The following is a 54,065-nucleotide window of genomic DNA, read 5'->3' on the forward strand; positions in this document are numbered from 1 at the left end:
TAGCGGCCATTGTCAAAGCCGCGAGCGGCCGGGCCGGGGCCAACCGCCCCGGGACCGACCGGTCCGGAACCCGCGGCGCCCGGCGGCCCCACATAAGCATCGCCGCCAGAAGGTCCGTAATCGCCGCCGTAGCGGGGTCCTCGATCATACGCCGGCGGAGGTCCAAGTCTCACCGCGCGCAAAATACGGCCCTCGTAGGGGTCGATGATAAAGCGCATCTCGCCCTCGCGGCGACTGACGCCCGTCGCGACGATCTGATCGCCTCGGCGACCGAGCGGTCCGACCAATTGAAAGCCGGTGCGCCCGAGGATCGAAGCGACGGCGGGACGGGAGGCGTAGGCCGGCGGACCCTCGTCGGGAATTCGAGAGCGGAAGACGTTGGCGAACGGCCGAAAGAAAAACTGCGCGACGGCGTCCTGCGGAACGGCGGCGCTCGCCGCCAGCGCCAACGCGAACGGCAAAACCGCTTTCCCATTGAATGACCGCATTGTTTCTTCCCTATCCAAGCCCTCTCGGCCGCGCGGATGGTCTGATAACATTGCGGCGAGCATTGGACCGCCGAGCGCCCAAAGCCCAAGCGATTGCTTGTCACTTCGGCGCAAATCTGGCAGTAACTTAGCCCGCAGATATGTCAGCGTTGCTGACCTTAAGGCGGCGGTCGCTTTTGGAAAGCTCCGTTTCATTTCACGGTCGCCGCTCGACACGCGCCGCGGCCAACGTAAATGAGTGGGGCTCGCAAGGGTGGCGCGTCACTTGCCTCGCGTCTGTTGCGAGACGAGGACACAATGCGAGAGTCGGGCCGCGTGACGATTTAGGTCACGCCCACGACAGTTTTATGGTTCGATGAGCGGGCGGGAGGGCGCAGGAAAAGGCGCGCGGTCCTGTCGAGGAGACGCCGAAATGACGAAAGCCGCCGAGCACTTCGCTGAAGCGGGACCGCAGCCGCTCGGCCGCGACCCCGCTCTTCCGCAGGCGCAAGGGCTTTACGATCCCGCCAAGGAGCATGATTCCTGCGGGGTGGGCTTCGTCGCCAACATGCGCAACGAGAAGTCGCACGCCATCGTCAAGATGGGCTTGCAGATTTTGCTCAATCTCGATCACCGCGGCGCCGTCGGCGCTGATCCCAAGCTCGGCGACGGCTGCGGCATCCTGCTTCAGATCCCCCATGAGTTCTTTAAAGCGGAGTGCGCGAAGCTCGGCATAGAGCTTCCCGGCCCGGGCGATTACGCCATCGGTCAGTTTTTCTTGCCGCGCGATCCCGAGACGCGCGCGCGCGCGCGCGCCATCATCGACCAGTCGATCGAAGAAGAGGGGCTCGTCGTTCTTGGTTGGCGCGATCTTCCCGTCGACTCGAGCGATCTCGGCGAGGCGGTGAAGGCCGTCGAGCCGCATCACGCGCAAATCTTCATCGGACGGGGGCCGAATGTCGCTGACGCCGACATCTTTGAGCGGCGCATCTATCTTGCGCGCAAAGCGGCCTCGAACGAAATTTACCGGCTCGGCAATGGCGGACGGGAGTTTTACGCCGTTTCGGTTTCGTCGCGCACCATCGTCTACAAGGGCATGGTGCTCGTCTCGCAGCTCGGCGAATATTTCCTCGATCTCAAGGACGAGCGTTTTATCTCGGCGCTGGCGCTCGTGCATCAGCGCTTCGCGACGAACACCTTCCCCTCCTGGCGGCTTGCGCATCCCTATCGCTTCGTCGCGCATAACGGCGAAATCAATACGCTGCGCGGCAATCTGAACTGGATGGCGGCGCGCCAGGCGTCGGTCTCCTCGCCGCTGTTTGGCGACGGGATCAGCAAGCTGTGGCCCATCTCCTATGAGGGTCAGTCCGACACCGCCTGCTTCGACAACGCGCTCGAATTCCTTGTGCGCGGCGGCTATTCGCTCGCGCATGCGGTGATGATGCTGATTCCGGAAGCCTGGGCCGGCAACCCGCTGATGGACGCCGACCGCAGGGCTTTCTACGAGCATCACGCGGCGCTGATGGAGCCGTGGGACGGCCCCGCCGCCATGGCCTTCACCGACGGGCTCCAGATCGGCGCGACGCTCGACCGGAACGGGCTGCGGCCTGCGCGCTATCTCGTCACCGACGACGGACTCGTCGTCATGGCTTCAGAAATGGGCGTGTTGCCGATTCCTGAAGAAAAGATCGTCACCAAGTGGCGTCTCCAGCCCGGCAAGATGCTGCTTGTCGATCTGGAGCAGGGACGCATCATTTCCGACGACGAGATCAAGAAGGAGCTGTCGAACTCTCATCCATACCAGGAGTGGCTGGCGCGCACGCAAATTCAGCTCGAGGATCTGAAGCCCGTCGATACGCGTCCCGCGCGATGGGACGTGTCGATGCTCGATCGTCAACAGGCCTTCGGCTACACGCAGGAAGATCTCGATCTATTGCTTTTTCCAATGGCCGTCACAGGTCAGGAGGCGATAGGCTCGATGGGCACGGACACGCCCGTGTCGCCGCTCTCCGACAAGGAGAAGCTGCTCTACACCTATTTCAAGCAGAACTTCGCGCAGGTGACCAATCCGCCGATTGATCCGATCCGCGAAGAGTTGGTCATGAGCCTCGTGTCCTTCATCGGTCCGCGGCCCAACATTCTCGACCACGAAGGCTCGGCGAACAAGAAGCGCCTCGAAGTGCGCCAGCCGATCTTGACGAGCGAGGATCTCGAAAAGATCCGCTGGATCGGCACGGTCGAGGATAGTTTCGACACCAAGACGATCGACGTCACTTACGACGCCGCAAAGGGCGCCGAAGGCATGCACGCCGCGATCAAGCGGCTATGTCAACGCGCCGAGGAGGCGGTCAGCGGCCGCTACAACATCATCATCCTCTCGGACCGCATGGTCGGGCCGGACCGTATCCCGATTCCGGCGCTGCTCGCGACCGCGGCGGTGCATCATCATCTGATCCGCAGAGGGCTGCGCACGTCCGTCGGCCTCGTCGTCGAGACCGGCGAGGCGCGGGAGGTGCATCATTTCTGCTGCCTCGCGGGCTACGGCGCCGAGGCGATCAACCCCTATCTAGCGTTTGAGACGCTCATCGCCTCCGCTGAGGAGTTTCCCTCCGACGTCGATGGTCCGACGGCCGTCAAGCGCTTCATCAAGGCGATCGACAAGGGTATTCTCAAGGTGATGTCCAAGATGGGCATCTCAACGTATCAGTCGTATTGCGGCGCGCAGATCTTCGACGCCGTCGGTCTTGCGCAAAGCTTCGTCGATGAATTCTTCACCGGCACGACGACGCGCATCGAAGGCGTCGGGCTCGAAGAGATCGCGCGCGAGACCGTGCGTCGCCATCGCCTCGCCTTCAGCGACGCGCCCGTCTACAAGGAGGCGCTCGACATCGGCGGCGATTACGCCTACCGCATCAGAGGCGAAGCGCACAGCTGGACGCCGCAAACCGTGTCGCTGCTGCAGCATGCAGTGCGCGGCAATGCGCAAGACAAATATCGCGCATTCGCCAAGCTCCTGAATGAGCAGGACGAGAGGCTTCTCAATCTGCGCGGGCTGTTCCGCGTCAAAGGCGCCGAGGAGGACGGCCGTAAGCCGATTCCGCTCGACGAGGTCGAGCCGGCAAACGAGATCGTCAAGCGCTTCTCGACAGGCGCGATGTCGTTTGGCTCCATCTCGCGCGAAGCGCATACGACGCTCGCCATCGCCATGAATCGCATCGGCGGCAGATCCAATACCGGCGAGGGCGGCGAAGAAGCGGATCGATTCAAGCCGCTGCCGAACGGCGATTCAATGCGCAGCGCCATTAAGCAGGTGGCGTCCGGCCGCTTCGGCGTGACGACGGAATATCTCGTCAACGCGGACATGATTCAGATCAAGATGGCGCAGGGGGCAAAGCCCGGCGAAGGCGGCCAGCTGCCCGGCGACAAGGTCGACGCGGTCATCGCCAAGGTGCGCCATTCGACGCCCGGCGTCGGCCTGATCTCGCCGCCGCCGCATCACGACATCTATTCGATCGAGGATTTGGCGCAGCTCATCTTCGACTTAAAGAACGCCAATCCGCGCGCCGCCGTGTCGGTGAAGCTCGTTTCGGAAGTCGGCGTCGGCACGGTCGCCGCCGGCGTCTCCAAGGGCCGCGCCGATCATGTGACGATCTCCGGCTTCGAGGGCGGCACCGGCGCTTCGCCGCTGACGTCGATCAAGCACGCGGGCTCGCCCTGGGAAATCGGGCTCGCCGAAACGCATCAAACGCTCGTGCTGAACAATCTGCGTTCGCGCATCGCCGTGCAGGTCGACGGCGGGTTGCGCACCGGGCGCGACGTGGTGATCGGGGCGTTGCTCGGGGCCGACGAGTTCGGCTTCGCGACGGCGCCGCTCATCGCGGCGGGCTGCATCATGATGCGCAAGTGCCATCTCAACACTTGTCCCGTCGGCGTCGCGACTCAGGATCCCGTTCTGCGCAAGCGCTTCGTCGGCTTGCCGGAACATGTCATCAACTTCTTCTTCTTCGTCGCCGAAGAAGCCCGCGAACTCATGGCCTCCATGGGTTATCGCCGCTTCGACGAAATGATCGGGCAGATGCAAATGCTCGACAAGGAGAAGGCTATTGCGCATTGGAAGGCGCGCGGTCTCGATTTCTCCAAGCTGTTCTTCAAGCCGCAGGGAGAAGGCGGAGCGATCCGTCATAGCAAGACGCAGGATCACGGACTGGATAAGGTCCTCGACAACAAGCTCATCGCCGAAGCGCGCGCGGCGCTCGATCGCGGCGCGAAGGTTTCCATCGAAACGCCGATCCGCAACGTCGATCGCGCCACGGGCGCGATGCTCTCCGGCGAGGTCGCGCGCATCTATGGCCATGCGGGACTGCCCGAGGACACGATCGACATTCGTGCGACGGGCACCGCGGGCCAGAGCTTTGGGGCGTTTGTCGCGCGCGGCGTGACGCTGCGTCTGGAAGGCGAAGCCAACGACTATGTGGGCAAGGGCCTCTCGGGCGGCAAGCTGATCATCTATCCCTCGCGCGACGCCGGGCAGATCGACCCCTCGAATTCGATTATTGTCGGCAACACCGTTCTCTATGGCGCCATCGCCGGCGAGTGCTATTTCCGCGGCGTCGCCGGCGAACGCTTCGCCGTGAGAAATTCGGGCGCGCTCGCCGTCGTCGAGGGCGTTGGCGATCACGGCTGCGAATATATGACGGGCGGCGTCGTGGTGGTTCTTGGGCAGACCGGCCGCAACTTCGCGGCCGGCATGTCGGGCGGCATCGCCTATGTCCTTGACGAGGACGACGCGTTCTCGACGCGTTGCAATCTCGCGATGGTCGACCTTGAGCCGGTGCGCGACGAGGAGGCCGTCATGACCGAGACCTATCACCAGTCCGGCGATCTGGAAGGCCATGGCCGCGTCGACGTGATGAGCGATATGACGCGCTTCGACGCCGAGCGGCTGCGTCAGCTGATCGCCAATCACCTGCGCTACACCGGCTCGACGCGGGCGCGCGACATTCTGGCGGATTGGCCAAACTACGTGGGCAAGTTCCGTAAGGTGATGCCGGTCGAGTATCGGCGCGCGCTCAATGAAATCAACGCGCGCAGAAAGCAGCCGCAACAGCTGAAAGCCGCCGGCGAGTGACCTGGGCGACCGACGAGCGGAATGCTCGTGCGTAACCTTTGCCTTTGCCTTTGGCGGTAGTGATTGTTAAAGAGAGGGAGTCGGGCTAACTTGCTTTAAACTCGGCGGTTTTTCCTTGACGGCGGCCAGGAAGCCTAATGCAAGAGGACTCTAGAGTTTACAGCTTGCCGCGCTGGCCTGCGATGCGCTGGCTCGTGAACCCTGGACATGGCGCGACCCACGATATCCAGACGGCGTTGATTGGCGGGTTGTTCGGAACCCTGCCAGTCTTCTTTGGCGGCGTCATCAATACGATTGTCGTGGCGGGAGCGATTGCCGCGCGCGAGCAGACGCTCCCTTTCGTTGCTTGGTTCGTCTTTGAAATCGTGCTCGGCGCCGTGCGTCTGATCGTCCTGAGCGTCTCGCGTCGCGCCGCGCTCGAGCATCGCCAGACGCCGACCGATCTTTATCTCCTGCTGCAGCTTTTCTGGAGCAGCGGCGTCGGCTACGGCGCCTTTATAAGCCTGGCGAGCGGCGACTGGGTTGCCGCGACGCTCGCGTGTCTCTCCGGGTCCGCCATGGTCGGCGGCATCGGATTTCGCAATTTTGGCGCGCCGCGTCTCGCCGGCGCGATGATCCTGACGAGCCTCGGCCCGTTTCTGCCCGGCGCTGCGCTCTCTGGCGAACCGTTGCTTTATCTTGTTTTCCTTCAGATTCCCTTCTATCTCGCCGCCATGATCGCCGCCGCCTATAGCCTAAATAGGATGCTTATTGCGACGATGCAGGCCGAACGCGTGAACGACCATCGCGCCAAGCATGATGCGCTCACCGGCCTGTCGAACCGTGTCGGGCTCGCCGCCGCCGTCGACGCGAATCTGAAAGACGCGCCGATTCAGGGCGGCGAATTGGCTGTCCTTTTTCTTGACCTCGACAACTTCAAAGCCGTCAACGACACGTACGGACACGCCGCCGGAGACAGGCTGCTCAAATCGGTCGCGGAGCGCCTCCGGCAGTCCTTGCGCGCGACCGACGTGGCGGCGCGGATTGGCGGCGACGAATTCGTGGTGCTCGCCAAGGGTTTGACGAGCGAGCAGGCTGCGGAGCTGAGTCACCGGCTGACGAACTCCATATCGGCGCCTTACGACCTCGGCGACGGTGTTCACGCGACGATCGGCGTAAGCGTCGGCATAGCTCTGGTGAAGGAACATGGCGCGGACGCGGAGGCGCTTCTCGCGGTGGCCGATGAAGCGCTTTATGAGGCGAAGGCTCAGCGGCAGGTGAAATTGCTGCACACCCTCGTTAAGGAGGATCAGTCTCGCCGCATCGCGCCGGCGGCGCAAGGCATGCGCCCCAGCACTCAATAGTGGATGCTGGAGTGGATGCTGGCGACCGTCAGCGCATGACGCGGAAGCTTCGCGGCTTGACGGCGACCCCTCGAAAGCGTTTAGAAAACATCCAAGATTGCGACAGCTCAGGGCGCTCGGGAAAGCGAATTGGCTTTTCCACGCGAGACTGCCGCGCCGATGAGAATTGCCGTTGCCGCCGCGACGCGCGGCGCGAGAGGTGCGCGACAAGATGGGTAAGGTGACGGGGTTTCTCGAGATCGACCGGCATGACCGCAAATATAAGCCGGCGGCCGACCGCATTCGCCATTATCGCGAATTCGTCATTCCGTTGTCGGACGAGACCACGCGCAGCCAAGCCTCGCGCTGCATGGATTGCGGCATTCCATTTTGTCACAATGGCTGCCCGGTCAACAATCAGATTCCCGACTGGAATGACCTCGTCTACCACGGCGAATGGCGGCGGGCGCTCGTCAATCTCCATTCCACCAACAACTTCCCGGAGTTCACCGGCCGCGTCTGTCCGGCGCCCTGCGAAGCCTCGTGCACGCTGAATCTCCAGGACCAGCCGATCACTATCAAGACCATCGAATGCGCGATCATCGACCGCGGATTCGAGCAGGGCTGGGTCGTTCCCGAGCCGCCCAAGCGCAAAACGGGCAAGAAGATCGCCATTGTCGGCTCCGGACCGGCGGGACTTGCGGCGGCGCAGCAGCTCGCGCGCGCCGGCCATGACGTGCATGTCTATGAAAAGCAAGCCAAGGCTGGCGGCTTGCTGCGCTACGGCATTCCCGACTTCAAGATGGAGAAGCACCTCATCGACCGTCGGGTCCAGCAGATGGAGGCGGAAGGGGCGGTGTTTCACTGCGGCGTTCATGTCGGCGTCGATCTGTCCGCCGCCGATCTGGTCTCAGGCCATGACGCCGTTGTCCTCGCCGGCGGCGCCGAACAGCCGCGCGATTTGTCGATCCCCGGCCGCGAATTGCGCGGGGTTCACTTCGCCATGGATTTTCTGCCGCAGCAAAACCGCCGGGTCTCGGGCGAGCCGCTCTCGACCAACGAGCCGATCCTGGCCACCGGCAAACATGTCGTGGTCATCGGCGGCGGCGACACCGGCTCGGACTGCATCGGCACCTCGGTGCGGCAGGGCGCGCTTTCGGTCACCCAGCTCGAAATCATGCCGCTTCCCCCCGAGAAGGAGAACAAGCTGCTGACGTGGCCCGATTGGCCGCTGAAGCTGCGCACCTCTTCCTCCCACGACGAGGGTTCGTCGCGCGAATTTTCGGTGCTGACGCGCGAATTCGAGGGCGCCGAAGGCGCGGTGAAGGCGCTGCGCTGCGTGCGCGTCGACGGAAAAATGCAGGAGGAGCCCGGAAGCGACTTCAAGCTTAGGGCCGATCTGGTGCTGCTTGCGATGGGCTTTGTGTCGCCGGTGCGGGAAGGCTTGCTCGAAACGCTCGGGGTCGATCTCGATTCGCGCGGCAATGTCGCGGCGGACACGCGCGCCTATCGGGCGTCTCGCGAGAAGATCTTCGCCTGCGGAGACATGCGGCGCGGACAATCGCTCGTCGTCTGGGCCATTCGCGAGGGACGCCAATGCGCCCACTCGGTGGACGAATTCCTGATGGGCGAAACCAATCTGCCAAGGTGAGAGTAAATGGTCAGTGAAAAGCTAAATCTCTGGTATTGTGACACCTTCGTCAGCACGCCCTGGCAATTTTACTTTCTTATCGTGCCGCTCATAGGGGCCTTCTTTTATGGCCGCGAGAAATACAAGCTCGCCTGGTCGCTGATCGGCTTTTGGGTCGCCACTCAAGTGATCTTTTCGGCGCTCACCAACCTCGTGTTCAGTTGCGCGCTCGAATAGGCGCAAAATAAAAAGGCCCCGGCAATCGGGGCCTTTCGTTTGACAGAGAGCCGGCTTACAGCACGACGACCGGGGCGCCCACCTTCACGCGGCTGAACAGATCGGTCACGTCGTTGTTCAGCATGCGGATGCAGCCCGACGAGACCGCCTGTCCGATCGTCCAGGGCTCGTTCGAGCCGTGGATGCGGAACATCGTGTCGCGGTTGCCCGAGAAAAGATACATCGCGCGGGCGCCCAGCGGGTTGTCCTCGCCGCCAACCATATGGCGCGGCAGATCGGGACGGCGCTTCAACATCGCCGCCGGCGGCGTCCAATCCGGCCAGGCTTCCTTGCGGCCGATATGCGTCCGGCCTTTCCAGGTGAAGCCCTCGCGGCCGACGCCGACGCCATAGCGCACGGCCTGTCCGTTCGGCAGCGACAGATAGAGATAGCGATTGTTCGTGTCGACGGTGATGGTGCCAGGACGCTCATTGGTCGGATCCTGCACGATCTCGCGCGTCGTGGTCGGATATTCGCGCGCGAGCCGCGCGTCTTCTTGATCGCCGTAATAGGCCTGCGGGTCCTGCGCGGCGTAATTAGCCTGCTGATCCTGGCCGCCGTAATAGGCTTGCTGCTCACGAGCGTCATCGTAGGACGCGGTCATTTCCTGCGCGCCCGCCGACGGATCAAACAGCGCCATGAAGGAGTTTTCCTGAGCGTTGACGGCGGACGACGAAAGTCCCGCGAACGCGGCGACGGCGGCGACCTTCAGAAAGCGGCAGGCGTTGAATTGACGGCGGGACATGACGGCGGCTCCACAATTTCTCTGTCGTACAGAGAGAATGCAGAACCACCGAAAAGCGTTCCGTGCGCAAACGCACAATCGTTAACGCGGCTGAGAAGGCGCGTTTGCCGCCGGGCGCCAGCTGTAGTCGTCGGCGCGATTGCTGCGTGGATTCTGGTCGCCGCCCTGGACAAAAACATGTCGCGCGAGCGCCTGCGCGGGCGTGCCTGCGTCCGCCGCCGCTTTGGCGGCCGGGGTTCGCCTCGCGAGTTCTGTCGCCGCTCCGGCGCCCGTCAATTGCTGCGTCGGCCCGACGGCAGGTCGTTCGGGCAAGCTCGGCGCCGCCGACGGCCCGCCCACGGGCGAGCGGAATACGATCGGCTGACCGTCCGCTGGCGCCGCAGCCACTGGCTGCTGTGGCGGAGTCGCGCCCGCCGCCTCAGGTTGCGGCGTCCCTGGCGCGTCAGAGACTGGAGCCTGTTGGCGAGAGGCGTCGTAATATTTCTTGATCTCGCCTTCGACGAAATGGGCGACGCTGCGCGCGCCGGCCTCGGTGAAGTGCACGCCGTCCGCGGAGCGCAGCTTGACAATCTGGCCGTTGATGTCCGGCCCGAAAGCGCTGTACTGCCCATGTTCGTCGGTCATCGCGTCCCAGAGATCGACATAGGGAATATTGGCGTGGGCCGCGCGCGCTTTGAAGATTTCATTGAGCTGCGCCATGTCGGCGGACAGGCGCTCGTTCTTCATGACCGGCAGACCGACCCAAATGACCGGAATATTCTTTTCCTTGAAAGCCGCAATCACCGCGTCGACCCGCGCTGCGTAGATTTCGCGCCAGCGCGGCGACAGCGGCTCGATTGACTCTTGGCCCTGCTGGATCGCTTGACGGTCATTGCTGCCGAGCATGACGACGGCGACATTGACCTTCTGTGGATCGGCGGCGATCTCTTTCGCCGCCTTGGGCCAATCGAAGAAGTCTTCGCGTACGAGACCGCTGCTTTCCCGGCCTTTTCGAAGGATGGCGACGTCTGGGCGATCCGAAAATCCGTCTTTCAGGCCGTTTGCGAGAAGCAGTCCCAGAGTGTCGCCGATCGTCGCGACAACGAACGTCGACTGGGTGACGGTCGTGTTCTGGTCCGTGGCGCCGTCACGCTTCGCCGCGCGGCGGGCATTGTCCGTCTGGCCGTGCCAGTATGTCGGCGCGCGATTCTCGCGGTGCGGCATGATCCGTCGCACCCTCGGCTCGCCGCGAGGCCCCCAACCATGCTGCGGATGGCCGCCAAATATGCCGCCAAAGAATTCCGTAAAGGGGTCCTGCGCGAAGGACGCGCTGGGCGCCGCGCTCGTCAGCAATGCGCCAAGGAAGAGCGCCATAACGCGGCGCAGGGTCCGTACGTTCCTAGACATGGAGGCCATTATAGCGCGTCCCGGACGCCTTGGCATCCTGGTTGCGATTCTTCGCTTAATTGTGTGGCGCATAGCCTTGACGCATGGAGCGGTTTTGGCGTCAATCGTCGGCAACTGGGCGGGATTTAGGAGAAGCGAGATGCGGCGCCGCAACCGGGGGTCTGGCGGAGTTTGGACGCGAGCCGCCGTGACCGCGCTTTTCGCGCTTTCCGCGGCTGCGGCGGCCGCCCAGCCCGCGCGCGAGGAAAACCCGCCGGCGGAATTTCGAATTCTGCCTTACTCAGGACTGATGCCCGCCTGCATCGATCCGACGATTCTCAACGAAGTCGTCAAGGGTTTTGCTGCAAGAGAAGCCTGGTTCTGGAATTCGCCGCTGGTCATTGTGGCCTTTGACGGCGTCGAGGACATCGGCGCCCGCAACAATGGCCTGAGCTATATTCCTCGTCGCTATTGTCGCGCCTTGGCGCTTTTTAACGACGGCGTGAGACGCGAGGTCGTCTATAATATCGGAGAATCCTTGGGCTTCATCGGCGCAGGACCTGGCGTGACATGGTGCGTCGTCGGGCTCGACCGTAATCACGCCTTCAGTCCTAATTGTCGAGCCGCAGGGCCTTAGCGTCCTATTTGCAGAGTCGTTTGAAATGAGAAGAGTTTTTGTTCTTTGCGCCGTATGGGCGTTACTGGTCGGCGCGGTGGCGCCCGGCGGATTTTTCGGCGCTATCGCGAAAGAAGGCGACTGCACGGCGGAGGATTGCGCCAATCGCGCAGCCTCGCGGGCCGGCGCGGCGCGCGATTTCGACTTTTACGTGCTGGCGCTCAGCTGGTCGCCCGGCTTCTGCGAAAGCGTCGAGGGCGCGCGCGACCAGTGCGAGCCGGGGAAGGGACTCGGCTTCGTCGTTCACGGGCTCTGGCCGCAATATGAAAGCGGCGTCCCGAGCGAATGTCCGGGCGCGCGCTCTCCATCACGCGTCGCGCTCGAAAAAGCGGCAGGCTTGTTTCCCGACGAGCGGCTGGCGCGCTACGAGTGGCGCAAGCATGGAGTCTGCAGCGGCAAAAGCCCGAGCGACTATTTCGCCGATGTGGCGCGCGCCCATGCGGCCGTGGCCATCCCGTCGCTTTTCGTCAAACCCGCGCGCGACCAGACCTTTACGCCGATCGACGTCGAGCGCGCCTTCTACGAAGCCAATCCACGGCTGGGGCCCGGCATGATGGCGGTGTCGTGCCGACGGGGCGTTATGGACGGCGTGCGCATCTGCCTGTCCAAGGACCTGCGCGAGTTTCGCGCCTGTCCCGCCGTTGCGCAGCGCGGATGCCACGTTCGCGAAATCAGCGCGCCCGCGCCGTTGTAGCGCATGAACTATCGCCACGGGTTTCACGCCGGCAATTTCGCCGACGTCTTCAAACATGCGCTGCTTGTGCGCCTCTTGGTCTATCTGGGGCGCAAGGACACGCCGTTTCGCGTCATCGATACGCACGCAGGAGAGGGCGCCTATGATCTTTCAGCGGAGGCGGCGGAGCGCACGCGCGAGTGGCGCGGCGGCGTTGGACGTCTCGCTGATCTCTCCGGCGCGAGTGCGGAAGTTTGCGCGCTGCTTGCGCCCTACATCGATTGTCTAGGGCCGCGCGATGACGAGGGAAAGCCCGCGCTCTATCCAGGTTCGCCGTCGATCGCGCAGAAATTGATGCGCGCGCAGGACCGCGCGATTTTCTGCGAACTGCGGCCCGACGCCTTCGCGGCGCTGCGTCGCCGGTTCTCGCGCGACGAGCGCATTAAGGCGATTCATATCGACGGCTATGTGGGGCTTGGCGCTTATGTTCCACCGAAGGAGCGGCGCGGGCTCGCGCTGATTGATCCGCCTTTCGAGCGCGAAGACGAATTCGAAGCCGCATTCGATGCTTTGCTTAAGTCCTATGCGAAATGGAGTTCCGGCATTTACGCCTTGTGGCATCCCTCCAAGAGCGATCGCGACATTCGGAAATTGCACAAGATGCTGAGGGAAAGCGGCATACGGCGCATCCTGCAGCTTTCGTTGAGCATTGGCGGAGACGGTGAGGGATTGCGCAGCTGCGGAATGGTGGTCGTCAATCCGCCCTTCGTGTTCGAAGAAGAAGCGCGAATTATTCTTTCCTTCCTCGCCGCGCGGATGGCGCAGGGCGAAGGCGCGGGCTTTGAGGTTGCGTGGCTCGCCGGGGAGTGACGCGACGCGCGCTTATCAAGTCCATGCAGCGAAGCCCCAAAGGTTGACGGTCCCCATAACGCGTTGTCGGTTTCGTACAGGGATGATAGGAGCGGCCATGCTCCTTCTGCGTTATTCTCCCGCTTCGCCCTACGCCCGAAAGATCCGAATCGCCGCCGACCTGCTCGGCTTGTCGGAACGGATCGAAATCGCCGCCGCCGATGCGGCCGATCCGTCCGACAGTCTGCGTCGTCAGAACCCGCTCGGCAAAATCCCGACGTTGGTTTTGGAGGACGGATCGTCGCTGTATGACAGTCGCGTCATTGCCGAATATCTGGATCATCTCGTCGGCGGCGGGCGGATCATTCCGACCGAGGCGACGGCCCGCTTCGCGGCGTTGCGGCTGCAGGCGCTCGGCGACGGGATCAATGACGCCGCTCTATTGATCCGCTACGAGACGTTCAATCGCCCGGAAGACTTACGCTACGAGGAGGCGATCGCGCTTCAGCAAGGCAAAATCGATCGGGCGCTCGGCGCGCTCGACGCCGCCCCGCCGGCCGGCGCGATCGACATCGGCCATATCGCGGTTGCCTGCGCGCTGGGCTATCTTGATTTGCGTTTCGCGGGCGCATGGCGAGAAAACCACCAGCGTCTCGTCTCGTGGCTTAAGGAATTTGCGCGCGCCGTCCCCGCCTTCGACGCGACGAAGGTCTGAATTCGGCCTAGCGCTTATGGCGCCTGTCCGGGATCTGCTCTGCCAGCGAAGCTGTCGGCTAAGCCTATTTGCTGGCGATTTCGCTTGGCGGCTTCCAGTCGCCGCCGGCCGAGGGACCAGTCGGCGCGCCTGGGATGCGCAGGCGTTGGCCTGGTTGGATCTTGTCGGGATCGGTCAGCATTGGCCGATTGGCTTCGAAGATCTCCATATATTTGGCGCCCTTGCCGGCGCCGTAATGCGCTTCGGCGATCTTCCACAGCGTGTCGCCTGGCTTCACGACGTAGAAGGTCTCTGTCCCGGACGACCCTGCCGCTGCGGGCTTCTCTTCGGCCTTAGGGGTAGCCTCGGCCGTTTTCTTGAGCGCGTCTGGGGCAGGCCCCGGTTTGCCTTTTCCGGTCAGAAAATCCAAAAGTCCCATGCTGGAGTCTCCTTCATAGATCCGGCCATTAAGCCGGATGCGCATGATCTATTGTAGCGCTCGGCGCGCAGCTCGCGAGTGTAGGCGCGTCCGAAAAGCAGCGTCAGGGCGCGACTTTCGGGCATTCGTCGGCGGCGAGCAGCGAGTTGTGGCGGCGAAGGCGCTCGCCGTCTCGCGAAACCGTGCAAAATCTCCTATACCGCTGCGATGACCGCGACCTCTGCCACCACCGTGCGGACGGCACTCTACCCCGGCACGTTCGACCCGTTGACCTTTGGCCATCTCGACGTGATGGGGCAGGGCGGGGCGCTGTTCGAGAAGATTGTCGTCGCGATCGGCGTGCACCACGGCAAGGAGCCGTGGCTCTCCTTCGACGAGCGCGCGGCGGTCATTCGCGACGCCTGCGCCGGACTGGGCGCGTCTTGCGCTTTCGAGGTCGCGGGCTTTGACGGACTTGTCGTCGAGGCGGCGCGCCAGCACGGCGCCTGCGCCATTCTCCGCGGTTTGCGCGACAGCGCCGATTTCGACTATGAAATGCAGATGGCGGGGATGAACGGGACGCTCGCGCCCGACATTCGCACGATTTTCCTGCCCGCTTCGCCAGGGCTACGCCACGTCAGCGGAACCTTCGTGCGCCAGATCGCGGCGCTTGGCGGCGACGTATCGGCCTTTGCGCCGGCCGCCGCCGTCGCCGCACTCAAACGCGCCATAAAAAGGCGCGGCAATACATAGGGAGGCTTCATGAAACTCACCCGCCGTTTGCTTCTTGCCGCCGCGGCCGTCGCCGCGCTTAGCGCCGCGCCCGTTGGAGCGGCAGATGATCATCTCCTCTATCTCGACACGAAGGATGGCCGCGTCACCATCAAGCTGCGGCCTGATCTTGCGCCCAAACATGTCGAGCGCATTGAGAAGCTCGCGAAGGAGCATTTCTACGACGGCATTGCGTTCCATCGCGTCATCGACGGTTTCATGGCGCAGGCCGGCGATCCCACGGGCACAGGCATGAGCGGCTCTCGCTATCTCGATCTTAAGGCGGAGTTCTCGAATACGCCGTTCAAGCGCGGCGTCCTCGGAATGGCGCGTCAGCCGGGCGACAATGACTCGGCCAATTCGCAGTTCTTCATCGTCTATGCAGACGCGCCGCAGCTCAACGGCAAATACACCGTATTCGGCGAAGTGGTCTCGGGCATGGATGTCGTCGACAAGATCAAGAAGGGTTCGAAGTCCAATAATGGCATGGTCGATAATCCGGATAAGATCATCAAGATGCGCGTCGCTGGCGACGAGAGCTGAGTTCAAGAGCCGCTAGGCCTGCAAAAATCAAAGGAAATGATCATGACCGAAGCCGCCGACACCATCACGCTTGAGACGACGAAGGGACCGGTCGTCATCAAATTTCGTTCAGACCTCGCGCCCAATCATGTCGCGCATATCAAGAAGCTCGTCTCGGAAGGATTCTACGACGGCATCGTCTTTCATCGCGTGATTGACGGCTTCATGGCTCAGACCGGATGCCCGCGCGGCACGGGCACGGGCGGATCAAAATATCCAGACCTCAAGGCCGAGTTCAACAGCGCGCCGCATGTGCGCGGCACCTGCTCGATGGCGCGCGCGCAAAGCCCCGACAGCGCCAATTCGCAGTTCTTCATCTGCTTCGATGACGCGCGATTCCTCGACAACAAATATACGGTGTGGGGCGAGGTGATCTCCGGCATGGAGAATGTCGACAAGATCAAGCGCGGCGAACCGGTGAAAGATCCCGACAAGATCGTCAAGGCGACGTTGGGTTGATCGACTAAGGCGACAGATCGAGCTTCTTGGTCAAGCATGCGCCCGGCCTTGGGCGCATGTGCAGTAAAGGCCTGAGTTCGACGCAAGATTCGGAACTATCTCTCCAGACGCTGGTTGCAAAGTATCGCTCGCCGAGACGGGCGAGCGGAACAGTGGAGAGTATCCGATGAAATCGCTCAAGTTGTTGATCGCTACAGTAGCGGCGATCGCGCTTTCCGCCAGCGTGACAGCGAATGCAGGGCGTGATCGCACGGGCGCGAGCTCGAGCAAGAATCAAACTCAGACTCGCAGCAGCAGTCAGTGGCAGGAGACACAAGGCCAACCAGCCAAGGACGCGGAGGATACGACATCTGGCGGCGGCTGGCGGGAGATGGGCCGCGATGACGACCCCTCGCCGACTTGGCGCGGCAGCGCAGCGCGGGAACGGATGCGCGATCAAGACAGCCAGTCAGGCATGGACCGGACGGGCGCGGATCGGACGGATCGGCAGATGATCAAAGGGCGATCCGCAGCTGACATGCGCGAACTGGAGCAGCTCGGCTCCGCCCGCGTAATTTTTTACAGGCTCGGCCCCACCGATATGCGCATGTCTCAGCTGATTGGCAGCGATGTCCGCAATCTGCAGAATGATAACGTCGGCGAGATCGAGGACGTTATCTTCGACAAGAATAGGAATGTGCGCGCGGTCATCGTCAGCGTCGGCGGTTTCCTTGGCATCGGCGAGCGCCATATCGCGATTGACCCGACATCAATGGTCGTTTCCCGGAACGAAGATGGCGACGTCGAAGCGGTAGTGAACACGACTCGCGACGATCTGCGGAACGCTCCGGAGTTCCGGTTCGACGAGCGTCGCCGGCGCGTCGGCTCATACGAATAAGCTTTCGCGGCGGCGCCGGTTGATCGCAATCGGCGCCGTCGACCCTTCTGGCGCACTTGACCTGACGGAGCTTATGGTTTTTGCAAGCTCCGCATGCGCGTCGACCTTTTCGACTTCAACCTCCCGCAAGACAGGATCGCACTTCGGCCCGCCGATCCCCGCGACGGCGCCCGCATGCTCGTCATCCCGTTGTCCGGCGAGCCTTTCGAGGACAGGATTGTTCGCGATCTGCCGAATTACCTTCGTCCGGGAGACGCGCTCGTCGTCAATGACTCGCGCGTCATTCACGCGCGGCTTTCCGGTCGGCGCATTCGCGGTCCGTTGAGCGCCAATGTCGAAGCGACGCTGATCGAACGTCTGGATGCTTCCCGCTGGCGCGCGCTGATGCGCCCGGCAAAGAAGCTCGCGATCGGCGATCGCATAAGCTTTATGGGCCATGGGGGCGAGATCGACGCTCGCGTCGAAGCAAAGGGAGAGGACGGCGAAATCACGCTCGCTTTCGAGCTTAGTGGACCCGCTCTGGATATCGCGATAGAGCAGGCAGGCGTCATGCCCCTGCCGCCCTATATTGCCGGCAAGCGCTCGGCCGACGCGCGTGACGAAAGTGACTATCAGACGATCTTTGCGCGCGAAGCGGGAGCGGTGGCGGCGCCGACCGCCGGCCTGCACTTCACGCCGCAGCTGCTGGCGGCGATCGAAGCGCGTGGCGTTCGTCTTTACCGCGTGACGCTGCATGTGGGGGCAGGCACCTTTCTTCCGGTGAAGGCGGAGGACACGGACCTGCACAAGATGCACGAGGAATTCGCCCGGCTTGACGCTGAAACGGCGCAGGCGCTGAACGAGGTGCGAGCGGGAGGCGGGCGCATCGTCGCCGTCGGCACGACGGCGTTGCGCGTGCTCGAAAGCGCCGCGGACGACGCCGGACGATTTGCGCCTTATGCCGCGCGCACGCGGATCTTCATTACGCCCGGCTATCGTTTCCGCGCCGTGGACATGCTGCTCACAAATTTCCATCTCCCGTGCTCGACGCTATTCATGCTGGTCGCCGCATTCGCCGGCCTCGAGCGGATGAAGGCCGCCTATGCGCATGCCATCGAAAGCGGCTATCGATTTTATTCCTACGGCGACGCTTGTCTGCTGCGGCGCGTCGAACAATGAGCGAGCCTCGCGACATGCGCATCCTTGCGCTCTGGCGCGACGATCCGCGAGAGGCGCCGATGACGATTGACGCGCGGATCGACGGCGCGCGAATCGTTTCGGCATGGGATCTTTTCGGCGCCTTTGCGCTCGATGGCGATAGCGTGCGTCCATTCATCCTGCGGCGCGACGGTCAAATCGACTTCGGGCTGGGTGAGCGCTGGCGAACCAACTTGCGCGAGGCGACGATAAAAGTCGGGTCGGATTTCGGCGTATGGTTCAATGAGAGCGATAGCGGCTGCTATCGAATCGTCAAAATCGCGGCGCTTGGCGCAAAGGACAGGACGTGACGCAGGCCTTTTCCTTTTCCGTTCTCGCTACCGACGGCCTCGCACGTCAAGGCGAAATCCATACGCCGCGCGGAACAATCCGTACGCCCGCCTTCATGCCGGTGGGCACTGCGGCGACGGTGAAGGCGATGTTCGTCGAAGACGTGCGCGCCGCCGGCGCCGACATACTGCTGGGCAATGTCTATCATCTGATGCTGCGACCGGGCGCAGAGAGGATCGCGCGGCTTGGCGGACTGCATGAATTCATGCGCTGGCCCTATCCGATCTTGACGGACTCCGGCGGCTTTCAAGTGATGTCGCTTGCAAAGCTGCGCAAGCTCGATGAAAGCGGCGTGACGTTTCAGTCGCATATTGACGGTTCGCGACATCACCTGTCGCCCGAGCGCTCGATGGAAATTCAGGATCTGCTGGGCTCGGACATCCAGATGCAGCTCGATGAATGCGTGCGCCTGCCATGTTCGGAAAGCGAGGCCGAGCGCGCCATGCGCCTTTCGCTACGCTGGGCGGAGCGTTCGCGTAAGGCGTTTCGCGAGCGGCCGGGCAGGGCGGTGTTCGGCATCGTGCAAGGCGGCGAATCGAAGCGGCTTCGAATCGAAAGCGCCCAGGCGCTCGCCGGCATGGAATTCCACGGGATCGCCGTCGGCGGCCTGGCCGTCGGCGAGCCTCAGGACGTGATGCTCGACATGCTCGAGACGACCGCCCCGCATTTGCCCGAATCAAAACCTCGTTATCTGATGGGCGTGGGCGCGCCTGACGACATCATTCAGGCCGTCGCGCGGGGAATCGACATGTTTGACTGCGTGATGCCGACTCGCGCCGGCCGCCACGGCCTCGCCTATACGCGCCACGGACGGGTGACGTTGCGCAATGCGCGCCACGCCGACGATCCGCGGCCGCTCGACGAGGAGTCGTCCTGCCCTGCGGCGCGCGACTATTCGCGCGCCTATCTGCATCACCTCGTCAAAGCAGGGGAAATCCTCGGGATGATGCTGCTGACGCAGGCCAATGTCGCCTATTATCAGGAGCTGATGGCGGGCCTGCGCGCAGCCATCGGCGCCGGGCGCCTCGCCGACTTCATCGCCGAAACGCGCGCCAATTGGATCGAGGGCGAAAGCGCTTTGTGACCTCAGCCGAGTTTACGGACCAGATAATATGGTTTACGAAAACAATATTCGGCGGGGGCGGAGCATGGGCCGCTACCATGAAGAGCTCACCAGAAGATTTTTGATCGGCGTTCGGCAGGAAACGTCTGTAAACGCGCGTCGGCCGACGCGTCTGCGACGCGAGAGCGTTCGCGCGCGCCCGTCAAAATCCAAACTGGCGTCGATGGAGAATGGGATGTCGCATCCTGGCGAAATTCTTGCTCGTCACCTAAATGAGCTCGGCCTGACGGCGTCGGATCTGGCGCGTGATATCGACGTGCCGGTCAATCGAGTCACGGCGATCATTAATGGCCAGCGGGGCGTCACCGCCGATACCGCGCTGCGGCTTGGACACTGGTTCGGCGTCCAGCCCGAAGATTGGCTGGAGCTACAGACGCAATATGAGCTTTCTCTCGCGCGCCGCGCGGCCGGAGCGAGAATAAAGTCATTGCCGAGCCTCGCCGATCGTCAGCGCGACTGAGGCATGAGCGCAGTTCAAAAGCTCGCGGAAACGGAATTCTTCCACGATCTGCGTTGGTCCGCAGAATTCGGCGCGGCGACCCGCGCTGTTGTCGCAGACGGCGTTCCTTATTACGTCAACGCCTTCTGGACCGCCGGGCAAAGGCGCGCGCATCCGCTGCACGAGATCAGCTATCGCGCCTGTTTCAAGCCGCAGCTTCCGGCCTTTTTCATCGATCGGCTGACGCAGCCGGGAGATATCGTCTGCGATCCGTTCATGGGCCGCGGCACGACGATCCTGCAAGCGGCGCTAATGGGACGGAGGCCCATCGGCTCCGACGCCAATCCGTTGTCGCTGCTGTTGACGCGCCCGCGGCTGCGGCCTCCTGCGCTTTGCGAGATCGAGGCGCGGCTCGCGGCCGCGCCCTGGGGACGCGGCGAGGCTGAGCGCGACGACCTTCTCGCTTTCTATCATTCCGAGACGTTGCGGCAGATATGTGCGCTGCGTGCGTATCTGCTCGCGCGCGAGCATGACCGACGTCTCGACGCCGTCGACGACTGGATTAGAATGGTGGCGCTCAATCGATTGACCGGGCATTCTCCCGGGTTTTTTTCCGTCTATACGATGCCGCCGAACCAAGCCGTTTCGGTGAAGGCGCAATTGAAAATCAATGCGCGTCGGGAACAAACGCCGCCGCGGCGCGACATCGCCGAACTCATATTCAAGAAATCGCGCGCGCTTCTGGCGGAGGGGGCGCCGACGGCCTGCGATGCGCAGCTCGTCGTGGCGGATGCCGGGCATTTGCAGCACATCGCCGATGCGACGGTCGATCTCGTCGTCACGTCGCCGCCTTTTCTCGATGTCGTCGACTATCGCGGCGACAATTGGCTGCGCAACTGGTTCGCGGGAATTGAGGCCGAGCGCATCCGACTCTCGCAGCTTCGCGCGCCGGAAGACTGGCGCGCGATGACTCGCGACGTTTTCGAAGAGTTGGCGCGAGTCGTGAAGCCGGGCGGTCACGTCGCTTACGAGGTTGGCGAGGTTAGGGGCGGGGCGCTCCCGCTCGAACAGCTGGTCTGGCGCGCGCTCGACGATCTTCCGTTCGAGCGATTGGGCGTGCTCGTCAACGAGCAAAGTTTCACGAAAACCAGCAACTGCTGGGGCGTCGCCAACAATGTGAAGGGCGTCAACAGCAACCGAATCGTGATCGCGCGTCGCTTGTGATGCCGCATCAGCCTGCGCGCAGCAGGCGCACGGCGTCGTCGCGTTCGAAGAGGTAGAGCAGGGCGCGCAAGGCCTGGCCTCTGTCGCTCGCAAGCTCGGGATCGCGACGCAGAATCAATTCGGCGTCGTCGCGCGCCATGGCGAGGAGTCGCGCGTGGGCGGAAAGGTCGGCGAGCCGAAAGCTCGGCAGACCGGCCTGCCGCACGCCGAGAATTTCGCCTTCGCCGCGCAGCCGCAGATCTTCCTCGGCGATGCGAAATCCGTCTTCCGTCTGGCGTATGATCATCAGCCGCGCCTTCGCCGCTTCGCTTAGCGGGCCCTTGTACAGAAGCAGGCAGGAGGACTTGCCCGAGCCGCGACCAACGCGTCCGCGCAGCTGATGCAGCTGCGCAAGGCCGAAGCGCTCGGCGTGCTCGATGACCATGATGGTCGCTTCGGGAACGTCGACGCCGACTTCAATGACCGTGGTCGCGACCAGAATTTTGACCTCGCCGCGCTGAAAGGCTTCCATCACGGCGTCCTTCTCGCCGCCCTTCATTCGGCCGTGAACGAGGCCGACTGCCGTTCCGAAAAGCTTTGAGAGATCCGCATGGCGCGCTTGCGCAGCGGAGAGGTCCAGCTCCTCATTCTCCTCGACGAGCGGACAGACCCAATAGGCCCGCGCGCCCTCCGCCAAGGCGCGCTGCAAGCCGCCGATCAGTTCGTCGATTCGTTCGGCCGGAAGCACGCGCGTCGCGATCGGCGTGCGGCCGGGCGGCTTTTCGTCGAGCGCCGAGCAATCCATGTCGCCGAACGCCGTCAGCGCCAGCGTGCGCGGGATGGGCGTCGCGGTCATCACCAGCACGTCGACGGCGTTGCCCTTGGCGCCGAGCGCCAGCCGCTGCTCGACGCCGAAGCGATGCTGCTCGTCGACGACGGCGAGGCCGAGGTCGTGAAAGGCGAGATCGCTTTGCACGAGAGCATGCGTGCCGATGACGACATCGACCTCCCCCGCTCCGATGGCGGCGTGGAGCGCTGCGCGCTCGCTCGGCTTGGCGCGGCCTGTCAGTAGCGCCACGCGCAGTCCCGCGGACGCGAGCGTTGGCGTCAGCCGATCGTAGTGCTGCCGCGCCAGGATTTCAGTCGGGGCCATCAAGGCGCTTTGCCGGCCGGTCTCGGCGACGCTCGCGATGGCGAGCGCCGCGACGACGGTCTTGCCGGATCCGACGTCGCCCTGAACGAGACGCAGCATGCGCTGTTCCGAGGCAAGATCGGCGCGGATCTCGTCAAGCGTGCGCTGCTGCGCGCGCGTTAAGCGAAACGGCAGGGCGGATTCGATCGCTCGGGCGTAGCGGCCGTCGCCCTTGTGCGCGCGGCCAGCGGGGCGCCGCATCTTGGCGCGAATGAGGCGCAGCGCGAGCTGGCTCGCGAGCAATTCATCGAGCGCGAGACGCTGACGAGCAGGATGCTGCGGCGAGAGCGCATCGGCGCTTACCGGCCGGTGCGCGGCGCGCAGCGCCTCGGCGAATGCGGGAAGTTTATTGGCGGCGAGAACGCTGGCGTCCTGCCATTCTGGAAGGTTCGGCAGCCGCGTCAGCGCTTCTTCCGTCGCGCGCAAAACGTAACGCGCCTGCAGGCCTTCGGTGAGGCCATAGACGGCTTCAAATGCGGGGAGCTTCGCCAAACCGGCCTCATCAAGCACGCGGTCCGGATGCACGATCTGACGGCGGCCGTCATAAAGCTCGATGCGTCCCGAAATCCAGCGCGTCTCGCCGAGCGGCAGGCTGCGTTCGATCCAGTCGGGATTGGCGAGAAAAAACACGAGTTCGACGTCGCCGGTGTCATCTTCGACGAGCACGCGATAGGGCGATTTCGAATATCGGCCCTGAGGGCGACGATGCTCGGTGACGCGCGCCTTCAAGACGACCATCGTCTCGAGCGGCGCGGCGGCGATCGTCGGTCGCACGCTGCGGTCGATGACGGTTGACGGAAGATGAAAAAGCAGATCGACGAGGCGCGCTTCGGCCCCGGGCTTGGAGAGGAGCCGATCGAACAGCCTGGCGGTTTTCGGTCCGACGCCAGGCAGCGCGGCGACGCGACCGAAGAAGGGGTCGAGCAGGGAAGGACGCATAAAGGTTCAGTTCAGCTCGCCGGCGCGGAACGGGTCACTTGATCTCGACATCATAGCTCGGTGCGCCGTCCGCGCCTTTGTAGGTGAAATGCCACCATTCGCGCGGAAAATTTTCAAAGCCGTGGCGGCGCATCAGCGTCACGAGCGCGTCGCGATGCGCCCGCGCCGTCTTCGAGGTTTTTGCTTTCGTCCATGAGCGCGTATCGAAAAAATCGAACGGCGTGCCGAAGTCCCAGCCTTTGACGCCGATATCGACGGCCAATCCCGTCGAATGGGTGGAATGTTCAGCGATATAGCCCTCGGGAAACAGCGCGCTCTTGGGGAGACGCGGATAATGTTCGGTCTTCGTCCGTTGGTCGGCGTTGCGCGACCAGTCGACGAAGGCCGAAACGGCGCGCAGCGGTCGGTAGCAATCGTAGACGATGAGCGAAATCCCCCGGGCGCGCGCATCCTTCTGCGCGGCGGCCAGTGCTTTGGCGGCCTCAGTGCGCAGCCAGCATTGCGGCGCGCCATAGCCGGGCACCGGGGCGCCGGTGAAATTGTCGGCGCCGGCATAGCGCATCTCCTGAACGATGGTCGGCGCAACGTCAGCAAGGCGCGTGAAGCCTGCCGGCGGTTCGCTGGCGTGCGCATATGGCGCGGAAAGCGCCGCGATAAGAAGAAACATCACTCTGCGCATGGCGGCTCCACGTGCGTTGGCGCAATTCGCTGCTCTCGAACCCTGACTATAGGTCTTTCCAACGCAATCGGGAGGCCTTTGATGTCCGAAAAACTCGCGCCTTTCGCCGGCCTCACGCTCGCCGCGCTCGCCGCCGCGATCGCATGGGGCGCGACGGCGCTCGCTGGCGATCGTTGCAAGGCGGCGGGCGCCATGGGCGCTTCGATCGCCGTCCACGATCAGCGCAAAAATGTCATCGGCGCCATCGAAGACGGAAACGCTATTATCGTGCAGCGCTATGGCGAGGACGATCACGGCAGGCCCTGGGCCTATGTGGCGAGCCCCGGCGGCAAGCGGCTCGGCTGGCTCTATCGTGAATTTATCCGCTGCAGCTAAAAGCGCCCGCTTCGGCCGCGCTATCCCTTCGCCTTGGCGAGGCCGCCATGCGCCGCCGACCAGGCGACCGGATCGGCGATGAAGGCTTCGACTTCGTTGAGCGCGTCATCGGGGAAATATTTGTGCTCGCGGGCCACGGCGAGCACGTCGCGCCAGGTCGCGAGCGCATGCAGGCTGATGCCAAGCGCCGCCAACTCCTCGCGCGCGCCGGCGAATATATCGTAGAAGAAGAACACGAAGACATGGTCGCAGCGCTGCCCTGAGTCGCGCAGCGCCTGCACGAAGTCTTTCTTCGAACCGCCGTCGGTCGCCAAATCCTCGACGAGCAGGGCGCGGCCGCCCTCCATCACATCGCCTTCGATGCGCGCGTTGCGGCCGAAGCCCTTGGGCTTTTTGCGCACATATTGCATCGGCAGCATGAGGCTGTCGGCGATCCACGCCGCGAAGGGAATGCCGGCCGTCTCGCCGCCCGCCACGACGTCGAGCGATTCATAGCCGATGTCGCGCTCGATCGTCCGCGTCGCGAAGTCGACGAGGCGGCGCCGCAGCCGCGGAAAGGCGATGATCTTGCGCATGTCGATGTAGACAGGCGACGCCCAGCCGGCGGTGGTTATGAAAGGCTTATCGACATTCACGAGCACCGCTTGCACTTCGATTAGCGCCTTGGCGGTCTCTCGCGCGGCGGTTTGGCGGTCGTTCGACATGGATGCGGCGTGTCCCTGTTTAAAAAAGCCGCGCAGCCATAGCCTATTTCGCGCCGCCGCGCTCGGCGGTCTGGCCGAAAAGTATTTCGCGCTCCAGCGCCGTGAAATCGAGACGCGTCCGCTCATAGGGCCCACCGGCGGCATAGGCGCGGATCACCGCCGGGCGGGAACGGATCGCTTCGAACCAGCGCTTGAGATGCGGGAAGTCGTGCAGATCCTGGCCCTGATCCTCATGCGGGACGATCCAGGGATAGCAGGCGATGTCGGCGATCGAATATTCGCCGGCGAGATAGGGCGTCTTGGCGAGTTGACCGTCCATGACGCCGTAGAGCCGGCCTGTCTCGTTACGGTAGCGCTCGATCGCGTAGGGAATTTTCGCCGGCGCGTATTTGGCGAAGTGGTGGTTTTGACCGGCCATCGGGCCAAGGCCGCCGACTTGCCAGAACAGCCACTGCAGCGTTCGCGCGCGGGCATGGAGGTCCGCGGGAAGAAGCCGGCCGGTCTTCTCCGCGAGATAGACGAGGATCGCGCCCGATTCGAAGAGCGCGACCGGAGCGCCGCCGTCGGCCGGCGCGCGGTCGACCATGGCAGGCATACGATTGTTCGGAGAAATCGCGAGAAATTCTGGCTTGAATTGGTCGCCTTTGGTGATGTCGACAGGCTTGATCCGATAAGCCAGTCCCGCTTCCTCGAGAAAAATTGTGACTTTATGGCCGTTGGGGGTCGGCCAGTAATAAAGATCAATCATGGTCGCACGTCCGACGGGAGAGTAGATTGTGTTGTAATCCCTCCCGTCGCAAGATCAATGGCTCAGGTCATGCTAGGCTGAGTCCGGGAGTGGTCGACATGTTGATGAGATATTCGAAGATTTCGCTGACGGCTGCGCTCGGCGTGCTCATTCTGCTCGTCGCGATCAATAATGTGACCGACTACGACACGAACTACCAGGTCGTCAGCCATGTGATGTCGATGGACCAAGTGCCGACCGGCAGCCCGCTCGAGTGGCGCGCGGTTGCGAACGTGACGCTGCACCGAATGTTTTATGCATGCATCATCGCAATCGAATTCTCCGCCGCCGCGCTCATTCTCGCCGGCGTCTGGCGGCTATTGCTGGCGCGCAAGGCGCAGGCAATGCAATTCAACGCCGCGAAGGATGTCGCCACTGCGGGGCTTGCGCTCGCCGTCGGCCTTTACCTGTTCGGCTTCATGGCCGTTGGCGGCGAATGGTTCCAGATGTGGCGCTCAGGACCCGATATGCAGCAAGCCGCGTTCCGCTTCATCGGCTGCGCGGCGCTGGTGATGTTGTTTCTGGGTCAGCGCGACGACTAACGCGTCACAGCCGCTTCAGCATATTGTATCCGAGCAGGCCGCCCAGTCCCGCGCCGACGACTGCGATAAGCGGTCCGCCGATCGCTACGCCGGTCAGACCGCCGAGGACGGCGCCGACGCCCCCGAAAAGATATTTGTTCTTTTTAACGGTGGGGTTTTCATCGTCAGCCATTGCAAAGTCCTCGCGAAAGAGCCGCACTGGCGAATTAAGCAGGGCGGCGCTGAATTCAAGAGCGGTGGCGCGTCAATAGATGAGTTAGAGCGCGCATGGATCGACCTCACCTGGCCTCCTAGATATCCGGCGGAAGACTCTTGGCCGACGTGCGCGACGCGCCGGAAAGGATGCGCCATGGGAACCGCCGCCAAAACCGCCTTTGTTCTGGCCGGCGGCGGCAGCCTCGGCGCGGTTCAGGTCGGCATGCTTCGAAGCCTTACGGCCGCGGGCGTGCGCCCCGACTTTATCGTCGGTTCGTCGGTCGGCGCGATGAACGCCTGCTATTTCGCCGGCCAGCCGGACGCGGCGGGCGTCGAAGGGCTCGCCCGGATTTGGCTCAGCCTGCGTCGCCGGGACATCTTCCCGTTCACTTTGTCTGCAGCGCTCGGCTTGCTGCGCCACGCCGATTATCTGGTGGATCCTTCATCGCTGCGCGGCTTGATCGAGCGGCATCTATCTTATGTCGCGCTGCAGGAGGCGAGGCTGCCGGTCTATATTGTCGCCACGGATATGCAGGGCATCGCGGTGACCTTTTCGCGAGGTTCGGCGGTAGAGGCCATCATGGCCAGCGCTGCGGCACCGGGAATTTTTCCGGCCGTCGAGGTGGATGGCGCGCCCTTGATGGATGGCGTGATCGCGGCCAATACGCCGCTGTGGCTCGCCATGACGCTCGGCGCGTCGAGGATTTTCGTCTTGCCGACGGGTTACGCCTGCGCCCTGGAAAAACCGCCAGCGAGCGCCGTCGGCCGCGGACTGCACGCGATCACTCTGCTGATCGCCTGGCAATTGATCCGCGACTTGGAGCGCCTGCCTGAAGAAATCGACGTGCATCTCGCGCCCGCGCTCTGTCCGCTAAACGTTTCCCCTTACGATTTCTCGCGCGCCGGCGAACTGGTCTCTCGCGCCGCGGCCGCGTCGCAGGAATGGATCGCCGAGGGCGGCTTGACCCGCCGGGCCACGCCGGCCGATCTCGCCCCGCATCGGCATGCGGATCATCACGGTTGAGGGCCAATCCTCGCCTACAAGGATAAGAGCGATCGCGGCGCTTACGCGACCAGGAGGTGAAGGCTGGGCCTCGCATGCACATTGAGCCACGTCCCTGCGCGACAAAACGCCGTCTCGACAATTCGCTTCGGTTGATGAACAATTTAGCTGATTTTGAAGGTCCGCTTTTATCTCCGCCTATGGCGAATGCTATATTTTGGAGAGTGGCAATGGATCGTGCTTCCAACCACATTTCGTCGACCTCCCATGCTCTGCTGAGCTTTGACGTCGATGCAGAAAAGTTTGTTTACTCGGCACGGGACAATAGGCTCTTTCGAATGCCAGCGTCGGATGAGATGACGGCTTCGGATATGTTCAGCGATACGTCCGAACCATTTCATTTGAGCTTCCCGCCACTCGCGACGACCATCCGCCCAAGAACGCTCGAATTCGTGATAACGGGCGCATGCAACCTGGCTTGTTCGTACTGCGCGACTCGTGAACGATACAAGCTTCCTAACGGAAAAAACGATATCCTCGATGAGGGGACGGCGTTTTCGTTCCTCGAGCTTGTGCATCCATTTTTGACCGGTCAGGACGTCACGTTAAAGTTCTTTGGAGGAGAGCCGCTGCTCGGCGTCGGCGTGATCAAAGCGATTGTCGAGAAGTTAAAGGCATGGAACATAAAGAGCGAAAAGATCATCGCCACCAATGGATTGTTGCTTAGCGACGAGATCACCGACTTTTTGATCGAAAATGCGTTCCTGACGTTGATTAGCCTGGATGGCCCTCAAGAAATCCACGACACGAATAGGGTCGATCACACTGGCAAAGGTTCATATGAAAAGGTGCTCGAAAACGTTAAGCGTTTTCGCACGAGGCATCCACGCGCATTTGAATCGCTTGTCGCCTTCAACTTGGTCGTATCTCCTCGTTTTGCTGGCCAGTTCCGACAGCAAGTCGAACATCTTCTGAGCCTCGGCATATCGAGCACTCAGATCAATCCCAACGATTGCGCTGCGACTTCCGAATCCTGCACGCGTTACTCTCTCCAGCAATGGCAAGCGATGCAACAGGAGAAGGTCGCGGTTCGCGAAATGCTGATTGCAAAAAGATATCAGGAAGGGCGCAGCGAAGAGATCGATTGCTTCGAGACCTATGCCGGTCTCAATTCCGGTAGCAACGATTGGGAAAAACTTCCTGAAGAATTGGCCGGAACGTACAATTGTCGCGATTGCCAAGCGTTCGAATGGAATACCCTAACATTGCTGCCTGACGGTTCGATTTCCTCCTGCATTGAATTTGAGCGCCTAGAGTCCGTCAGTTTTGGCGACGCGAAAAAGGGAGTTTTGGACATTGCGGCGTTGGTAAGATTTCAGGAGGGCTTTCGGCATTCGGTTCAATCTGGCTCATGCGCACATTGTTGGGCGGTACGCGTTTGCCCCATGGTGAGTTGCTACAAGACATTCGCAAGTTCAGGCGCTCAGCCGAATTGGCAGCGAGAGGAGGATTGCAACCTGGTTCGGGAGGAGATGGCGTCACGCTTTAGAGATGCAGTCAAACTTCATTTGTTGCGATAGGAGAGCGCGTTATGACAAAGCCAGTACAAACGACGACCTATTTGATTCCAATCGCTGCGGAGGGTCCCGCGATGGAAAAAATCCTTCAATCTATCCAACTGCAGGCGACTTGTGGCACCTGTACATCAATTGGGTGTTCGTGGTGCAACGCATCAGTTCCCGCGGCTCACATGCGCATAGCGCTCGTTCCGGACGAAGCTGCAAAGAAATAGGCCTGTTTCGATCCTCGTAATAAGACGCCGGCTCAAGAACGTCATGTGCCGGCGTTGAGAAGGTCGAGCCGCCACTAGTGACCTAGCGACAGGTGCGACATACGAAAGATGCTCGATACAAACTTTATCACGAAACCGACGAGCCCTGAGCCGCCATAAAAATCGCTTTTGTTGAGTTGGATAAAAATATGGGCCGGCGCGTCCGAGTCATTGGTCACTTCGCACACGAAGAATCCCTCGCGGGCGCGTATCGATTCAAAGAGGATTTTCGTGGCGGCGGCGCATTCGCGCAGTCGCAGGCGGATCGAACTGTTGCGGCTGGTTTTTGCGCAAGCCGAAATGATTGCATTCGCTCTGGAGCGATCCTGTTCGACTGCGGCGACCCTCATATCTTCAGGATGCGTCTGGCTGGTTGGCCGCAGTTTGGAAACCACATTGGTGGTTGTCGCGATGACGTTTCCCAGCGCGTAGTCTCGACTCTCTCCGGGCTCGATCCGTTCGCACCAGATCATCGTCTTGCCGGCAAGACATAAGATCGCGGGCGTCGACGAATCATCGACAGGGCGCGTCCTGTAAACATAGGGCGCTCGCGCCCAACTCATCGTGGATGCGTCACAGGGAACGGATTCAATCGCGACATTGGAGGATGAACAAAGATAGGCAGGCTGGAGAAACAGAAGCGGCGGCGAATTGTCTGCTGCAAGTTTCGTCAGATCGATTTTCTCGACGACGTTGCCTTCGCCAGCCGTCAGCAAAATCTCTCTTTGCTTCTCCGAAGTGGCGATCCGATTGAGTTTCACGTCTCCGCCGCCAAAACACACATAAAGAAACGTGGCGAACTCGTTGACGATCCAGGAGCGTTTCGGCACGAAGTGAGGACTTTGGCGCGGGATGGTCCGTGTTCCAGGCCACCGGCAAACAGACCTGCTTGGCCGATCAAAAAAGGACGTCTCCGGTCCGAGCGTCACCACGACTCCCTCGCGCGCGCCCAACAAGCGAAAGTCGCTTTCCCCTTGCCGGAGGGAGATTTGTTCGGGACGAGAAAATGGGTTGCGCATGAAGGTGCGAAACCCGAGGTCGATAAAGTCGATGGGCGTCATGTACATGCGCAAAATCCCTCAGCCAATCTTTGAAGCATCTTAGGGAGATCGTCGCTTCGACGGTCGAAAGCTTACGTTCGCGTTTGCTGAAGCGATCGTCCCTATAACGCAGCTTGGCAGCGTTCGTTCCGCGCGAGGAAGCGGGGCGAGGCGAGGGCTGACAAATCGATTTGGTTATAACCGGCTGATCTGAAACTGGGTGGCCCCTGGCCGGTTTGGAATAAATGTTTTGAAACGAGATCGATCGAAAGGCGCGGGCAGGGCTGCTTGCCTTCGCCCTGTTGCGCGCACAGGGCTACCGGCGCTTAGATCACCCCCAACTGTGATTTAAGTAATTGAATTTACTGGTGGGCCGGGCAGGACTCGAACCTGCAACCAGACCGTTATGAGCGCCGTCTCTGAAACGGAAAAGCCCAAAAACCAACGGAATTCATCGCATTCTGAGCCGGCTTGTTCCCAGTTGGTTCACGCGAATCGGTGCGCAAACGGTGCGCCAGCTATTGAGGACCCGCCCGACCCCCCGCCAAAAGAAAACGCCGCCCCAGTCGGCTGGGACGGCGCTTCCAATGCGATTTGTGAAGGGCTGGGGGCCAAATTCACGGGAGGGAAAATACTCCCGCCCGGCGCCGCGCGCAAGTCTTTTGCAGCCCTCCCGCAACAGGGGAGGCGAGCATGACAGCCGATCCCCAATGGTGGCGGGACGCCCAAGACGCGGGCGTTGTCTGCCTTCCCGAGCAACAGGCCGTCGCGGTCTATGTTGGTGGTGGCGGCGCCATCGTCATCCGACAGGAAGCCTGGAACGACAGCGACGACTCGGTCGTCTTCGTTCGGCCAGAAAATGCCGAGCGCGTCGCGCAGGCAATTCTCGACGCCGCGCAGGAAGCGCGGGAACAGTGCGCCGACACTCAAGAGCCGGAGCGCAGGAAACCGCTCACCAATGCCGAGCGGCAAAGGCGCTTCCGCCGTAACGCGCGTAACGGGAAAAACGTAACGCGCCGTAACGAAAGTAACGGGCAAATCGATACCCCAAGCACGGCGCCCGACGTCTGCGAACTATTCCAGCGAGAGGAGGAACAACATCAGCTTGCGGGCTGACGACGGAATTCGCGTCGGTCGGCTTGCTTGCGGGAGGGCTGCAATATCGCCGCCCTCATAAAATCAGCCGATCGGCGCGCTGCTTACATAGCCAGCGCACCGTTTGCGCCATTGCGGGGAACATGACCCGCATCGTCATCCGCTGAAGGGCATCAGCATAAGGGACTCCTAATAGTCCCAGGAGTGGGCAACGGCTGGCGCCGACCCACAGGCGCCGCCAAGGCTGTCGGATTGGCTTTGGCGACATTGCCCGCGTCATGAAAGCGGGACGTAAAGGCCGACAGCATGACCCCGGCCTTTCCTCTTGAAAAAGAGGTTGTCTCGATCCGGCTATGTCTAATGGGGGTTGGCTCCAGGGGACATGGTTTCGCCGTCGCAGGCGAAGCTATGCCGTCAAAAGGTTCCACCAAAGGACATGAGAGCTTCGGAAGAGCGGCAACTGAGCAAAAAAAAGAGACAAGAGAGACTCGACAGATTGAGAGAGTCGGCGCGGCAAAAAATCGACGTGCGTGCAAAAAAATCGCGCGCCATGTGACCAGAGGCGAGGATTCCGACGATGCAGAAAGAGAAGCAAGTGAACATGCCCTGCGACCCTGTAGAAGATGCGGTCTATTTTGCCGACGCCTATGATCCGACACGCCAGGGCTATGCGCTTACGCTCTCTCGCGCCGAATTGGAGCCATATAACGCTGACCCGGACGCATTTGTCGCCGCGCATTTCGGATTGACCAAGGACGAGTATCGCGAATGGGTTCGATGCGACGGCCGCGCCTTGTGTAGCGAGCGGACGACATCGGGCGCTTTATGCAATGTCGACATAGGTCCGGCTCCGCATGATGCGCTCGAATGGAAGCGACGTCACCGCGCAAGCGCTTGTTCTATCCATCGGCGACGTCTCAAAATGGCGGAAGGGCGCAAGCCATGACCGCCGCACCGGCAAAATCGGCCCATGGGCCAGATTTGAAACCTCCCGCCGGCGGGAGGCTCGACCGACCGGACGCGCTTCTCTCGCTCGCCCAGCGCGTCCGCCGTCTCGCGCCGAGCCATAGAGATCCTGAAGCCTACTTCGTCGAAAAGGCAGAGATCGAACACGAGCTGCGACGCATGGCGAGGGCCGGACAATGAACGACGGCCTTGGGGAAATGCTGGCGCGGGATCTTATGTTGGCCAAAGTGACAGATGCAGCATGGCGGAGAGTCCTGCGATCGCTGAACGATCATCCCGTCAGAACACGCGACTTGGTTGCGGCCGTGCAAGCCAAATGCCCATGGGCTGACGCCAAGCGAATCGAGGAAGAACTAAAGCGACGCGTGGCCGCCACTCGACTGCGGAAGCTCTCATGATCCACAGCGGGTCCTACAACCAAAAGTTGAGAGCGGGTCGCCCCGCTCCCGAAACTTCACTCTACGCAAATAAAAAAGTGAGGTATACCAATGACTTATAAAAGGCTTGCGGTTGTGGCATGAGAGCGAAGGCCAAAAAGGCGTCCGAACCCGCCGAAATTCAAGCTGACGTTGTGGTCACGGCCGCCGAGCTTGGCGCGTTGATCGGCGTCATCAGCCGCAAGGTCCGGTTCCTGCGCGACGAGGGGCATGTGGTGCCGGTCGGGCGCGGGCGCTTCCTGCGCGACGCCAGCGTGAAGCGATATTGCGACCATCTGCGCGCGGTCGCGGCTCGGCATGCGGAAGGGGCCGCAGGGGCGTCATTAACGGCCGAGCGCACGCGATTGGCGCGGGAGCAGGCAAACGTAGCCGAATTGAAAAGGGCGGCCCTGGCAGGCGCGCTGCTTGATGCGACGGCCGTTGAGCGCGAGTGGAGCGATATCCTGCGCAAGGTGCGCGCCGGAATGTTGTCCGTGCCGTCCCGTTGCGGCGCGCTACTTCCACACCTGTCGCAAGCCGACGTCGGCGTGATCGATGCGCAGATTCGCGAACGTCTCAGTGAGCTTGGGGACGGCGACCTTTTTTAACTTGTGGCCGATCGGCCACAAGTCCCAGATCGGTCCGCTGACCTTGTCGCTTGCCGGCCGAGCACCTTTCAGCGGAAAATGTGCCCGATCGGGCACAATTTACGGCGAGAAGGGCTGGACCATGCAGCGGATCGGCGAGGCGCTGAACGTGCATTAACGCGACAATCACGCGAGATTTGGAAGGTTTCTGCACGTTGCAGAAACCCTCGCGTCCCAAGGGCGGGCGACCGACCGAAACCGTCTCTCGGTGATGTTCCTGGGCAGGTTTTCGGTGTTTGTTACCGTGGTAACAAAATTCAAAAACCGTCCGAAGCGCAATCGCACTGTGACCCAGATGCGCGACTTGCCTTCCTTCTTGGCGAGCTGCTCCCAATAAGATCGAAACCGCCTCTCGGTGATGTTCCTGGGCAGGGAATCGGCGTTTGTCACAGTTGTGACAAAATTTAAGAAGCGGCGGCGAGATCTCGCGTTGGCTCAAGCCTTCGGACGCGCGAAAGCCGGGCGCCTGGTACATCCGCAAGTCGCCCGGCCCCTCTTCGCGCAACGTCGCGCTCTCGCGAAAATATAGAAATGTGCCGGCGCGGGCACAATGTCTGTCTAAATGACGACTCTCGCCACTGTCCGCAAATCTGCGCTGCGCAACCTCATCCCGCCCGCACGCCTTCGCCTCTCGCAGTGGATCGAAGAAAACATCACCTTGCCCGAGGGCACAAGCGCGCTTCCTGGCAAAGTGCGGCTGTGGCCGTATCAGCGAGAAATTGCAGACGCGATCGCAGACCCGTCGATTGAAAGAGTCACCCTGGTCAAGCCCGTCCGCGTCGGCTTCACGACGTTGCTGACGAGCGCGATCGGATCTTATATCGCCAATGAGCCCGCGCCGATCTTGGCGCTTCTACCGACAGAAGCCGACTGTCGCGATTACATGGTTTCCGAAGTTGAGCCAATATTTGACGCCTCGCCGGCTCTGCGGGGCGCGCTCAGCGCGGATTGCGTCGAGGGCGAGAGAAACACCTTGCTCTCGAAAAGGTTCCCTGGCGGCTCTCTAAAGGTCGTCGCGAGCAAAGCGCCGCGCAACCTTCGCCGACACACCGCGCGCGTGCTCTTGTGCGACGAAGTCGATGCAATGGAGATCTCGGCCGAGGGAAATCCGATAAGGCTCGCCGAGCGGCGGACGCTGTCATTCCCGAATCGAAAAATCATCATCGGCAGCACGCCCATTTTTGAGGACTCGAGTCACGTGCTGCGCGCGTACGCCGAATCCGACCAACGCATTTTCGAGATCCCATGCGCGAGCTGCGGATCTTTCACCGAGATCCTATGGGCGAATATCGAGTGGCCGCCCGACCATCCGCAGGACGCTGCATTTCGCTGTCCGCACTGCAACGAGCTGATAGGCGAGCGGAACAAAGCGCAAATGGTCAACGCCGGCCGCTGGCGCGCGTTACGGCCGGAGGTGACGGATCATGCCGGCTTTCGCTTAAACGCATTGGTGAGCCTCCTGGCGAACGCCTCATGGGGAAAGCTGGCGCAAGAATTCCTGGCCGCGAAAGACGATCCGAGCGAGTTACAGACATTCATCAACACGATTCTCGCTCAAGGCTGGCGCGAGGCCGGGTCCGAGCTTGATGAAACCAGTCTCGCCGCGCGCGGCGAGCCGTTCGGGCTCAACAAAATCCCCGAGGAAGTTTTGACAATTTCCGTCGGCGTCGATGCGCAGGACGACCGGCTCGAATGCACGCTCGCCGGCTGGTCGCGCCACAATGAATGCTATGTGCTCGCCCATATCGTTCTTTGGGGATCTATCGACGACGATTCGACATTTCTCGAATTGGACGAATTGCTGCGCACGAAATGGACGCATCCATATGGCGGAAAGCTCGGCGTCGATTCTTGTGTAATTGACGCGGGCGATGGCGGTCATTTCGATCGCATCTTGACTTTCTGCGCGGCGAGATCCGGGCGCCGCGTCATGGCCGGCAAGGGGGTGCCGGGATTTGCGCGGCCGGCGATTCAGGCGTCAAAAAGCAAGATCCGGGGCGGCGGTCGGCTATGGCTGGTCGGCGTCGACGTTTTGAAGTCGACAATCTTCGACCGATTGCAACGCGGACGGCTAATCCGCTTCTCCAATGAACTTGAGCCGACCTATTACGAACAGCTTTCATCGGAGCGCAGAGTCGTCCGCTATGTGCGCGGCAAGCCGACGCGACGATTCGAGCGCATTCCCGGAGCCCGTGCGGAAACCCTTGACGCATTGGTTTATGCGCATGCCGCCCGCAGCGCAGCGCCGATACAGTTCGATCAACGTGAAAGCGAACTGCGCCAGCAACCGCAACCGCCCGCACCGACGGTCTATCGAAGCGCGTGGATGAGCAGGTGATATATCTCTTACCCGTTATGGCGACCGCAAGGCGCTGAAAATCGAAGCCAGGCTGAACGAGAGACAGGGCCAAATGACTTGAGGTTGCGGTCTTCTCTTGCTGCTTCCAGATGTTGTAGATCGGCGGCGTGAAGTCCGTGGCGTGGGAGGCCATAGCCTCGGCAGATTTTCCCAATTTGGCGAAGTCGCCGTTTTGGGAAAAATCATTGATGGTCCGGTCAACGTCTGACTTGCTCGCGTCAGTAGCCGATGCAATTTCCTCGATTGTCGCGCACGCCTTTTTGAACTTCGGACCGATCGGCCCGAAGTTCATATCTCACTGTTTTTCTTGCCTTTTTTTAACTTCGCGTCGATCGACGCGAAGTTCCAGATCGATGCGAACCGTGGCGAACGCGGCGCGCGATGCGTTAACATGCGCGGGGGCTTCAGCGGGAGATTCGAGCAATGTTGGAAAAACAGCTCCGCCTGCGCGCTCTCATGTTGCGCGAGAGAATGCCAAGCGACCATAACGAAGCTCTCGAAACTTTCTGCGCGTTGGGCGAGCTTTTGGGCGTGCCGCTGCGAATCCGAGAACGGCAAAGACCAGGGCGTGGGCGTGCGCCCGGCGAACGAATGGGGGCGTTGGGACCGCGTCTAAAACCACAAAATCAAAAGCCGATTGCGCAATGAATTGAGATAGTTGGGCGTCGAAACAGCAAAAAAGTTGCACAAAAACAATGACATAGGCCAAATCGCCGGCTTTTCTTTCGAACGAATCTGGTGTCTAGTGTCTATTGGACACGACGGGAGACACGCCGATGCGAGTTTTGACGTGTGGCGAATTTTGCGCGGCAGCCGATCTAAATTCGCAAGCGCTGCGCACTTTGCGTCGGCGGAATCATTTTTCGTTGGCATTCGGCCGGGCCGAGGTCTTTCAGAGCCTCAACTACTTCGCTGTCGACGTTGTCGGCCAGCTCCTCGGCGACGCTCTCTCGAACGCATTCGGTCGAACCTTCGCCGCGCAGATTGTCCGCGTCTGGTGGGACAAATGGCTGGAGGCGGTCGCGCATGCCGAGCATGAAGAGCGACCCTGGTTTTTTAATGTTGTCGAAGCGCTCGACCAGAAAGGCCGCCGCAGCCATTTTTGTTATCCCGGACCTTTCGGCGCCGAGGCTGATGCGTCACTGAGCGCGCAGTTGGAGGCGGAAGGTTTCGAACCGATCCGCGTCGTCGCCGTCAATGTATCGAAGGCCTGCCATGTCGCGCGTATGAATGCGGCGCGCGCAGGAATTGATTTGCTGGGCGCAGCCTTTCTGCCGAGCCCTGCCGATCCTGGTCTTAAGGAGATTCTCGAAGGGGAGGCCGATCGCCGGGAGCTTGTCACACTGGAGGTCCGCGACAGCGGCGCCGGAAAAGTCGCCGCAACTCGCGCCGCGAAAGTCGCGCGGGCGAAATTTGCCGCTCACTTCGTCGATTGCGGGGGCGGCCCGCAATGACGCGCCTCCTCGATTCCCTTTCGCGTCGCATCGGGCCATGGCGGCGCGATAAGTCGCCGTGTCGGCTTCTTCTCACCTCGGCCGACACGGCGGCGAGCGGGAGGCTGAATAATGTTTGAGCGCATCACTCGGGCATTCAGAGCCGGCGCCCGCGCTTATCGCGGTTACGACGCCGCCGGCCAAAGCGGACGCTGGCCGGTCGCCGCGACCATGGCGAGCCCGCTTCAGTCGGCCTTAAACGCCCGCCGAACGCTGGCGCAGCGCGCTTCCTATCTCGCGTCGAATAGCCCCTACATCCGCGCGATTGTCGAAAATTCCGTCACCGGTTTTTGCGGCGATGGGCCGACGTTGCAGCACGACAACGAGCGCGTAATTGCCGCTTGGAATCTCTTTTGGTCGTCATGCGATGCAGAAGGCGTTTCGAACTTCGGACACCTCCTCGCCCGCGTTGTTCGCTCTTGGATCATTGCCGGCGAGGCATTCATCGTCATGAAATTGGACCGCGACAGCGGCGCTCTTGTCATCATGTTGCTGAGCGCCGAACAAATCGACGTCAACCGGAACGAAGACCTGGGCGACGGCGCATTTATCACAAGCGGCGTTGAAGTCGATAGCGAAGGCCGTCACGTCGCTCTTTGGATTTTGCCAAGGTCGCCGGATCATCCAATCGCCGCTTCGACGTCGACCGACGCAGTCCGAATTCCTATCGAAGATGTTTGTCACGTGGTTGACCCGCCGAGCCCTGGCGCGCCGCGCGGCGTCTCGCAATTGTCGGCAATCCTGACGAGGGCCGTTGAAACCGACGCATGCGAGGACGCGCAGCTTGCACAGCAAAAGGTCGCGGCGTTGCTTTGCACATTCATCAGCGATCCGTCGCAGCAAGTGGAGCTGGGGAAATCGCTCGACGGCAATTCCGTAAGTCTGGAGCCGGCGACGGTGCGCATTATTCCGGCCGACGCCGCCGTCAATGTGGTGAGCCCGCCGAAAATAGAGGGCGGCGTCGAATTCCAGCGCGCGATGATTCGCAGTCTCGCGGCTGGCGCGCAAGTTCCGTTCGAGCTTGTATCGGCAGACCTGTCGCAAACATCGTTCAGCTCGGCGCGCTTTGGCGATCGTTTCTTCCGCCGTCGCACAACGCAAGTTCAAAAAACGCTCTTGGAACCGCAGTTCCTCGACCGCGTCTTTCGCAGATTCGTGGCGCTCGAAGTGCTCGCCGGGAGACTCGACGTCGATCTGGAAACCCTCGCCGCGCCGCGATGGCTATGGCCTGCTTACGAGCCGCTTGATCCTTCGAAGGACGTGGACGCGGACGTTACGGCCGTCAATGCCGGCTTCGCATCACGCGCCGAGATTATCGCGAAGCGAGGGCGCGACCCGGTCGACGTGGACGCCGAGCGCGCCCGCGACACCTTCAAACCACAAGTGCAGCCGGCGCCAACGCCGCTCAGAGTCGTAGGAGAAAGCAATGCGTAATCTGTCTATGCGTAACCGTCCGCCGGGCGAAATTTTCACTCGCGCGATCGCCGTGCGGCCGAACACCTTCGATCGGGCGACGCGTTCATTCACTGGCGCGGTGCTCGCGACGTCGCGACCGATCCGGGTGCGTGGCGGAATCATGGAGTCGCTGGACCTTGCTTCGGCGCAATTTCCAGAGTCGTTGCCGCTGAATCTCGACCACCACAGCGACGTGCGCTCCACAGTCGGCCGCGTGACGAATCTCCGCGTGCAAGGCGACGAATTGATTGCGGACGGCAGACTCACCGCCGACGCATCGATTGATTGGCTTGCTGAGCGGATCGCCGATGGCACCGCCGGGAGCCTTAGCATCGGCTATCGCGCCGCCAGCGTCCGCGAAGGCGCCGGTCGCAGCCGCTTGGTTGTTCCCGAGCTGGTGCATGCCGCGATTGTCTCGGAGCCCGCCGATTCTCGCGCCGGCATTCGCTCCGCCGACAATGACGACGACGATGGTCTCGACGAATTCGACGACGGCGGGACCGATCTCTATGGCGACGTCGCCCAGCGCAATGCGCGGGTCCGCTCACTGTGCCGGACTCTTGGATTGCCGCGCGAGATCGAAGAAAGGGCCATTGATGGTCAATGGTCAGATCGGCGGATCATGGACCAGGTGCTCGAACGCTCCGGCGGCGCCGATCGAATCCGCAGTACGCGCGGGCATGTCACCTTGGACGACCCGGCGACTTTCCGCCAGGCGGCGCGCGATAGTCTGCTATCCCGCATGACCGGCGAGGAGCCACAGGGTCCGGCGCGCGAGCTGGCGGGCCTGTCCTGGGCGGAATTCCATCGGCGCTATTTGCGCCAAGCCGGGCACAATGTTGCAGGGCTTTCCGATCATGAGGTTATCGTGCGCGCTTTGAGCGTAAGCGACATTCCTTTGATGGCCGGCGAAACCTTCAATGTCGCGATGCGTCGCCCATATGAGGCGGCCCTGTCGCCGTCCGCAATGTTAGCCGGAACGCGGAACACGCCCGACTTCCGCGTTCAGACGGAAGTGCTCGCCGACTGGACGACATTGCAAGTCAACAAGGTGCTTGAGACCGGCGAATTCCGTCATTCCTACATCTCGGAAGACGGCGAGCGGTATTCGGTCTTCACGGTCGGCGGAATCACCGACATTTCGCGCCAAGCCTATATCAATTCGCAAGGCCGGTTCGGGACAATGAGCGACGCGTACGGGCGCCGTCTCGCCGCCGACGTCAATGACCGGCGCGTCGGCTACCTCACCCAAGCCTCGCTCGCCGGGCCGACCATGCGGGACGAAAATCCCGTCTTCTATGCAGCGCGCAACAATATTGCTCCGTGCGATACCACGAGCCTCGACACCATTATCGAATCGGTCCTGGCCGCTCGCGCCGTAGCGTCAAAGCGTAAGGGCGCGGGCGACGTCATGATTGGACAGGTTCCGACCTTCTGGCTGGTCCCGTCCGAATTCGAAGGCACCGCACTGCGCGCCATTGCCCGCGTGACGGCGACAACGTCTTCGGCGGTCAATCCCTTGGCCGGATTGCTCCAGGTCGTCACAGAGCCTCGGCTGGTCGATACGGACACTTCGTATTTGGCCTGCGCCCCGGCGAACATGGACGGCCTTGTGCAGGTCGGCATGGAAGGCGGCGGTCCTTATACGGAATCGCGTTGGGCCTTTGAAAAAGACGCCTTGCAACTCAAGATTCGTCTCGATCTTGGGTTCGGTTGGATCGATTGGCGCTCGTGGACCCGGTTGGACCATGAAGTGGTGACGCCGTGACCGACATCTCCACCCTACGGGCGCGGCTCGAAGCCTTAAAGAAGGTCCGTTCGAGCGGCGCCCTGGAAATCACCTTCGGCGATCGCACGATCCGCTATCGCAATGATCGTGATCTGGCGACTGCGATCGCGGCGCTGGAGGACGAAATTGCGCAGGCCGTGGGAACGCCGCGACCGCGCAATCTCGTGGTGCGGTCGACAAAGGGCTGGTGAGTAACGAGTAAAGCGTGAGGGCGTAGAGCATGGCAGGACGCTTTGAGGACCACGATTTGGTCAAGGCTTTCGCGCAGATGGCCCGACATGCCGACGTCTTCGAAAAGAAGATAAAGCCCGCGCGCCTGTCCGAAGCGGCGGAATACTATGGCGTTCCTGAGCAGGCGCTGCGGCGCGAGGCGAAGGCGGGCCGACTGCACATCGCCCGCGTCGCCGGTAAAGATTGGGTTATGATCGAAGATATCGAAAGGCTGTTCAAATGCCCCGACCGCGCAAAGGCGCCCGTCTCTGGCTCAGGCCCGCAGAGCGAGACTCCAAGGGCAACATCCTCAAGCCCGCCCGATACGTCGTCAAAGACGGCGGACGACAAATTGGCGTTGGATGCGGCGCTGGCGACCGCGAAACGGCTGAAAAGCGGCTCGCCGACTACATCGCCTCGAAATACGCGCCGGAAAGACGCGAGCGTCCTCTATCCGAAATTCGGATCAGCGACGTGATCAAAATCTATCTGGACGACGTTGCGCCTGGTCACGCCAGACCGGAGAAAACCGCCGAGCGCGCCGAGCGCCTTCTGGCGTTCTTTGGCCATCGGCGGCTTGACGAAATCACCGGCAAGCTATGTCGCGAATATGCGGCGTCGAGATTCGGCAAGGGCTCTGACAAGCGGAAGGGCGGGAACATAGGGCAGGGCGGCGGCGCCCGGCGCGATCTTCAAGATTTAAGCGCTGCGATCGGCCATCATCAGGCTGAGGGCTATCACCGGGGCGTCGTCCGCGTCGTGTTGCCTGAGAAGGGCAAGGCCCGCCAGCGCTGGCTCACGCGCGAGGAAGCTGCAAGGCTATTGTGGACGTGTTGGCGCACCCGCGAGGTCCAAGAGGGCGTCGAAACCGACAAGCGCCCGCTCCGCCATTTATGCCGCTTCCTGATTCTTGGGCTCTATACCGGATCGCGGCCGGGAGCGATCCTGAACGCGACATGGGACAGAGGACCGGGACGCTCTTGGGTCGACGTCGACGGCGGCTGTTTCTATCGCCACGCTGAAGGCAAGGTTGAAACCGCCAAGCGCCAGCCGACTGTGAAAATCTCGCCCCGGCTTAAGGCGCATCTCGCCCGCTGGCGGCGATTAGACGGCGACCGGGGCTATGTCGTCACGTTCGCCGGGACGCCGATTGCGAGCGTAAAGGTCGCCCTTGGGCGCGCGGTAAAGCTCGCCGGCTTAGAAGCTGGAGTCAGCGCCTACACGCTGCGCCACAGTTGCGCGTCGTGGCTTGTGGCGAAGGGGTTGCCGACCAGAAAGGTCGCCGACTTCCTCGGGACAAGCGAGCAAATGATCGTCGACCATTATGGTCATCTCGCGCCCGACTATCAGGAAGAGGCGGCGACGGCGATCGGACGGAAGTAGGATGTATCGGTGCGCGAATCAGTGCGCGAGGTTCAAATCGGAGGTGATGACATGATGGAACGCATTGATTTTATTGGTGGGCCGGGCAGGACTCGAACCTGCAACCAGACCGTTATGAGCGGCCGGCTCTAACCATTGAGCTACCGGCCCCGAGACGGGGACGCCCCTCCTATACCGCAACCCGAGCACGCGCAATATCGCGGACTTGCATGCAATCGCTCTCAACGAGCGCGCTCGCGTTCGTCCTGGCGCGCGGGCCGTCGGCACAAGACAGCTTGTCTTGCCACGGCCCGCGCCGCGCCTGTATGGCTTCTCGCATGAACGAACGCGACGCGCGCGCGGCGATCGTCGACGCCGCACGGGAGATGGAGCGGCTGGGGCTCAATCATGGCTCTGCGGGCAATCTGTCCTTGCGGGTCGGCGAGGCCGTGCTTGTCACCCCGAGCGGCGTTCCCAGCCGCGAGCTTTCCCCTGGTCTGATTGCGCGCCTGCCGCTGGCGGGCGAGGGCGCCTTCGAGGGTCCGCTGCCGCCGTCGAGCGAGTGGCGCTTCCACCTCGATATTTATCGCGCGCGGCCGGACGTGAACGCCATCGCGCATATGCATTCGCCCTATGCGACGACGATCGCGACCTTGCGGCGCGACATTCCCGCCGTGCATTACATGATCGCCGCCTTCGGTGGCCCGACTGTGCGCTGCGTCGATTACGCGCCTTATGGCACGGCGGAACTGTCGCGACTCGTCGTCGCCGGGCTCACGGATCGCGATGGCGTGCTGCTCGCCAATCACGGCGCTATCGTCACTGGCGCGAATATGCGCAGAGCATTGTGGCGCGCGGTCGAACTCGAAGCGCTTGCGCAAGTCTTCTACCTCGGCGCTCTCGCCGGCGAACCCGTCGTGCTTTCCGATGATGAGATCATGCGCACGGTGGAGCGCTTCAAGAATTACGGAACGCGAGAGAGTTCGAAAGAGCTTAGCTAACCGCAAAGATCCGGGAACAATCCCCTCAGCCCTTCTTCCGTCGCGGGGCAGACGCCGCGCTCGGTAATGAGGCCCGTGACAAAGCGCGACGGCGTGACGTCGAAGCCGAAATTGCGCGCCGTAGAGCCGTCGGGCGTGAGCTGAATTTCGATCGGCGCGCCATCGGCGCCCCGACCGCTGATATGGGTGACTTCGCGCGCGCTGCGCTCTTCGATCGGAATGTCACGCACGCCGTCGGCGATGCGCCAATCGACGGTCGAAGACGGCAGGGCGACATAGAACGGCACGCCATTGTCGTGCGCCGCGAGCGCCTTGAGATAGGTGCCGATCTTGTTGCACACGTCGCCGGCGCGCGTCGTGCGGTCGCTGCCGACGATGACGAGATCGACAAGACCGTGCTGCATGAGATGGCCACCGGCGTTATCGGCGATAATCGTATGCGGAACGTCTTCGCCCAGCAGTTCGAAGGCCGTGAGACTCGCCCCTTGGTTGCGCGGACGTGTTTCGTCCACCCAAACATGTATCGGCGCGCCTTGCCGCGCCGCCGTGTAGATCGGCGCCAGCGCCGTGCCCCAATCGACGGTGGCAAGCCAGCCGGCGTTGCAATGGGTGAGGATGTTGACGGGACCCTCGCCGAGGCGCGCTTGATGAATGAGTTCGGCGCCGAAGCGGCCGATGGCCTGGCAGGCGGCGACGTCTTCTTCCGCAATCTTCGCCGCTTCCGCATAGGCGAGGTCGGCGCGGCCGGAGACCGGCGCAGGGAGCAGGAGCGCGCGCAGCCGATCCAGCGCCCAGCGCAGATTGACGGCCGTCGGCCGCGTGGCGAGCAGCGCCGCATGGGCGCTCTCGATGGCGGCGTCGCTCGGATCGCTCCAGGCGGCGAGCGCCATGCCATAGGCGCCGGTCACGCCGATGAGCGGCGCGCCGCGCACCGTCATCGCGCTGATCGCTTCAGCGGCGTCTTCGCAACTCGCGAGCGTTCTCGTCTCGAAGCGATGCGGCAGGCCAGTCTGGTCGATTACCCGGACGCGCCGCCCGTCGGCGTCAAGCCAGATCGTTCTGTAGTCGCGCCCGTTAATTCTCATGTTGTTCGTTCTTGCCTGCTCAAAAGTCGCGCTTGGATGATGTCGCCATTCGCGCCATGTTAGAGGACGCCGCGACGCTGTGCTAGAAATCGCGGCTGCTCACTGGACACATGGCGCAAAAATCTTCGGCGCAAGAATCTTCGGCGCAAGAATTTTCGGTTCGATACGTCGAATCGCTCGATTCCGTCGCGGCTGAGGCTTGGGACGCCTGCGCCAATCCGCTCGGCCTGCCGGACGCGGTCGGCGAGCGATATAATCCTTTTGTCTCGCACGCGTTCCTGCGCGCGCTCGAATCGTCGAAGTCGGTCGGCGCGCGCGCCGGCTGGTCGCCGGCGCATGCGCTCGTCGAGGATTCGCGGGGTCGTCTTGTCGCCTGCGCGCCGGCCTATATCAAGACGCACAGCCTCGGCGAATATGTGTTCGATCAGAGCTGGGCGCAGGCCTATGAACTTGCTGGCGGACGCTACTATCCGAAGATTCAGGTGGCTGCCCCTTTCACGCCTGTGACCGGGCGTCGGCTGCTGATCGCGCGTGACGCGCCCGAAGGCGCGCGCGATGCACTGATCGCCGCCTTGCAGGGATTGCGAAAGGCGAGCGGCGCGTCCTCCATTCACGTCACGTTCTGCACCGAGGAGGAAAGCGTTGCGCTGAGCGGCGCCGGATTCATTTACCGCGCCGGAGAACAGTTCCACTTCGTCAATGAAGGCTATGCCGACTTCGAGGATTTTCTGGCGCGGCTCACGGCGCGCAAGCGCAAGGCGATCAAGCGCGAGCGACGCGAAGCGCTGAGCGACGGCATCACAATCGATCTGCTCACGGGGAGCGACATTCGTCCGGCGCACTGGGATTCGTTTTTCGACTTCTACATGGACACGGGCGCGCGCAAATGGGGCCGGCCCTATTTGACTCGCGCCTTCTTTGACGAGATCGGCGCGCGCATGGCGGACCGCATCCTGCTGGTCATGGCGCGTCGCGGCGCGCGGCATATCGCCGGAGCGATCAATTTTCTGGGCGACGACGCCATCTACGGGCGCAACTGGGGCGCGCTGGAAGCGCTGCCGTTCCTCCACTTCGAGGTCTGCTACTATCAGGCGATCGAATTCGCGATCCGCCGCGGCTATAAGCGCGTCGAGGCCGGCGCGCAGGGCGAGCATAAGATTGCACGCGGATATGGGCCGGTGATCACCCATTCGGCCCATTACTTGGCCGACCCGCGCCTCGCGGAGGCGGTCTCGGCCTATCTGGCGCACGAGCGCGCAGCGGTGGCGGAATGGGCCGCCGAGCATGCGACCGAGCTTCCCTACAAGAGCGAAAACGGCGACTGATTTTCCTTCGCTGTGGCCGCGCCGCACTTGCCTCATGGCGCGAAACTTGTAAGTCCTGCAGCGTTTGGCGCGAACCGCTGCGGAGTCACATGACCTATTGTTGCGGCATCCTCGTGCGCGATGGACTGGTGATGATCGCCGATACCCGCACCAACGCCGGGCTCGACAACATTTCCACGTTCCGCAAGCTGCATCTCTTCGAGCGGCCCGGCGAGCGCGTGCTGATGCTTGCCGCCTCAGGCAATCTCTCGGTGACGCAGGGCGTCGTGAACCTGATTGGCGACGGGATTGAACATCCCGAGAGCGGCGTCGTGGAAAGCGTCATGAATACGCCGAACATGCTGCATGCCGCTCAGCTCGTCGGACGCGCGGTGCGCCTTTCGCGCTCCCAGATGGGCAACGCCGAGGGGGAGCCTGCGGCGCAGGGCGTCAGCTTCGACGTCTCCCTGCTGCTCGGCGGTCAGATCGCCGGGGGTCCGCTCCGTCTTTTCATGATCTATACGGCCGGCAACAGCATCGAGTGCACGCCGGACACCAATTATCTGCAGATCGGCGAGCACAAATATGGAAAGCCCATACTCGACCGCGCGGTCGCCTATGACACCGACATTTATGATGCGCTGAAGATCGGGCTCATTTCGATGGATTCGACCATGCGCTCGAATCTTTCGGTCGGCATGCCGATCGATATCGCGCTGCTGCGTCGCGACGCGCTGCAGACGGAGGTCGCGACCAGAATCGGTTCAAACGATCCGTATTTTCGCGATTTGCGCGAGAGCTGGTCGAAGGCGCTGCGTGAGGCGCATATGGCGATCCCCAAGCCGCCGTACGGCGGACGCAACGCGTGACGATTGTTGCGCCGGCTGACGCCGCGGCGATTGCTCGCGCCGCGACGATCCTGCGTGAGGGCGGGCTGGTCGCCTTCCCGACCGAGACCGTCTACGGCCTCGGCGCCGATGCGACGCAGGCATGGGCGGTCGCCCGGATCTACGACGCCAAGGACCGCCCTTCGTTCAATCCGCTGATCGCGCATGTCGCCGATCTCGAAGCCGCGCGTCGCGAGGCGATACTGCCTGAGTTGGCGCTGCGTCTTGCCGCGGCCTTCTGGCCGGGGCCGCTGACGATCGTCGCGCCCGTCGCGCCGGGCGGGGCTGTCTGCGATCTCGTCCGGGCCGGCCTGCCAAGCGTCGCGGTTCGGGCGCCCGCGCATCCTATCGCGCAAGCGCTGATCGCAGCGCTCGGCCGGCCGATCGCGGCGCCTTCGGCCAACCGCTCCGGCCATGTGAGCCCCGTCACTGCGGCCCATGTCGCTGAAGATCTTTCGGGCAGGGTCGACATGATCCTGGACGGCGGGCGCACCGCCGCCGGCCTTGAGTCGACGATCGTGTCCTTCTGCGAGGGCTCCCCAATATTGCTGCGGCCCGGCGCGATTGCGCGGGAGGCGATCGAGAAGATCCTCGGGGAAAAGCTTGCGGCGCCTGCGCACACCGAAATCCTCGCGCCCGGCATGACTCCGTCCCATTACGCGCCTGCCGCGCGCCTGCGACTGGAGGCGCTCGACCTCAATGAAGGCGAAGCGGCGCTCGATTTTGGCGCCCGGCTCGCTGCGCGCGCCAAACCCGGAGCCTTTGTGCTCGATCTATCGCCGTCAGGCGATCTCGTGGAGGCGGCGGCTAATCTCTTCGCCCATCTGCGGGAATTCGACGCGCGCCAAATCGCCAATGTCGCCGTGGCGCATATACCCGAGCGGGGGCTGGGCGAGGCGATCAATGATCGACTGCGACGCGCCAGCGCGCCGAAACTCAATTAGGCGGCGAGCGCCGTGGGCGTGGCCGCGTTCAGAAAGAAGTCCTGCGTCACGGGCGCCGGCTGGCCCTTCAGATAGGGGCACTCGTAGCCGCGCGCAGCAAAATCGCCCACGCCGACGGCGCACATTTCCACCGCGAGGCGCGTCAGGCGGTTGAGCACGGGCTCCCGCACCCAGGAAAAGGGCGGCGCGTCAGGCGCGACGTCGCGCATCGCCGCCTTGCGGTTCACATTGTTCTCATGGCTCATGCGCGCCTGCCAGCCGACCTGCGGCTCCTGCCAATCGTTGACGACGATGACCGGCCCGCGCAGCACGCGCGCCTCATGTTCCGTGCGTTCGATCAGGGCCATCTCGCCGCGCTTGACCCCCGCCAGGGTGAAGAGAGTTGGACGCGCAATCGGCGCGCTGGCGATAAACTCGACGGCCGCCTCGAAATTTGCGCAATGTTCGAAAGCATAGCGCAGCATATGATCCGGCGGCCAACCGCCTTCGCTTGCCAAGGCGTCGCGCAGATTGAGGACGGCGTCATAGGCGAAGCCGAGGGAGCCCTGGGTGCGCCGCTTCATCGGCGCCTGATTGATCGAGGCGCAAAAGCGGCCGGGAGCCATCGCGCTGAGCACGCCCACGGCCCCCGGCCAGGTGGCGTTGTAAAATTCGCCGGCCCCGCCGGACTGCAACGCGATTTCGACGCCCCTGCCGAGGCCCTGGAAGGGCCAGTCGAGCGTGCGGCGCAAGCGCGGCAGACCGTTTTTGTCTTCATAGGCTTGAGTGGTGCAGGCGAAGAGATAGGACATGTTCAGCGTCATCGCGCCGGGAAAGCCGAGAATGGCGACGATGCGCTCGAGCTCCGCCCGGTAGGCGGAGGCGGAGCGCTTCAGCCAATTAGCCGCAATACGGTCAATTGGCGGAAGGCAAACCCGGCCCATCGGCGCGACCACGCCAAGACAGGCCTTGCGGAGCGCGGTCGCCGCCTGGACCCGAGCCTGCGCATGGGCCACAGGGCCGCCGTCGCGCACGTCGAGGAAATGAATCGCGTCCATCGTCGTCCTGCTGTCAGAAAATCGTCATGTAACAGATATGGATTTCACATCCCTCTGTCACAATACAGTAAAAATTTAGGGTCCAGCCTCGCGGCGTAAAGTCGTTGCGCGCCCGCCGCCTACGAATCGGCTACAAATCGCTAAGGAAAACACCCTTGCTTTTCGAGAATAGAATGTCGGACGCCGTCGCCGTCGCTTTTGACGCATTGAAGTTCCACGCCTCCGCTTTGGCGCGGACGCGAACGCTCGATCTCTTTGCGGAGGACCCCGCGCGCTTCAGAAATTTCAGCGTCAAGCTCGACGATTTTCTCTTCGACTTCTCCAAGCACAAAGTGACGCGCGAGACGGTCGCGCTGCTGATTTCATTGGCGCAGACGCGCGATCTCGAAGCCAGGCGCGAAGCATTGTTCTCTGGCGCACTCATCAACAACACCGAAAGGCGCGCCGCCATGCATATGGCGCTGCGCGATCTCTCCTCGCGTCCGCTTCTCGTCGGCGGCGAGAACGTGCGGCCTCTGATCGAAGCCGAACGCGAAAAGGTTTTCGCCTTCGCGCGCGCCGTGCGCTCTGGCGACATTCGCGGCGCGACAGGCGCGCCGTTCAGCGATGTGGTCAATATCGGCATCGGCGGTTCGGATCTGGGTCCGGCGATGGCCTCGCGCGCGCTCTCGCCCTATCGCGGCGAGGGTCCGCGCATGCATTTCGTCGCCAATGTCGACGGCGCCGATCTCGCTGATACGCTGCACAATCTCGACTTGGCGCGTACGCTGTTCATCATCTCATCGAAGACGTTTACGACGCAGGAGACGATGGCGAACGCGAGAAGCGCCCGCGCCCGCATCGTCGCCGCGCTCGGCGAAGCTGCCGTAAAGGCGCATTTCGCCGCCGTCTCGACGCGGCTCGACAAGGTCGCGGAATTTGGAATCGATTCCGCGCGCGTCTTTGGCTTCTGGGATTGGGTTGGCGGGCGCTATTCGCTGTGGTCGTCAATCGGCCTGGCGCTCGCCATCGCCGTGGGACCCGAGCATTTTCTGCAGTTTCTGCAGGGCGGGCACGACATCGACACGCATTTTCTCGAAGCGCCGCTCGAACAAAACATCCCCGCGCTGATGGGGCTGCTCGGCGTCTGGCACAGGAACGTGATGGGATGCGGGGCGCATGCGGTCATCCCCTATGATCAGCGGCTCGCGCGGTTTCCCGCCTATCTGCAACAGCTTGACATGGAGTCGAACGGCAAATCGGTGACACGCGAAGGCGGGCCTGTCGATTATGAAACCGGCCCGGTGATTTTCGGCGAGCCCGGCACCAATGGCCAGCACGCATTCTTTCAGCTGCTGCATCAGGGAACCGACGTCGTCCCGATCGACTTCCTCGTCGCGGCCGAGCCCACCGCCGCCGACGCGCATCATCACGAATTGCTTTTCGCCAATTGCCTGGCGCAGGCCGAAGCCTTTATGCGCGGTCGAACGCGAGAGGAAGCGAAAGCGCAATTGCGCGGGCAGGGGATGAGCGAGGAGGAAATCGCACGCCTCGCGCCGCATAAGACGTTTCCAGGCGATCGCCCGTCCAGCGTTTTGCTTTACCGACATCTTGATCCGCGCACGCTTGGACGCCTCGTCGCGCTTTACGAACACAAGGTCTTCGTGCAGTCGGTGATATGGGACATCAATCCCTTCGACCAGTGGGGCGTTGAACTTGGCAAGGAACTCGCGAGCCGCCTGGCGCCGATTGTCGAGAACCGGGACGAATCTACGCAAGGGTTGGACGGCTCGACCGCAGGCCTGATCGCGTGGAGAAGGGCGCATTGAGTCGCTTCCCGACAAGCGCGACGCGCACGATCAGGAATCAAGTCCAACGGCTCACACCGCCTTAGCGGAAACGATGCTCGCAAGCGCCGGCAATGCATTCCGCAAGAGCCGAAATTTGCCAAAGCCTGCTTCGCGCAGCAGCGCCTCGATCTCTTCGATGCGGCGCGGCTCGCCGCGGCCCATGGCCAGCGTGTAGAAGCCGTAATAGGCGTCGAGCGGCTCGGCGCCTTTGACGCCGGACATGCCTTCGATGATGAGCAGCGTCGCGCCGGGCGCAAGCGCCTTGCGCACATTGCGCAAGAGTTTGAGCGCCGACGCGTCGTCATGGTCATGCACGATGCGGATGAGCGTCGCGACGTCGGCGCCCTCGGGAAGCGCGTCATTGAGGAAGTCGCCGCCATGAATGTCGGCGCGCGAGAGCAGGCCGGACCCTTCGAGCCGCTCTTTGGCGCGCGCCGCCACGGCGGGAAGGTCGAAGAGAGCAAGCTGCAAATGCGGCGCGCGCGCCGCGGCGGCCGCGAGAAACACGCCTTCGCCGCCGCCGATGTCCAAGAGGCGCCGATGACGCGAAATATCGTAGGCGTCGAGCGCCTCCTGCGCGACCATCGGCTGAGTCGCCGCCATGAAGGCGCTGTAGGGCGCAACCTGCTGCGCCGACAACGCCTCGGGCGCATCCCCATCCGAATAGGGCCAATAATCCGCCAACTTGCCGCGCTTTTCTTGGCGCAGCAGCGCCACGGGATCGGCGAGGTCGGTGTAAAGCAGCGGCTGGTGTTCGACGATCATGAGCGCCGCGGGATTGCCGGCGAAGGCGGCGCCGAGCAAACCGAGCCCGTATTTCGCGCCGCGTCGCTCGGCAAGGCCCAGCGAAGCGGCCGCCTCGAGCAAGCGCCGCGCTGCGGGCTCAGAAAGCGCGAGTTTCGTCGCCAGCGCGTCGAGGCTCAACGGGCCGTCGCGCAAAACGTCGAAGAGCTTCAGTTGGGCGCAGGCGACGAGAACCTGCGAGTAAACGAAGCCGGCGGCGAGATCGAGGCCGGCGCGGGCGCCGCGCCGCGCCAAGGGCCGGGTGAGAGGATTTTTCAACGCCCAGCGCTGGAATCGCGGATTGGCGACAAGCTCGTCGCGCGCGTTGCGCAATCGCTCGAGCCATTGATCGAGTAACGCCAAGACAGTCTCTCAGTATTTGAGGTTACGCCCTCAAGATTCAGGGCTTCGACTTAGCATGTCGCCGGAACGTCGTCTCGGGGCAGACGCCGCCGTTGCGGCGCAAGCCCGCTTACTGTAGAAAAGCAGCGCGCCTGCGCCCGTAGCTCAGCTGGATAGAGCGTTGCCCTCCGAAGGCAAAGGTCAGAGGTTCGAATCCCCTCGGGCGCGCCACTTCTGCCCAAAACTGGGAACGCCAATTCCCGCCGATTTTCCGCCTGATGCGACGACGAGGCGGGCTCCCCGCTCGCCGATCCTCTGGGCGGGGCGCGCAGATGTTCGCGGCGGTAGCCGCCCTTGGCGTCGCGGCATCCCCTTCGCCCCTGCCGGGCGAATATGGCGAGCGCCTGCGGCGTGAGCGTCGGCGCCGCTTTCTCCTGCCTAACGGCGCTTGCTCGTCGCCATGCGCGAATGTCGAAAGCCCTCAATATTTGTACGAGAGGCTCGCTGAGACGGTCCTGGGTTCGCCGTGGTAGAGGGCGCCGTTTGACGTCCAGTTGGACTGGTTGGTGAGATTGGCGGCGTTGATTTCGAGTCTGAGTTTGTCGGTGAGAATATAGGCGAAGGTGGCGCCGAGCATCTGCTGGGGCGCGAGGGTGAAGCCGTAGGTGTTGGGCAGCGTCGCCTCGAGGCGGCTGGCGTAATAATAGCTGGCGCCGAGTTCGAGGCCCTTGAGGTCGCCCGAGTCGAATGTGTAACTGGCGGAGAAGGCATAGACGCGGCGCGGCGCGCCGAGAAGATCGCTGCCCTGTTGCGACGGGATATTGTCGTCTTTCGAGACCAGCGCGTGCAGGAAGGTGGCGACGGCGTTGATTTTGAGATTAGGCAGGATCTCGCCGCCGAGATTGACCTCTATCCCATGGCTGTGCTGCTGGCCGGTGACGACGGAATAGAAGCCGCTGGGATTCGCGGGATTGGGGATCGCGACATTGTCGCGGGTGATGTCGAAGAGACCGACCTCGAAGCTCATCTTGCGGTTTAGAAACTCCCGCCGGAAGCCGAGTTCATATTGCGTGTCCTGCTGCGGCGGCGGCGCTTCGCCGCTTTGGATGCGCACGCCGGTGTTGGGGATCAGCGATTTGCCGTAAGCGGCGAAGAACTGCGTCTCCTCGTTCGGCCGATAGAGAATGCCGGCGCGCGGCGAAAAATAGCCCTTGGTCCCCTTGCTCAGGCTCGATGTCGGCTCGCCGGTCAGCGCGCCGAAGGGATCGAAGACGCGTTCGCGCTGGGCGAGGAGATCGTAGCGCCCGCCGATCAGAATGCGCCAGTTCTCATTGAGGTCGATGAGGTCCTGGCCATAGACCGAGCGGCTGATCGCGCGCGCGACGCCGTTCGACCAGAAGGCGCCCGCATAGCTGACGCCCGGCGAATAAATGGGCGCGAAAATATTGAGCGGCGCCGCTTCATAGCGGGCGACGTCATTATTGTAGCCGAAATAGAAGTCCCACTGTTCGAGGCCGAGAAAGACGGTGTGCGACAGGAAGCCGGTGTCGAAGCGGCCATTGAAGCGCAATTGCGCGTCGAAGCTGCGGTTGGCGGTCCGGGCGCGCACCGGATTGCCGAAGACGACCGACTGAAATGCGTCATAGCCCCAGCCGGTGAACCAGCCCCAGTGGTCGGCATAGAGAAAATAGTCGACGACCGCGGCGATCTTCCAGTCCTTGTTGAAGGCGTGCTCATAGCGCAGGGTGAGATCGTCGAAGAAAGACGTTTCATGCTCATTTGCCGGCAGGCCGGCGTAGAACTCCTTGGGGACATGCAGAAACATCGGATCGGCCGGCACGCCGTCGCGCCAGACGAGCCTTGCGCCATTGTGCTCGGCGCGCAGGCTGACGTGGTCGCCGTTATCGGCGGTGAAGGCGAGCATTGGGGCGATATCGAAACTGCGCGTGCGCACGAAGTCGACGAAACTGCCCAGCGTCTGTGCCGAGCCGGTCATGCGAAAGAGCAAGCTCTTCTCGTCATTGAGCGGGGCGTTGACGTCGGCGGTGAAGCGGGTGACGTCGAAGCTGGCCTTGGAGGCGACGGCGCGGGCGAAGGTTTCCTGCGTCGGCGACTTGCGGATGTAATCGGCGGCGCCGCCGTAGCCCCCTAACGCCTTGCCGAACAGCATGGCGCTCGGACCCTTGTAGAATTCGACATGATCGACGGTGGAGAGATCGACGTCCTGGGCGGTGAAGCCATGCGCGGCGCCGTCGAAGAGCGTGACGCCCGCCGGAAAGCCGCGCATGACGAAGCCCGGCGAATAGGCGCTGTTGGCGGCCGGCGCATTGACATAGACGCCGCTCTGATCGCGCCCGAGCGTCTGCGCATTGGGCGCGTCGGAGCGCCGCTCGACCTGGCTGCGCTCTCTGTCACGCTCCTTGTTACGTTCTTCGCTCTGCTCCTTGTTCCGCTCTTTGGCGCCGCTCGCTTCCGCGTCGCGGCGCTTCTCCTCGCTTTGCAGTGTCTCCTTGCCTTCGCCCTTCCGCGGCTTCTCGGCGCGCGCCTGCG

At 62.5% G+C, this 54,065-nt stretch carries 48 protein-coding genes, 2 tRNA genes and 2 pseudogenes; 37 read left to right on the forward strand and 15 right to left on the reverse strand.

Features of this window, described 5'->3' with window-relative positions; genetic code table 11:
- Positions 1–488 (reverse strand): annotated as a pseudogene (locus tag NEI07_RS15530) (hypothetical protein); the annotation flags it as partial.
- Positions 489–900: 412 nt separating this feature from the next.
- Here NEI07_RS15530 and gltB point away from each other — a divergent pair.
- The 4 genes from gltB (at position 901) to NEI07_RS15550 (ending at position 8,784) form a co-directional block, all read left to right on the forward strand.
- Positions 901–5,595: a glutamate synthase large subunit gene (gene gltB / locus NEI07_RS15535; RefSeq protein ID WP_256035780.1), complete on the forward strand. Its 4,695-nt coding sequence runs from the start codon at positions 901–903 to the stop codon at positions 5,593–5,595.
- 137 nt (positions 5,596–5,732) lie between these two features.
- Positions 5,733–6,938, forward strand: a complete 1,206-nt coding sequence (locus NEI07_RS15540; RefSeq protein WP_256035781.1) for a GGDEF domain-containing protein — start codon at positions 5,733–5,735, stop codon at positions 6,936–6,938.
- Between the two features lie 211 nt (positions 6,939–7,149).
- Complete coding sequence (locus NEI07_RS15545; protein WP_256035847.1) at positions 7,150–8,568, forward strand: glutamate synthase subunit beta; 1,419 nt, start codon at positions 7,150–7,152, stop codon at positions 8,566–8,568.
- A 6-nt stretch (positions 8,569–8,574) separates the two neighbouring features.
- Positions 8,575–8,784, forward strand: coding sequence for a hypothetical protein (locus NEI07_RS15550; protein WP_256035782.1), 210 nt, complete (start codon positions 8,575–8,577; stop codon positions 8,782–8,784).
- A 55-nt stretch (positions 8,785–8,839) separates the two neighbouring features.
- Here the strand turns inward: NEI07_RS15550 and NEI07_RS15555 are convergent, their stop codons facing one another.
- Positions 8,840–9,568, reverse strand: a complete 729-nt coding sequence (locus tag NEI07_RS15555; RefSeq protein ID WP_256035783.1) for a L,D-transpeptidase — start codon at positions 9,566–9,568, stop codon at positions 8,840–8,842.
- Between the two features lie 81 nt (positions 9,569–9,649).
- Positions 9,650–10,921, reverse strand: a complete 1,272-nt coding sequence (locus tag NEI07_RS15560) for an SGNH/GDSL hydrolase family protein (RefSeq protein ID WP_256035785.1) — start codon at positions 10,919–10,921, stop codon at positions 9,650–9,652.
- Between the two features lie 220 nt (positions 10,922–11,141).
- Between NEI07_RS15560 and NEI07_RS15565 the strand changes: the two genes are divergently transcribed.
- The 4 genes from NEI07_RS15565 (at position 11,142) to NEI07_RS15580 (ending at position 13,846) form a co-directional block, all read left to right on the forward strand.
- Positions 11,142–11,570 (forward strand): hypothetical protein, encoded by a 429-nt coding sequence (locus NEI07_RS15565; RefSeq protein WP_256035787.1) that lies wholly within the window; start codon positions 11,142–11,144, stop codon positions 11,568–11,570.
- A 25-nt stretch (positions 11,571–11,595) separates the two neighbouring features.
- Positions 11,596–12,303 carry a ribonuclease T2 family protein gene (locus tag NEI07_RS15570; protein WP_256035788.1) on the forward strand — a complete coding sequence of 236 codons (708 nt, stop codon included), beginning with the start codon at positions 11,596–11,598 and terminating at the stop codon, positions 12,301–12,303.
- 3 nt (positions 12,304–12,306) lie between these two features.
- A complete protein-coding gene (locus NEI07_RS15575) occupies positions 12,307–13,152 on the forward strand; it encodes a 23S rRNA (adenine(2030)-N(6))-methyltransferase RlmJ (RefSeq protein WP_256035789.1) in 846 nt (281 codons plus the stop codon).
- Positions 13,153–13,249: 97 nt separating this feature from the next.
- Positions 13,250–13,846: a glutathione S-transferase gene (locus NEI07_RS15580; protein WP_256035790.1), complete on the forward strand. Its 597-nt coding sequence runs from the start codon at positions 13,250–13,252 to the stop codon at positions 13,844–13,846.
- 64 nt (positions 13,847–13,910) lie between these two features.
- Here the strand turns inward: NEI07_RS15580 and NEI07_RS15585 are convergent.
- Positions 13,911–14,132: pseudogene (locus tag NEI07_RS15585) on the reverse strand (LysM peptidoglycan-binding domain-containing protein); the annotation flags it as partial.
- Between the two features lie 339 nt (positions 14,133–14,471).
- On the opposite strand from NEI07_RS15585, the gene coaD reads away from it, so the two are divergent.
- The 9 genes from coaD to NEI07_RS15630 all read left to right on the forward strand — a co-directional run bounded on the left by coaD (position 14,472) and on the right by NEI07_RS15630 (position 21,245).
- Positions 14,472–14,996 carry a pantetheine-phosphate adenylyltransferase gene (coaD, locus tag NEI07_RS15590; RefSeq protein WP_256035791.1) on the forward strand — a complete coding sequence of 175 codons (525 nt, stop codon included), beginning with the start codon at positions 14,472–14,474 and terminating at the stop codon, positions 14,994–14,996.
- Between the two features lie 9 nt (positions 14,997–15,005).
- On the forward strand, positions 15,006–15,557 hold the full coding sequence (locus NEI07_RS15595; protein ID WP_256035792.1) for a peptidylprolyl isomerase: 552 nt from the start codon (positions 15,006–15,008) through the stop codon (positions 15,555–15,557).
- Between the two features lie 42 nt (positions 15,558–15,599).
- The gene (locus NEI07_RS15600) at positions 15,600–16,055 is read left to right on the forward strand and encodes a peptidylprolyl isomerase (protein WP_256035794.1); all 456 of its coding nucleotides are present in this window, start codon (positions 15,600–15,602) and stop codon (positions 16,053–16,055) included.
- A 427-nt stretch (positions 16,056–16,482) separates the two neighbouring features.
- The gene (locus NEI07_RS15605; RefSeq protein WP_256035796.1) at positions 16,483–16,932 is read left to right on the forward strand and encodes a PRC-barrel domain-containing protein; all 450 of its coding nucleotides are present in this window, start codon (positions 16,483–16,485) and stop codon (positions 16,930–16,932) included.
- 93 nt (positions 16,933–17,025) lie between these two features.
- Positions 17,026–18,090, forward strand: a complete 1,065-nt coding sequence (queA, locus tag NEI07_RS15610; protein WP_256035798.1) for a tRNA preQ1(34) S-adenosylmethionine ribosyltransferase-isomerase QueA — start codon at positions 17,026–17,028, stop codon at positions 18,088–18,090.
- Complete coding sequence (locus tag NEI07_RS15615) at positions 18,087–18,419, forward strand: hypothetical protein (RefSeq protein ID WP_256035800.1); 333 nt, start codon at positions 18,087–18,089, stop codon at positions 18,417–18,419. The genes queA and NEI07_RS15615 overlap by 4 nt, the downstream gene beginning before the upstream one ends.
- On the forward strand, positions 18,416–19,543 hold the full coding sequence (tgt, locus tag NEI07_RS15620; RefSeq protein WP_256035801.1) for a tRNA guanosine(34) transglycosylase Tgt: 1,128 nt from the start codon (positions 18,416–18,418) through the stop codon (positions 19,541–19,543). The genes NEI07_RS15615 and tgt overlap by 4 nt, the downstream gene beginning before the upstream one ends.
- A gap of 214 nt (positions 19,544–19,757) precedes the next feature.
- Complete coding sequence (locus NEI07_RS15625; RefSeq protein WP_256035802.1) at positions 19,758–20,042, forward strand: HigA family addiction module antitoxin; 285 nt, start codon at positions 19,758–19,760, stop codon at positions 20,040–20,042.
- A gap of 3 nt (positions 20,043–20,045) precedes the next feature.
- Complete coding sequence (locus tag NEI07_RS15630; protein WP_256035803.1) at positions 20,046–21,245, forward strand: DNA methyltransferase; 1,200 nt, start codon at positions 20,046–20,048, stop codon at positions 21,243–21,245.
- Between the two features lie 7 nt (positions 21,246–21,252).
- Here the strand turns inward: NEI07_RS15630 and recG are convergent, their stop codons facing one another.
- Entirely contained in the window at positions 21,253–23,355 is a 2,103-nt protein-coding gene (gene recG, locus NEI07_RS15635) for an ATP-dependent DNA helicase RecG (protein WP_256035804.1), read from the reverse strand.
- A gap of 34 nt (positions 23,356–23,389) precedes the next feature.
- The gene (locus NEI07_RS15640; protein ID WP_256035806.1) at positions 23,390–24,034 is read right to left on the reverse strand and encodes a M15 family metallopeptidase; all 645 of its coding nucleotides are present in this window, start codon (positions 24,032–24,034) and stop codon (positions 23,390–23,392) included.
- An 81-nt stretch (positions 24,035–24,115) separates the two neighbouring features.
- Here NEI07_RS15640 and NEI07_RS15645 point away from each other — a divergent pair, with 81 nt between their 5' ends.
- A complete protein-coding gene (locus tag NEI07_RS15645; RefSeq protein WP_256035808.1) occupies positions 24,116–24,409 on the forward strand; it encodes a peptide-binding protein in 294 nt (97 codons plus the stop codon).
- Between the two features lie 20 nt (positions 24,410–24,429).
- On the opposite strand, the gene NEI07_RS15650 is transcribed toward NEI07_RS15645, so the two are convergent.
- Both NEI07_RS15650 and NEI07_RS15655 read right to left on the reverse strand, forming a co-directional pair.
- Entirely contained in the window at positions 24,430–25,113 is a 684-nt protein-coding gene (locus NEI07_RS15650; RefSeq protein ID WP_109025362.1) for an orotate phosphoribosyltransferase, read from the reverse strand.
- 43 nt (positions 25,114–25,156) lie between these two features.
- Complete coding sequence (locus NEI07_RS15655; protein ID WP_256035812.1) at positions 25,157–25,861, reverse strand: glutathione S-transferase N-terminal domain-containing protein; 705 nt, start codon at positions 25,859–25,861, stop codon at positions 25,157–25,159.
- A 98-nt stretch (positions 25,862–25,959) separates the two neighbouring features.
- Here NEI07_RS15655 and NEI07_RS15660 point away from each other — a divergent pair, with 98 nt between their 5' ends.
- Positions 25,960–26,442: a DUF2165 family protein gene (locus NEI07_RS15660; protein ID WP_256035813.1), complete on the forward strand. Its 483-nt coding sequence runs from the start codon at positions 25,960–25,962 to the stop codon at positions 26,440–26,442.
- 4 nt (positions 26,443–26,446) lie between these two features.
- Here the strand turns inward: NEI07_RS15660 and NEI07_RS15665 are convergent, their stop codons facing one another.
- Complete coding sequence (locus tag NEI07_RS15665) at positions 26,447–26,614, reverse strand: hypothetical protein (protein ID WP_175094438.1); 168 nt, start codon at positions 26,612–26,614, stop codon at positions 26,447–26,449.
- 177 nt (positions 26,615–26,791) lie between these two features.
- Between NEI07_RS15665 and NEI07_RS15670 the strand changes: the two genes are divergently transcribed.
- On the forward strand, positions 26,792–27,661 hold the full coding sequence (locus tag NEI07_RS15670) for a patatin-like phospholipase family protein (protein WP_256035817.1): 870 nt from the start codon (positions 26,792–26,794) through the stop codon (positions 27,659–27,661).
- 74 nt (positions 27,662–27,735) lie between these two features.
- Complete coding sequence (locus NEI07_RS15675) at positions 27,736–29,220, forward strand: radical SAM protein (RefSeq protein ID WP_256035819.1); 1,485 nt, start codon at positions 27,736–27,738, stop codon at positions 29,218–29,220.
- A 286-nt stretch (positions 29,221–29,506) separates the two neighbouring features.
- On the opposite strand, the gene NEI07_RS15680 is transcribed toward NEI07_RS15675, so the two are convergent.
- Complete coding sequence (locus tag NEI07_RS15680; RefSeq protein WP_256035821.1) at positions 29,507–30,538, reverse strand: hypothetical protein; 1,032 nt, start codon at positions 30,536–30,538, stop codon at positions 29,507–29,509.
- Positions 30,539–31,204: 666 nt separating this feature from the next.
- Here NEI07_RS15680 and NEI07_RS15685 point away from each other — a divergent pair.
- The 10 genes from NEI07_RS15685 to NEI07_RS15730 all read left to right on the forward strand — a co-directional run bounded on the left by NEI07_RS15685 (position 31,205) and on the right by NEI07_RS15730 (position 42,324).
- Positions 31,205–31,627, forward strand: a complete 423-nt coding sequence (locus NEI07_RS15685) for a hypothetical protein (protein ID WP_256035822.1) — start codon at positions 31,205–31,207, stop codon at positions 31,625–31,627.
- 556 nt (positions 31,628–32,183) lie between these two features.
- Complete coding sequence (locus NEI07_RS15690; protein ID WP_256035823.1) at positions 32,184–32,552, forward strand: hypothetical protein; 369 nt, start codon at positions 32,184–32,186, stop codon at positions 32,550–32,552.
- A 591-nt stretch (positions 32,553–33,143) separates the two neighbouring features.
- Complete coding sequence (locus NEI07_RS15695; protein WP_256035824.1) at positions 33,144–33,596, forward strand: hypothetical protein; 453 nt, start codon at positions 33,144–33,146, stop codon at positions 33,594–33,596.
- A gap of 601 nt (positions 33,597–34,197) precedes the next feature.
- A complete protein-coding gene (locus NEI07_RS15700; RefSeq protein WP_256035825.1) occupies positions 34,198–35,973 on the forward strand; it encodes a phage terminase large subunit family protein in 1,776 nt (591 codons plus the stop codon).
- Between the two features lie 887 nt (positions 35,974–36,860).
- On the forward strand, positions 36,861–37,448 hold the full coding sequence (locus tag NEI07_RS15705) for a hypothetical protein (RefSeq protein WP_256035826.1): 588 nt from the start codon (positions 36,861–36,863) through the stop codon (positions 37,446–37,448).
- A 111-nt stretch (positions 37,449–37,559) separates the two neighbouring features.
- Positions 37,560–38,921: a phage portal protein gene (locus tag NEI07_RS15710; protein ID WP_256035827.1), complete on the forward strand. Its 1,362-nt coding sequence runs from the start codon at positions 37,560–37,562 to the stop codon at positions 38,919–38,921.
- Positions 38,914–40,710, forward strand: coding sequence for a phage major capsid protein (locus NEI07_RS15715; protein WP_256035828.1), 1,797 nt, complete (start codon positions 38,914–38,916; stop codon positions 40,708–40,710). Before NEI07_RS15710 ends, NEI07_RS15715 begins: the two co-directional genes overlap by 8 nt.
- A complete protein-coding gene (locus tag NEI07_RS15720) occupies positions 40,707–40,922 on the forward strand; it encodes a phage head-tail joining protein (RefSeq protein WP_256035829.1) in 216 nt (71 codons plus the stop codon). Before NEI07_RS15715 ends, NEI07_RS15720 begins: the two co-directional genes overlap by 4 nt.
- Positions 40,923–40,951: 29 nt before the next feature.
- On the forward strand, positions 40,952–41,419 hold the full coding sequence (locus NEI07_RS15725) for a hypothetical protein (protein ID WP_256035830.1): 468 nt from the start codon (positions 40,952–40,954) through the stop codon (positions 41,417–41,419).
- Positions 41,416–42,324 carry a tyrosine-type recombinase/integrase gene (locus NEI07_RS15730; RefSeq protein ID WP_256035832.1) on the forward strand — a complete coding sequence of 303 codons (909 nt, stop codon included), beginning with the start codon at positions 41,416–41,418 and terminating at the stop codon, positions 42,322–42,324. Before NEI07_RS15725 ends, NEI07_RS15730 begins: the two co-directional genes overlap by 4 nt.
- 74 nt (positions 42,325–42,398) lie before the next feature.
- Here NEI07_RS15730 and NEI07_RS15735 read toward each other — a convergent pair.
- A tRNA-Ile gene (locus NEI07_RS15735) sits at positions 42,399–42,474 on the reverse strand.
- A 167-nt stretch (positions 42,475–42,641) separates the two neighbouring features.
- Here NEI07_RS15735 and NEI07_RS15740 point away from each other — a divergent pair.
- On the forward strand, positions 42,642–43,304 hold the full coding sequence (locus tag NEI07_RS15740) for a class II aldolase/adducin family protein (protein WP_256035835.1): 663 nt from the start codon (positions 42,642–42,644) through the stop codon (positions 43,302–43,304).
- On the opposite strand, the gene mtnA is transcribed toward NEI07_RS15740, so the two are convergent.
- Positions 43,301–44,389, reverse strand: a complete 1,089-nt coding sequence (gene mtnA / locus NEI07_RS15745; RefSeq protein ID WP_256035836.1) for an S-methyl-5-thioribose-1-phosphate isomerase — start codon at positions 44,387–44,389, stop codon at positions 43,301–43,303. The genes NEI07_RS15740 and mtnA overlap by 4 nt on opposite strands.
- A gap of 110 nt (positions 44,390–44,499) precedes the next feature.
- Between mtnA and NEI07_RS15750 the strand changes: the two genes are divergently transcribed.
- From NEI07_RS15750 to NEI07_RS15760, 3 genes are all read left to right on the forward strand, one after another.
- Positions 44,500–45,714: a GNAT family N-acetyltransferase gene (locus NEI07_RS15750; protein ID WP_256035837.1), complete on the forward strand. Its 1,215-nt coding sequence runs from the start codon at positions 44,500–44,502 to the stop codon at positions 45,712–45,714.
- Between the two features lie 89 nt (positions 45,715–45,803).
- On the forward strand, positions 45,804–46,562 hold the full coding sequence (locus tag NEI07_RS15755) for a peptidase (RefSeq protein WP_256035838.1): 759 nt from the start codon (positions 45,804–45,806) through the stop codon (positions 46,560–46,562).
- Complete coding sequence (locus NEI07_RS15760; protein WP_256035839.1) at positions 46,559–47,524, forward strand: L-threonylcarbamoyladenylate synthase; 966 nt, start codon at positions 46,559–46,561, stop codon at positions 47,522–47,524. The genes NEI07_RS15755 and NEI07_RS15760 overlap by 4 nt, the downstream gene beginning before the upstream one ends.
- On the opposite strand, the gene NEI07_RS15765 is transcribed toward NEI07_RS15760, so the two are convergent.
- Positions 47,521–48,561 carry an Ntn hydrolase family protein gene (locus NEI07_RS15765; RefSeq protein WP_256035841.1) on the reverse strand — a complete coding sequence of 347 codons (1,041 nt, stop codon included), beginning with the start codon at positions 48,559–48,561 and terminating at the stop codon, positions 47,521–47,523. The two genes, NEI07_RS15760 and NEI07_RS15765, sit on opposite strands and share 4 nt — an antisense overlap.
- A gap of 173 nt (positions 48,562–48,734) precedes the next feature.
- Here NEI07_RS15765 and pgi point away from each other — a divergent pair, with 173 nt between their 5' ends.
- A complete protein-coding gene (pgi, locus tag NEI07_RS15770; RefSeq protein WP_256035843.1) occupies positions 48,735–50,369 on the forward strand; it encodes a glucose-6-phosphate isomerase in 1,635 nt (544 codons plus the stop codon).
- Between the two features lie 51 nt (positions 50,370–50,420).
- On the opposite strand, the gene NEI07_RS15775 is transcribed toward pgi, so the two are convergent.
- Positions 50,421–51,536, reverse strand: a complete 1,116-nt coding sequence (locus NEI07_RS15775) for an acetylserotonin O-methyltransferase (RefSeq protein ID WP_256035845.1) — start codon at positions 51,534–51,536, stop codon at positions 50,421–50,423.
- A 133-nt stretch (positions 51,537–51,669) separates the two neighbouring features.
- Between NEI07_RS15775 and NEI07_RS15780 the strand changes: the two genes are divergently transcribed.
- Positions 51,670–51,746: transfer RNA gene (locus tag NEI07_RS15780), tRNA-Arg, on the forward strand.
- Positions 51,747–51,996: 250 nt separating this feature from the next.
- Here the strand turns inward: NEI07_RS15780 and NEI07_RS15785 are convergent.
- Positions 51,997–54,065, reverse strand: a 2,069-nt coding sequence (locus tag NEI07_RS15785) for a TonB-dependent receptor domain-containing protein (protein WP_256035846.1), incomplete at its 5' end; no start/stop codon positions are given.

The organism is Methylocystis suflitae (genome assembly GCF_024448135.1).
Classification (GTDB): Bacteria; Pseudomonadota; Alphaproteobacteria; order Rhizobiales; family Beijerinckiaceae; genus Methylocystis; species Methylocystis suflitae.

Bases quoted from the DNA above. Each gene is read 5' to 3' on its own strand.
- gltB (WP_256035780.1), top strand. From the start codon at position 901: ATGACGAAAGCCGCCGAGCACTTCGCTGAAGCGGGACCGCAGCCGCTC.
- NEI07_RS15540 (WP_256035781.1), top strand. From the start codon at position 5,733: ATGCAAGAGGACTCTAGAGTTTACAGCTTGCCGCGCTGGCCTGCGATG.
- NEI07_RS15545 (WP_256035847.1), top strand. From the start codon at position 7,150: ATGGGTAAGGTGACGGGGTTTCTCGAGATCGACCGGCATGACCGCAAA.
- NEI07_RS15550 (WP_256035782.1), top strand. From the start codon at position 8,575: ATGGTCAGTGAAAAGCTAAATCTCTGGTATTGTGACACCTTCGTCAGC.
- NEI07_RS15555 (WP_256035783.1), bottom strand. From the start codon at position 9,568: ATGTCCCGCCGTCAATTCAACGCCTGCCGCTTTCTGAAGGTCGCCGCC.
- NEI07_RS15560 (WP_256035785.1), bottom strand. From the start codon at position 10,921: ATGGCGCTCTTCCTTGGCGCATTGCTGACGAGCGCGGCGCCCAGCGCG.
- NEI07_RS15570 (WP_256035788.1), top strand. From the start codon at position 11,596: ATGAGAAGAGTTTTTGTTCTTTGCGCCGTATGGGCGTTACTGGTCGGC.
- NEI07_RS15575 (WP_256035789.1), top strand. From the start codon at position 12,307: ATGAACTATCGCCACGGGTTTCACGCCGGCAATTTCGCCGACGTCTTC.
- NEI07_RS15580 (WP_256035790.1), top strand. From the start codon at position 13,250: ATGCTCCTTCTGCGTTATTCTCCCGCTTCGCCCTACGCCCGAAAGATC.
- coaD (WP_256035791.1), top strand. From the start codon at position 14,472: ATGACCGCGACCTCTGCCACCACCGTGCGGACGGCACTCTACCCCGGC.
- NEI07_RS15595 (WP_256035792.1), top strand. From the start codon at position 15,006: ATGAAACTCACCCGCCGTTTGCTTCTTGCCGCCGCGGCCGTCGCCGCG.
- NEI07_RS15600 (WP_256035794.1), top strand. From the start codon at position 15,600: ATGACCGAAGCCGCCGACACCATCACGCTTGAGACGACGAAGGGACCG.
- NEI07_RS15605 (WP_256035796.1), top strand. From the start codon at position 16,483: ATGCGCGATCAAGACAGCCAGTCAGGCATGGACCGGACGGGCGCGGAT.
- queA (WP_256035798.1), top strand. From the start codon at position 17,026: ATGCGCGTCGACCTTTTCGACTTCAACCTCCCGCAAGACAGGATCGCA.
- NEI07_RS15615 (WP_256035800.1), top strand. From the start codon at position 18,087: ATGAGCGAGCCTCGCGACATGCGCATCCTTGCGCTCTGGCGCGACGAT.
- NEI07_RS15625 (WP_256035802.1), top strand. From the start codon at position 19,758: ATGTCGCATCCTGGCGAAATTCTTGCTCGTCACCTAAATGAGCTCGGC.
- NEI07_RS15630 (WP_256035803.1), top strand. From the start codon at position 20,046: ATGAGCGCAGTTCAAAAGCTCGCGGAAACGGAATTCTTCCACGATCTG.
- recG (WP_256035804.1), bottom strand. From the start codon at position 23,355: ATGCGTCCTTCCCTGCTCGACCCCTTCTTCGGTCGCGTCGCCGCGCTG.
- NEI07_RS15640 (WP_256035806.1), bottom strand. From the start codon at position 24,034: ATGCGCAGAGTGATGTTTCTTCTTATCGCGGCGCTTTCCGCGCCATAT.
- NEI07_RS15645 (WP_256035808.1), top strand. From the start codon at position 24,116: ATGTCCGAAAAACTCGCGCCTTTCGCCGGCCTCACGCTCGCCGCGCTC.
- NEI07_RS15650 (WP_109025362.1), bottom strand. From the start codon at position 25,113: ATGTCGAACGACCGCCAAACCGCCGCGCGAGAGACCGCCAAGGCGCTA.
- NEI07_RS15655 (WP_256035812.1), bottom strand. From the start codon at position 25,861: ATGATTGATCTTTATTACTGGCCGACCCCCAACGGCCATAAAGTCACA.
- NEI07_RS15660 (WP_256035813.1), top strand. From the start codon at position 25,960: ATGTTGATGAGATATTCGAAGATTTCGCTGACGGCTGCGCTCGGCGTG.
- NEI07_RS15665 (WP_175094438.1), bottom strand. From the start codon at position 26,614: ATGGCTGACGATGAAAACCCCACCGTTAAAAAGAACAAATATCTTTTC.
- NEI07_RS15670 (WP_256035817.1), top strand. From the start codon at position 26,792: ATGGGAACCGCCGCCAAAACCGCCTTTGTTCTGGCCGGCGGCGGCAGC.
- NEI07_RS15675 (WP_256035819.1), top strand. From the start codon at position 27,736: ATGCACATTGAGCCACGTCCCTGCGCGACAAAACGCCGTCTCGACAAT.
- NEI07_RS15680 (WP_256035821.1), bottom strand. From the start codon at position 30,538: ATGTACATGACGCCCATCGACTTTATCGACCTCGGGTTTCGCACCTTC.
- NEI07_RS15685 (WP_256035822.1), top strand. From the start codon at position 31,205: ATGACAGCCGATCCCCAATGGTGGCGGGACGCCCAAGACGCGGGCGTT.
- NEI07_RS15690 (WP_256035823.1), top strand. From the start codon at position 32,184: ATGCAGAAAGAGAAGCAAGTGAACATGCCCTGCGACCCTGTAGAAGAT.
- NEI07_RS15700 (WP_256035825.1), top strand. From the start codon at position 34,198: ATGACGACTCTCGCCACTGTCCGCAAATCTGCGCTGCGCAACCTCATC.
- NEI07_RS15710 (WP_256035827.1), top strand. From the start codon at position 37,560: ATGTTTGAGCGCATCACTCGGGCATTCAGAGCCGGCGCCCGCGCTTAT.
- NEI07_RS15715 (WP_256035828.1), top strand. From the start codon at position 38,914: ATGCGTAATCTGTCTATGCGTAACCGTCCGCCGGGCGAAATTTTCACT.
- NEI07_RS15725 (WP_256035830.1), top strand. From the start codon at position 40,952: ATGGCAGGACGCTTTGAGGACCACGATTTGGTCAAGGCTTTCGCGCAG.
- NEI07_RS15740 (WP_256035835.1), top strand. From the start codon at position 42,642: ATGAACGAACGCGACGCGCGCGCGGCGATCGTCGACGCCGCACGGGAG.
- mtnA (WP_256035836.1), bottom strand. From the start codon at position 44,389: ATGAGAATTAACGGGCGCGACTACAGAACGATCTGGCTTGACGCCGAC.
- NEI07_RS15750 (WP_256035837.1), top strand. From the start codon at position 44,500: ATGGCGCAAAAATCTTCGGCGCAAGAATCTTCGGCGCAAGAATTTTCG.
- NEI07_RS15755 (WP_256035838.1), top strand. From the start codon at position 45,804: ATGACCTATTGTTGCGGCATCCTCGTGCGCGATGGACTGGTGATGATC.
- NEI07_RS15765 (WP_256035841.1), bottom strand. From the start codon at position 48,561: ATGGACGCGATTCATTTCCTCGACGTGCGCGACGGCGGCCCTGTGGCC.
- pgi (WP_256035843.1), top strand. From the start codon at position 48,735: ATGTCGGACGCCGTCGCCGTCGCTTTTGACGCATTGAAGTTCCACGCC.